This is a genomic window from Vibrio sp. M260121, assembly GCF_036533715.1.
Lineage (GTDB): Bacteria > Pseudomonadota > Gammaproteobacteria > Enterobacterales > Vibrionaceae > Vibrio.
The window spans coordinates 57,672-115,342 of sequence record NZ_JATABF010000006.1; the positions used below are offsets into that span (position 1 = coordinate 57,672).

Consider the following 57,671-nt stretch of genomic DNA (forward strand, 5'->3'; position numbering starts at 1 on the left):
AATAATTACAAAAAGTTACGTCAGATTGGACATGTTTTTTGCCACGTTCTCTGCCCCTCTTTGTATTTCATCAATGACTGAAGAGACAAGTAGTAGCTGCTCATCGGCCTCCATAGAAGATTGACGAATAAAATGCATCGACGCTGATATCTGATTAGTAAGCGCAAGATTGTCTGAAACCACTTTACTTATTTCATTTGTCGATCTCGATGTTTTCGACGCAAGAACACGAACTTCATCTGCAACTACGGCAAACCCGCGCCCATGATCCCCTGCTCTCGCAGCCTCAATTGCTGCATTTAATGCAAGCAAATTGGTTTGATCTGCGATACTGCCGATGACTTGGACTATATTCTCTATACTTGCAGAAAGCTCATTAAGCGTATCAATCAAAGCGACAGAACTTGCCACTTGCTCCACAACCGCAGATGATTGCTTTTGAGCTTGATAGATTGAGTTTTTACCATCCGTTGCAACTTGTTCTGTCTCAACAGATGTACTACAAGCAATCGACAGTGCATCTTTTGATTCAATTTCTCTCATCACTTCTGAGGTGATATTCGTAGCAAACTTAACAACCTTATACATCTCATTTTTCTCATTAAAAATTGGGTTGTAGGATGCTTGAATCCAAACCTTCTCTCCGATAGATGACTTTCTCAAAAACCGGCCGCTAAAGGCTCTTCCATTTTGTAAGTCTTTCCAAAAGTCGGGGTGTTCTTTGTAAAACTCATCAAAGCAAAACATTTGGTGATGTTTCAAAATCACCTGTTCTCTTGAATAGCCCAAAGTATCAAGAAACGCCTTATTGGCATCTAACACGTCCCCGGTCGGACTGAAGGAAATCACCGCAAAGGTCTTATCTAATGCAGTTAAGAGGTCTTGGTTATTCATACTAGTTGCATGCGCTGTTGTGATATCCGAAGCTATTTTGGCAACTCTATCAACCCGACCTTGAGAAAAGATAGGAAAGTAAGTGGCCTCAATAAATACCTCGTTTCCTCTTTTATTTCTTCGAGAGAATACGCCACTTTTTTCTTTTCCTGTCCTTAAATCATCCCAAAAATTTGAGTAAGTTTGGGATGAAACTAACTCTTGAGAACAAAACACTGAGTGATGCTTACCGAGCACCTCTGTTCTTTCATATCCCATACATGATAGGAAAGCGTCACTTACGTCCAAAACATGACCTTGAAGATCAAATTCAATCACAGCAGTCGATGAATACAACGATCTAACAAAGTCCATATTCACATCGACAGTATTTATTTCTTCTTTCTTTTTAAAAAACATAGGAGATAGCTCGCTCAATGTAGTGGCAATTGTGAGTTAAAGAAGCTGTCATCAACACCGAAAGGGATTATTCACCCTATAACGAAATATAATCACATCCCTGCTCGATGACCCTTGCCACTTTATTGAACTTAATCTCTGTGCAGAATCAGACGGGGCGTAGAAAAGCGTCAGTTAATTCTTACCTTGTTGGTTATTTGATTTATTTTCCAAATTTATCACTTAGAGCCACAAATTATTTCCCAACCTAATCGTAAAAGTATGCTTTGGTTCACCCAAGAATTAGACAAACTATTCGATATTTCTAACTCCCCCATAAAAAAAGCATTTGTTATCTCCAAGCTCAAACAGTGCTTAAGATTCTAGCTATAAAACAAAAAGGATGGTCATGAACAACCATCCTTTGTTTCTTTGGCTAAACAGCTATTTAATTCACTATTGAAAACTCGCGTTTATCGACATCGATTGTTCGAATCTCCAACTTTTCTCCAAACACCCCATGTGCCACCAGCACCCGGTTCGTTACCGACTGTCCACCACTGATTTTCCCATTCACTCCCTTTCCAAGAGACACGTTCACAAGGAGAAGCGTAAGTTTTGCTCGACTCCCATTGAACACTGTTGGGAGTGATAGGTGATGCTTTTTGCACCACTCTCACTTCTGCGGAATCAGAAGTCACGCCATCACTTACCGTTAATAAGAAGCGGTAAGTTACATCGGCCCCCTGTTCATCAAAGCCTACGCTCGTTTTCGGGGCGGAAGGGGATATAACTGTGGCAAGAGGGCTTGCAGGGGCGAGTTGCTGCCATTGATACGTCAATCGATCGCCATCCGGATCGTTGGAAGCATCCCCAGTTAAGCTTATCGTCCCTGCCCCTGTCAGTTCGTATTGGTTGCTCGTTGCAACAGCAATTGGAGGTTGGTTTACGTCAGTATTGTCTTCGCTCTTGACGTACAACAAACGATTTGGCGAACCGCTGCCCACGTTGTACAGAGCGTTTACCGTACTATCTTCTATCAGCGATTGTTTTAGCTCACTTGGCGAGGCTTTAGGGTCCTCTTCTAGCAATCGTGCAACTTGCCCTGCTACATGTGGTGTTGCCATTGAGGTACCAGACATTGATTGATAACCACCATGGTTTCGGGCAGAAACAATGTTAGCTCCTGGAGCAAACAGCGTGACACACGCTCCCCAGTTAGAGCTATACCAACGGTAATCATCGTTGGTGGATGCCCCAACCGTTATTGAGTAATCAGAGTGTGGCGTTTTGGTACAGGCATCAGTGTTATTGTTCGCAGCCGCGTGTACAAATGGCAGGTTGTATTGAGTAATGAGCCTATCAACTGCTTGATCGAGTGGAGCCCAACGAGTACTTCGAGAAATACTGTAGTTTATAACCGCTGGTTGACCTTGTTGCTTAGCATGTTCAATGACCCAATCAAAAGACTTAAGGATCTGGCTTCCCCAACCTTTGTTCTCACAATTCAAGACTCTCACCGAATAAATATCCGCCTCCGGTGCGATACCATATTGACGTCCAGCGGCTGTGCCCGCAACGTGAGTACCGTGGCCATGACAATCAGAAGCATCGCTGTCGTTATCAACAAAGTCCCAACCGGATTGAGCACGACCGCCAAAATCCGGATGAGCAAAATCGATACCAGAATCGATAACATAGATTGATACGCCTTTTCCTGTGTATCGCCCTACTTCATATTGCCCATCCAAAGGCAGTTCACGTTGATCAGAACGATCTAATCCCCAAGAAGCGACTCGTTGTGAATTCTCGCTATTTACACCGTCTGCGCTAAAGATAACGTCTGGATAAACACCTTTAACCTCCGCCATCTCTTTTAGCTTCTCAGCTTGACCTGTCGATAGCTCTACAGAGAAGCTATTGAGGTTTTGGTAGATATTGTCAGCCCAAATGGGGTTATGAGTTCGGGACGAACGTGTATGAACTGATTCAGACACATTCACCAAACGCTGCAATACTTGATTTGCTTTTTCTTTGACAGAAATCACCTGTGTACTTCGCGCCATTGTCTTTTGTTGACCCACATCATCGAGAAGGACAATGTAAGTTTCACTTTGAGATGCATTTGCAGGTAAATGCAGCGCAATCGGCAAGGCGCAAAAAAATAACCTCTTGTAATTATTCATGTTTTCACCCTTATGAGATTCCATGAGATACGTAATTTGTGGCTGGTATTTCTAATTAAGGTTTCTTGCAACATGCATTTAAGAACACTGATTGTTCGAGGTATTAACTTTTCGCCAAACGCCCCATGTTCCATCCGAGCCCGGTTCCGTACCTTGAGTCCACCACTGGTTCTCCCATTCATTCTCTTTCCAAGAAACGCGTTCACAAGGCGTTGCGTATGTTTTCCCTGCGTCCCATTTAGGGCTTGATTGCGTCGCTTCCGCTTTTTGCGTAATAACTGCTTCTGCAGAGTCTGAAAGCTCACCATCGCTGACGGTTAAGGTAAACCGATAAGTAACGTCACTCGTACTGCCAGCAAACTGTACTTGGGTATTCGCTTCTTTAGGGGATTCAATAACTGCGAGTGGAGATTTAGGAGAAGTCTGCTGCCATTGATACACTAAACCGTCACCATCCGGATCATTAGACTCTTCACCGATTAACATCACGGTTCCTGTTCCTGTCAATTCACCTTGCGAGCGAGAAACAATAGCGTTCGGTGCTTGGTTGATCTCATCTTTCGACTCGACCAGAATCACTTTTTCTTCCGTATTCGGAGCAAACGTGCCGCTATTTACTGGTGATGCCCACTGTCCAATTGTATTACTCAAGTAAAGTCTGTAATCTTTGGCCGTACCATTTACGTTGCCATCTTGTCGCGGTAAATATTCAACGCGGGATAACGCGACACTTTGACCTAAGTCGATGATGATTTCGTGTGGCGCTTTCCCCACTGGAGACTGGCTCCAACGTGAATGCCAAAACGTGTCTGGGTCACCATCAATAGCATTGCTTGCCGGGCGTGGATATTGAGTTTCTTGGCTAGAAACAGAGACAATTCTCATGTTATCCGGAGACACTGTGTTGCCTGTTTGATCAACAAACGTCAGCTCTGCCGCAGAAGCAAAGTCTTGTCCTTTAATTTCTGAATCAATAACAAAGCGCGCGTAACGATAACGGTTTTGGGGCTCTGGCTGAGGATCCTCAGCGACATTCAGTTGCCATTGACGTTCACTGATAAGACGCTTGCTTGGGTCACGTTTCACTTTTTCAGTCGTGTCTTTCACGACCACTTTTAAAACATGACTTCCAGAGTCGAGAGTTGTCGGGTTTACCGTTATTGCCGCCTGATCACCTTCTAAAAGAACTTTTCCATTTAAGGACCATTGAATAGCCACTCTGTCAGTCGGAATAGGTGTCGATACATGGAAAGTTCGCTCACCTTCCAATGCGATGGAACTGAAAGACGGAGAAACTGAAACAACGGGGTTTATCGTCTCATACATTTTAAGGATCAAGGCTTCGCTATTCACTGAGCCAAATTCAAGGTTCGTTCCTAAAGCCCGCATCAAAGAGTTTTTGGTCGGACGATATTTTCCAGTCGCACAGTACTGCGCGCCTTCGAACACACCAACCTCATGATCGTGTGCCATCCAATGTGACCATTTCACATTACTTGTTTGCATCGTGACGTTTTTTGCAGAGGGTTCACCGTTCAGATTACAGTTACCAACGCTGTATTCGTCCGCAAGCTTGCCGAAGGTATGACCCACTTCATGCAAGGCAAGTCCAACCGCACTGCTGTGTGTCGACATGGTGGCGACATTTCCGTAACCTACTCCACCGTATTTTTCTGTGTTGGAGACAACAAGGAAAATCTCAGTCGCGGATTCCGGTAGGACAGACTTAGCTTCATTCAGAGAAACAAAACGGTCTTTGAGTAGCAACATTCGACTTGAGCTGTCTGGGAAATAGCTTTTAAACGCGCTGCCGTCGAGTGGAGAACCAATACCGATACCTGATTGTTGGCTAGCTTTTTCGATTAACCAAACGTTGAAATAGTCTCGGTAATCGCTATAAGGCGACTTAGCAAAAAAGCCATCGGTAATCAGTTTTGCATCGCTTCGGAATTTTTCTTTCTCCTCAGCGGTATATCCATCTCCCAACAAAACTAAATCGATTTTTTCATTTGGAGACCCATTATCAATAAATTTGTAGGCAGACGTGGAAACACTACGCGTTCGAAGGGAAACCAAAGGCTTTGGCTGCACCATCAGCAGTTCAATAACTTCGCCTGCCTCATTTAAACTGTAGAAACGAACAGAACTTCCTTTCTCTAGCGTCGCTTGCTGAGCATGATCTAAACTCACCATTCCTTGCTCAAACCACTTTTCATGGGCCGCGACAAATTCACCCGTTTGCTCTTCAAATTCTTCAAACTGCAAGTATAAAGGGCTTTCAATATGCAGTAACCCGACACGCTGCTGGTCGTCATTAAGGACTTCAATAGCGATGAGCGCTGGTGTCTCTAACCCCAGCTCTTCTGCGGTATATGCCACCCTAGAGGCATCACTCATCACTTCGATCTGAAACTCTTTTTCGATATGAACATCAGCCAAAGCGGCTTGTGGAACAGCACTGAAACACGATAGTGCCACAGCAAGTAACTTCAATTTTGGTTTAATCATATTTTTCTCCTTGTTTCCTAGCGTTTACCTGACTGACAAGTACAAGGTGCCCTTGCCCAAAAGCATTGGCCTCGGCAATTGGAAAGATCATTTATTGATAATGAAAAAGACAAGTCGGGAGGTAACTCTCCCGACAAATTACTAACTGAAAGGCATCAAGGACACGCTACGCCTGCATTCGTCCATACACTTGATGTATCCGGCTGATCACCACGCGTCCACCACTTTGCCTTATACTTCACGCCGTTGTACGTCACTTCATCACCACCGGAGTAGGATTTTTGAGCCGACCACGGCAGTGCAACATCACTGAAGAGTTCCCAAGCATCACTGTTATCAGGTTGATTATTTTTGCTCCAGTATTTCGCCTTCCAAACGAGTTGCTTGTAGCTGACAAGGTCACCACCCGAGTACGATTTGCTTGCCGACCATGCAGCGTAGTTCGCCGCATTTGGGTCACTGATGTTGCAGGTATTGTTGTTGGCTTTGACTTTCACAATCGTGCTTGAACTGGCACTTTCCCCTGCTGGATCAGAGACGACCACACGGACCGTAAATTGGCTATCGACTGTTACTTCCGGAACCGTCAGACGAATAGTGCCTGCTGATAAAGGCTGATAAGTTAGGCCCGCTGTATTCCATTGATATGAAAGCACATCACCATCTTGGTCCGATGCCGTAGCGGTAATCTCAATCATCTCTCCAGATTTTGCCTCCATGCTTTGCGGGAGAGACACTTGCGGCGCATGATTTTGGTTTGCTTGAGGCTGAGCACTAATAGTCACCGTATCTTCAGAAGTTGCTTTTCCATCGGAGACCATGACGGAAAAAACGTACGACTCCGCTTTACTCGACTCTGGCAAAATGACACTGGCGTTAACTCTGTTGGTAGTTTGAATGGTCGCAGGTAAACCCGAGATTTGCTTCCACACATAGGTTAACTCATCGCCATCAGCATCCGTCGATTGCTCTGCCGATAACGTAATGGTTGCGCCTGACAGCACAGACTGATCTTTACCCGCATGAGCAACAGGTGCGCTATTCTCCGTTGGAGCTGAGTCGGTTAAGGAATCAGACTGAACAATAGAAACTTTGAGGTCTTGCTTTGGTTTCTCAATGTCTAGCGAACTCAACACCGTGTTATCGCAGACAACTTCAGCTCTTGTCGGTGCATCAGCTTGCTTGAGGTTGATGTGGAACTTGTTCATCACGTTATCGTCATAACGGAATCCAACCAATTGGTAGTTGTCCGTTTGGTAGTTTCTACCGTTATACACTCTGACATAACATCCATTTGTGTTTAGGCTTTCTGCCGTAGTCGGCTGATAAACAAAGCCATATGCACCATGTAATGCTGGGAAAATATAGCTGTTAAGTGTCTGCTGAGGGTCGTAGTAACCAACAAGTGTTGTGACAGCGACTCCGCTATCCGTAGGGACACGTGTTGGGTTATTTTCCGCTACCTGCGCTTCACTGGTTTCTTGCCAACCTTTACCATCGCTGATGTAAAACTTGCTGTCACCACGATTCAAGTTCACCGATTGGCCATTAATATGAACTGTCACGCCATACCCAGAGTAACGTGCAACGTTCACCACTTTACCCGCGACAACATTTGTAGCACTCGGCAAGTAAATATCGCGAATCCAGCGACCGTCGCCCGTTTCTACCTTTGTAATATCAAAATCATTGATGTAACCCAACAGCACTGAACCTGCCGTGTCATCTTTGATCGTATTTAGTTGAGATTGCGAGGCGATAGATTTGGCCAACAAGCGCGCTGGTTGTTCAAACTCTTGCATCGTTTTGGTTTCATCATTCCATTTACTAAAGCCAGTCGACGATGCCTCATCAAATGTCGCCTTTTTCTCCATAAAGGTCTGAATCTTCTCTAGTACAAACGGAGTGTGCAGGGTGTACTTGGAAATCGGTGAAGTTGGCTCACCGCCCCCCATTGCATCTCTGTTGAACTTATAGCCTTCGAAAGCTGGGATTCCTATGCCGTCGGTACAACAAACCTGATCCTGACCATTGCGCTTGTTCCACATGAAGTTAGCAATAAAACGCTGCTGGAATTGATCCCAACCCCATGCAGAGTTTATGTCTGTAGATGGCCGGTGCGTTGTGCCATCCGTGCCACCCGGCCAGTGCCCGAGGCCAAAGTTATGCCCGACTTCGTGACTCCATTCATTACCTAACGATGAATCGATAGTCACCATACCGTTGCCACCACTGCCACCGTGGGCAACTACGCCATTTTGATAACGCCCTACTGCGGCAATCGCTGTAATTTGATTCGCCGTGTATGGATGCGCTCTCTCTGAGATCGCCGTTGAAGAGTTGATGCCGTAGTTTGCTAGGTTGATGCCGTGCGACATCAGGATCTTGGTGGTATACGCACGCATATCCCCTTTGTGCCAAGTACCCGTGCTCGGATCTAACTCGGTTAACAAACGGCCATCTGGCAGCATCACTTCATTGAGTTTCACTGTTTCGTACGGGTTAACGATCAACTTGCTTACCGGAATTTTTTGGAAGTAGTCTCTATGTCTTTCAGGATTGTCTGCGAAGTAAAAACGTCCCCTTGGATTGGTTAGCATCCCTAAATCCATCGTGTTTATCAGCAATTCGTTCGGCGCACCAATATCCAAACCGGAGACGACGCCTGATGTGCTTCCATTCAGGAGCTCTAAAGTAAGGCCGGGCTGTATCCAAGTCGCTGGCAGTGTCACCGACCACATATCTTGCGCATACGTAATGTCTAGGTTTGGACCATCGTGACTTGGAAGTTGCTCTGGTGGGTTCAGTGACAGCACACCTAATTGCTCACCTTTAGCATCGCGTCCAATCACTTTCACCTGCGTCGAGTCCAGCACGTGGTCAACAGGTTTAACAAGCAGCAAAGTATCACGCAATGCAGTAAGGTGCGGCCTAGGATCACCTTTATCGTTGTGATGAGGAACCGTGATGTTTTGCGCATAAATGACCATCGCCTCAAAATCACCCTGTAAGTCGTTAATCGGCTGATTATTATTGAATGGAATCACCTGAGCGTAAGTAACGCCCGTGAATAATAATCCGCAAGCGACACTTAAGCCTATACTGACCTTATTTTTTCTCATACCTTTCCCTTATATTTATATTTCAACCACTTTATTTATGACTTTTATTTCCCAGCAATTGTGAAAATCAACTTAATGAAATCAGCCTTTTATTCCCGAAAAATAGCAGGTTCAAACCTTGAAATAGTTTCTTATCGAACACGCACGAGCAATGCGTTTATCTCGAAACTTAAGAAACCACTTAATTAGTTTCGATGAACTAAAGCATCTCATCCGAGAATTAACACCTCTCTTTAGCCCATCAAATCAACAATAAGAGAGCTCAAAAGAAAATCAAACAAAACACCAATTATCAGCAACTTAAATCATAGAAAACTATTAACACCATTAATTATGGTAAATATTCCTCAGCATATCTATGTAAATAAACGTTGAATAAATAAGTTTTAAACCAACCTCTTGTTGTTGAAAAGATCAGATTTTTACTACAGCACTATTATTTTCATCCGACTGATAAATAAGAAGATTAAAAAACATCGCATAAAAGCTGTTTAATATGGAATCAGAGTCATGAAATTTATTAGCCAATAACTAATACTTCATAACTTACTGAATCAATACCTCAGTTTTAAAAACTCCACTTGAAATTCATGATGTTTCGAAAATAAAAAAGCGGAGAAGGAAAACCTTCTCCGCTTTGTGCGTTATTTATACGTTCGAGGGAAAATTAAGGTGTCACGTCTGTAAACGTAAACGTCCCGTTATCCAATTCACGTTTCACTTCTTGCTTTTGGTCAAAGTCAATCTTAGTCAGGTCAACTTTCTTGATTCTGCTGTCGTGCATCGTGGTGTAGTACAGAGCCTTGTTGCCTTGATCGATCACTGAGGTCCATTGCGTCGCACTCGGCAAATCAGGGATATGTTCACGATATTGTGGCCCAAATTCTGTACCAATTGGAATATCGAAGTTATTCAGAATGTGGAACGCTTGCGACACCGCCTCTTCACCCGTTTTTGATTCCGGCGCCGTGTTGACGAAAAACGCCGCACGAACAAATCGCGATGGTGGCGTAATGTCCCCTGGCATACCCAAGAAGCCAGAGCCAATACCGAACGACTTCGCCTCAACACCACCAAACTTGGTTGGCGCACTAGTACCCGGCTGCAAATGAATGTAATTATTTAAATTGGTCACTTGCCATGGGAACGTTGGTGAGTTCGTTAGTACACCAACTTCGTTGTCGTAGATGTGTACTTGGCCATGATCCATGATTTCAATGACGATGTTGTTGCCCACTTTATCGGTAACACGCCAATGCCCAGTTGGTGAAGGTTGTCCTTTCTCATCGATATAAACCGGAACAATATCGATGTTTTTCATCGCTGTTTTAACTTCATCGACGGTTTTGAACTGCGACAGCATCCAACGAACAAAGTCCATATCCGCGATGCTGTTTACACGGTCATTCGCGTCGTACGCTTTTAAAGAGCCGTAACCTTTGAAGTAAAATAAACCAGCAGTCAGTCCTTCTTCATTGATGCCTTCACCAATGAAGCGATCGTCACTAACGGAGATCCCGACAAAGCCGTACTTACTCTTCCAACTCAAACCTTGTTTCTGGTCCGGCATAGTCGAGGTAAACGTGTAATCACGGGGAGCAACAATCAACTTGCTGTTGAGATCGTTTTCGCCCCACTCAATTGTGCGAGCATGAATGTGGTCATTAGCCACAGTAGAAAGAGAGATGCCAGTACAAGCACTCGCGGGAACGATAATGCTCGCAGAAAGAGCCATAGCAAGGAGGGTTTTCTTTATCATTTTTAGATCCACCAAGGAGGGGTAACATTTCGCGATTGTAGTCCTTTCTAGGCAACTTACAATCGAAAAGATATCAAAATGGTGGAATATAAATTTGTATCAATCGCTCAAACGGAAACGCCCAAAGTTAGTAGCTTTGGGCGTTTCTTCTAACAAAACCTTGTTAAGGCGGATGTACGACATATAGAACATTACAATGTCACACAAAAATTAGAAATGGTCTACCCATATCATCGAGTGGCGAGCGAGATTCGATTTTAACGCTCATTCGCTGGTAAAGGCGACGGCTTTGGGGTTGCTCATTGAATCGAAATAACTGAGGGTTTGTCCTAGCGCAATTAACCATAATTTAAATATGGAAACATCACCTTCTTGATACAACACTTAATAAAAAGGAGGTCGATATGAAAAGATTTCAAAACATCTTATTCGTAAGCCAAGGATTAGAAGGTAAAAGTGATTCACTGGAACAAGCGATGAAACTCGCTAAGTTGCATGATGCACGTCTGTCGGGTTTGATAGTTTGCCCTGCGATGCCGACGAACATGAGCGAGTATCAACACACTTATGAAAACTCTCTGGTAGAAAGTTTGTTCTCTGATATCAAAGCAGTACAGGACCTCGATCCCTCTTCCGACATAGTAGAGCCGTTCCCGATTAATGTTGAAAGTGGCGATCAGCCTGGTGTCTGCATTATCCAATCTGTCTCTAAGCAACACTATGATCTCGTGATTAAAGATGCTGAACCGTTGGATGAAGGCAGCAAAGGGTTTAAAGCACTCGACATGAAGCTTCTGAGAAAATGTCCATGCCCAGTTTGGTTAAACAGAAAACCCAAACACTCAATGGTGAAAAAACGCGTTGCCGTTGCTATCGATCCGATTATCTCTAGTAAAGAACAAGAAATCCTTACGGTTGAATTGCTGCAACTTGCGCGTTCAATCGCCGACTCTTTCAATCGACAATTACACATCGCGTCGTGCTGGGAATATCAGATGGAAAGCTATTTGAGGCATCACGTGTGGATTCAAATCGAAGACGATGTGTTAGATCAGCAGATCAACGCGCACCGAACTGCACACCGTGAAGCGCTCGATGCCATTATTGCTACCTCTGGTATCGCTGGCGATTCTGTTGTTCATCACCTTCATGGTTCTGCGGATGAGCAAATCCCTCGCTGGATCACTAAAGAAGAAATCGATGTATTAGTCATGGGGACAATTGCGCGTACCGGAATCCAAGGGGTAATCATTGGTAATACCGCCGAGAATGTCCTGCAGTCAATCGACTGCTCGCTGGTTGCGTTAAAACCTGAAGGCTTTATCTCTCCCTTAGCTTAAAAATGAAAAAAGCCCGCCTCTCATATCAAGAAGCGGGCCTGCATACGAAGCATTGATGCACAAATGTACTATCCACGATATAGAATGGTGAAAGTTAAAAGCGACATGCAGCGCTGTTAACGAAGACGATATTACTGTCTTGTTTGGTCAGAAAAGAGGCAAAATAAAAGTAGGTTTGAAAATGTCTGCCTAGCGAATAGCAAAAAAGAAGCCCACACATCCATGGGGCTTCAAGTACTAGTTTCGAATTATAGTCATTATTAGGTGAGGTCAAACTATAGGAGGTATTGTTAACGCTCGAAAGAGATACTAACGCATGAAATGCTTTAATAATAAGCATGTTAGCACACCACTTTTTTCTACTTGCCAATTGTGCAACATCCACTTATCAAACTAGAACAATCTATAGTTAGTTAATATGAATATTTAGCTAATATGAAAAAGCCACCACTCTATTAACATGAGCGATGGCTTTGATGCTTGCCTTAACCAATTCCTTTTGGCTTTAATGAGTGAGATTAGTTAGCTGGACGCCAAACACCCCACTTGTCTTTTTGGTAAGTCACTTGTGGATTGTCACCACCTTGGGTCCACCACTGAGCTTTCCAGTTTTGGTCAGCGTAAGATACTACTTCGCCGCCTAGGTAGGTTTTCGCAGCATCCCAAGTTCCATTCTCATCTGGATCTGGCTTAGGATCTGGGTCTGGTTCAGGTTTTGGTGGTGTGATTTCATCATCACCCGCAATAACTTCGAAAGTAAACGTCTCTGCCCGTGCGCTGTTTACAGCATTAGCAACAAACGACAGTGTTTCATTTTGTGTGATTGCCGTTGTATCTACAACGATAGAAGCCGTGCCATTGTTCTGAATGCTAACTGCGGAACCTTGAGTTTGCGTTAGGTTCGCGGCTTCGCTAGTTGCAATAACCACTTTGTCGCCAGCATTTACAACCTTGTCACTCTTAACCAGTTCGTAGAGATCACCAGTCAGTGGCTCGACGCCGCCTTCATCACCATCAATAACTGAAATCATGCCAGATGCGCGGCTATCTTTTGAGTTAAAGAAGTTGCGTGAAGGATCGTTCTGGAAGTACATGTAGTGTGACATTTCTTCATGCCAATCACCGATGAAGACTGCACCGTCTTTGAACTCTGCGTGCCAACCGTTGATTTCTGAAGCCAGTAGACGAGCCCAATCATTTACGTTCGAAGCTTCCACCTTAATATCAAAACTACGTGCCACATCGCCGTTCTTGTTGATGATGTCATATTTAACTGTGTCACCGATTTCAGGATTTACAAACCCTTGAGGGATGTACAGGTCACCACGAACAAGATCAGCTTCAGGAGGAAGAGTATCACCACCTACAATAGTGATATCTGAACAGTTGTAGAAGCCTTCACCCGCAGCATCATCACGCTGCCAACGAACAAATAGAATCGCATCACCAGAACGGTCAGACGGGATCGTAACATCCATGCGGTATTTGCCACTATTTACAGGAACATTACCTACGGTTTGGATCAAATCTAAATCGCCCCATGCCAATGCTTTACTGAGATCAGCACCTGGTTTGGTTAGGTAAAACTCCCAAAATGATGGGTTGTGAGGTGCAGTCGCGTTAAACACAAATTCGAATGTTCCGGTGTTTAGTTCCGTACGTGTCCAACCGGTGTGCGGTGCGCCCATGCCCTTTTTCTGAGGGTCATTTGCGTAACACAATGTACCATCTGGAATCGCTGCTTTTACTGCCGCCATATTGTTGAAATCCATAATGTTCTTAGCGTATTCATTACGCTGAACAAAAGGATAAGAACCAGAGATTTCCTTTGCTTGAGCACAAGCTGCATTTGGTGGGTTGCCCGACCAAACTCCGCCTTGTTCATAACATGTATTTTGTCGAGCACTCGGAAACTCTGACCAACCGTGAGCATTTGCCGCTGTTGGTAGGCCAGATAGCATCGCCATACCCACTGCTGCTTTAAGAATGTTTTTATTTGCTTTCACTTTTTCACTCTCTACCGTTTATAGTACAAATAAGATTCAACGGATACTTTATAACCGTTGTTACTTATTTCATGTTTATTGTTTTAATCAGTAAACAGTAAAAGATAATATACGTAAGTTCTATTAATGAAAGTTCTATTATTATCGATATGAACAAACATCACAATTTTAAATAAAACTAAAATTTCAGAATATACTGACAAAAACCAAAAAACAACAATAATTACAATCACTTAAACTATGCTCATAAAAGAAACTTAGCATAAAATTAGAGCAAATAGCTTAATAAAAAACACCATTTATAAATATTAAATATAACTGATTGTTTTGTTACTAGGTTTCCAATAATCATCGAGTTAATAATTAAGATTTTAATTTAAAAAGCAAAGCTAATATATACATAGCAAATAAAACAAACAGAGCCATTCGTTAATGAATATAATATCGATATGTATCAAATGAAAAGAAAAAGGAGCTAACGCTCCTTTACTGTTAGTTGTGGATATGAACATCTCGTTGAGGGAATGGAATCGTGATATCTTCTGAATCAAAGACATCTTTCACTCGTTCATAAAGGCCAAAGTAAGCCGGCCAGTAGTTTTCTGAATCAACCTAAGCCCACACCAACCCACGAACAGAACAATCAAAGCCAAGATAAACTTTGACTCAAACATCAGTAAAAGCCCCGTGCACTTCTTATACAGTGTTTCTAAAGAAATGTTTTCCCACATTCGAATCCCTCTCTAAATATCAAAAAAGAGAGGTACTTTGATTTCGGCGAATCGGCCACTGCAACTGTCTCAAAGCAAGATTAAAAAAGACAATCACACTTTTTATTTGTATTGTCGGGGTGTATCGAACTCTAGAAGGGATTTGAATACAGCGTGGTAGGCTCTAGATACAACAAAGCCCGCTAAAATAGCGGACTTTGCGTTTGTTCACGAAGAACTAAATTTGGTGGGTCCGACCAGATTCGAACTGGTGACCCCTACCATGTCAAGGTAGTACTCTAACCAACTGAGCTACGGACCCAAATTTTATGTTCGGCATACTTTGGTTTTAGTATGGCTTTAAGGAGTGGTGGGTCCGGGCGAACTCGAATCGCCGACCCCTACCATGTCAAGGTAGTACTCTAACCAACTGAGCTACGGACCCATTCCTTAAGAACGAGGAGGATATTAGCTATATCCTATGAGGGGTGCAAGCATAAATTCATTAACTTTGAATCGTTTGGCGAAAATCTAAACTCAACACCCGTTTTCAGACGATTTTATCGTCAAGCCTCAACTTGAGTGAGGTTAAAAGTGTGATCTACTTAACTTTTGTGTTTTGGGTTAATTGTCGTAAGGCACTTCGCTGAGCATCCAAATTTGCAAAACTTGCGATACGTTTGGGCAATCGCCAAACAAAATTTGGTATTTAGGCTCGAACGGTTCACCAATAAACGTTGTACGAATCAGTTTGCCCGTTTTGAGATCCACTTGAGTACTTACTCGCCCTTTAAAGTTCTGGAAAATCGCAAACTGCTCACTGTGGTAAACCATCTGCTCACGATAAAACAAAAAGTGGTCCTGAGGTGTATCTGTTAACTGGCATTCAAGTGGTTTAAGTGACTGCTGTGCATGGCTACTGAACGTGAGTAGTAACGCTGAAAGAATCCATCCATATCGCATAACGCTTCCCTATTCTTCTTTCTTTATCAAAGTATAGGAGCTACTAGGACGGATGCTGATAAGTGCTGTTCTTTGTTCAGCGGAAAACACAAAAAAGGCTTCAACCAATCCAATTGAAGCCTTTCTCTATTTTATTATCTGGGAACGAAATGTTTATTCGTCTTCTGTATCAAACACCACGTTGTAGTTTTCTGTGTAGGTACAGTTTGGCTGGCGGCTACAAGTAAAGAAGCGTCGGCCTTTAAACTCACCTTGACTTGCTGTTCTGATGATCATCGGACTGCCACACTTTTTACAAAAGCGGACTTCTTTATCCGGTTCAATCAGATCAATGTGTGCTGCTAATAAACGACGTAGACGCCCCACTTGGTAGCTGTGTTTTACCGATGCGCCAATCAAAGGAAGGTTCGCCGATTTACACACGTGCATGAGCAGCTTTTGGCGCTCGACTTTGCCTTTATGCAGCTGCTGACCGTTATCAAGCTCAATAATTACACGTGGTTCAAGTGTTCTAGGGTCGCAGATAACGTAATCGAAATAGCTGCGTGAAATCCGGTTACTGGCAATGAAGAACTGCTTTTTGTTCTTAATCTCTTTTGGTGCGATCAGCGTTGCCATGTTTACTTTGGCAAACACCACTGCGTGATCACCAACCGCCGCTCTCAAGGCATTAAAAAACGCCCCTTCTTGCCCTTTTAATAGTGGACCTTTCGAACGATATGGGAAGTCTCGCGTGTCATCGTTTTTGATCACGTACTTTTGAATGATAAAGAAGAAAACAACAAGTAGAACAACAATGATAAAGATGTTGGTCATAGATAAAGTGCGCCCAAAACAACTAGTTGCTCAAAGCCTAAATGGAAATTTTAGCCAGAGCAACAAAACCGATAAATTTTGCGGGGTGATAATAACAGTAGCCAACGTTTTGAACACGATTTTTACGTCAACCTGAGAGAACAAAAACGGACTCCATTAAGAGCCCGTTTATTAATCATTAAGATGTAGTGAGAGTGCTAGCTGTTCGCGTCAGGTTGGTTCTCTGGCATGGCATCAATAAACGCAGGCAGTTGATTACATGCTTCTACAATCGAGCTAATCACTGGATAAGGAGTCATATCCACTCCAAAACGTAACGCGTTGTACACTTGAGGCACTAAACAAATATCAACAACAGAGGGAGAGTCAGTCACACTATAGATACAGTTTCCATGTTGTTGTCGATGCTGGTTTAGCTTCTCTTCTAACGCAGTAAAGCCTTGGTTAACCCAATGATGAATCCACTCGACTTTCGCCTCTTGGTCACACGACAGCTGCCCTTCTAGGTACTGCAACACGCGCAAGTTATTGAGTGGGTGGACCTCCATCGCGATATCCTGAGCCATAGCCAAAGCTTGGTAACGAAGTGGCGATGGTTCTGGAACCACTGGAACTTGCGGATACTGATCATCAAGATACTGAATGATGGCAAGAGATTGGTTGAGTTGAATATCACCATCCACCAGGACTGGCACAAGCTCAGAGGCGTTTAACTCATGGTATTCCGCGCTATGCTGCTCGCCGCCATTACGTACCAAATGAACCGATTTGGACTCATAGTTCAGCTCTTTTAAGTTCAAACAAATGCGCACTCGATAAGCCGCCGAGGAGCGCCAATAACCATAAAGGGTGATGTTATCGCTCATACTTCCCTTGCCCCTCACTCTCAGTGTTTTAGGTATTGGCTGACTTGCTGATCAATCGCGCCAAAGATCGAGTTGCCATCTGCGTCAAACATCTCAAGCTTGATAGAGTCACCAAACGACATAAAACTCGTCGACGGTTTACCATCACGAATGGTTTCAATCATGCGCACTTCTGCAATACACGAATAACCTACGCCACCCTCCTCGATAGAGGTACCGTGCTCAGTGCCCTGTTTGTTCGATACTGTGCCCGAGCCAATGATTGCGCCCGCAGAAAGTGGGCGGGTTTTGCTGGCATGGACAATCAAATCAGCGAAATCAAACGTCATATCTACGCCTGCATTCGGACAACCAAATGGCGCATTGTTGTAGGTTGAAACCAAAGGCAAATGAACTTTGTTTTCATACCATGCTTCACCCAGTTCATCTGGCGTTACTGCAACAGGAGAAAACGCCGACGACGGTTTTGATTGGAAGAAACCAAAGCCTTTCGCCAGCTCCGTCGGAATCAAACCACGCAACGATACATCGTTAACTAGCATGATAAGACGAATTGAATCTTGTGCTTCTGCAATGCTTGCTCCCATCGGCACGTCACCGGTGATCACGGCAACTTCACCTTCGAAGTCAATGCCCCACTCGTCGCTGGCAAATTCGATGTTGTCGCAAGGACCAATAAATGCGTCAGAACCACCTTGATACATCAAAGGATCGGTCCAGAAGCTTTCTGGCATTTCCGCACCACGCGCTTTACGCACTAGTTCGACGTGATTGACGTAAGCACTGCCATCCGCCCATTGATAGGCGCGAGGCAATGGTGATGCTAGATAGTGGGATTCAAACTCTTCACTTCCTGAAACCGAACCATTGTTTAGCGCGTTATAAAGCTCTTCCAGTTGTGGAGCGACTTTGTCCCAGTTATCCAATGCCACTTGCATGGTTGGAGCGAGATGCATCGCGTGGAAAATTTCGGTTGCCGGAACACATTGTGTCAGGTCTTTGCTCACGACCATCAACAGACCATCGCGAGTGCCATTTTTCTTGGTTGCTAATTTCATCCTTGCCCCTTACTTCTCTTGCCAGCTATAGACGTATTCTTTGTTTTCAACCTTATCGAGCTCGTCAGAGAACTCGAGTGCGTGGCGCGTATCAATCATCACTGCCACTTCATCAGTAAACTTCTTCTTATATTCCTGACCCGCTTTGAACGCTTTCGGATGAGGGCCGTGAGTAAAGCCTGCTGGGTGGAAAGTCACCATGCCAGCTTCTATGTTGTCACGGCTGAAGAAATCCCCTGCGTGATAGAACAAGACTTCGTCATAATCGTCATTGTTATGATAGAACGGCACCTTCAGTGCGCCAGGGTCGCTCTCGATTGGACGTGGCACAAACGTACACACCACAAATCCAGCACCAACAAATGTAGTGTGGGCAGAAGGTGGTAAGTGATAGCGATGCGACATCAAAGGTCGAATATCACGCCAGTTCACTTTCACCACTGCCAAGTCACCGTGCCAGCCAATCGCATCAAGCGGGTTGAATGGGTAAGTAATCACGCTGACTTTGTCATGGCGCTTCACATGAACTTGAGTTTGATCTTCTGAGTATTGCGCACGGAACTCATCGTTAATGGAAGGCGTTTCCAGAACGGCTGGGTCGAATACAGCGTGATTGCCCACCATGCCTTTTTCTGGCAAAGAATAAGCAGCATCGGTGTTTTCAATCATCAGAACAAACATTGGCTCGCTTGGTTCTAATCGCCAACTGGTCGAGCGTGGGATCATCACGTAATCACCTTCGCTCACTTTGAGATGACCATAGTCGCAATAAAGGTCTGCTGTACCGTGATGGATGAACAGCAGCTCATCGCCATCGGCGTTACGCACCAAGAAGTCCATCTTCTCGTCCATACGCCATACACGGATCTTACAGTTGACGTTGTGTAGAAGATGCGGCACTGCCCAAGGCGAAATCTGACTCGCCGTTTCGACTAGGTTGAAATCGAACGCGCGCGGGCGTAAATCGCCTTCCCACTCCAACCAACCTGTCGGTGCGTGTTTATGATGAAAGTGTGCCGCAGGACCGAAGAAACCACTTCGACCTGCTTCACGTTCGTAAATTGCCTCTTCCGGGAAATCAGCATGTGCTTGCTTGGAGCACACTCCCTCCCGATGAGGGAATGTGATCCATTTATGCATCGCTTAGTACTCCTCGACGGATTTGGTCTTCTTCAATCGATTCAAACAAAGCTTTGAAGTTACCCTCACCAAAGCCTTCGTTGCCTTTACGTTGAATGATTTCAAAGAACACAGGACCAATTACGGTCTGGGTGAAGATTTGCAATAAGATGCCGTCTTTGGTTGGCGCGCCATCAATGAGGACTTGCAGATCACGCAGTTTGCTGACGTCTTCCCCGTGTCCTTTTACGCGCTCGTCGACTTTCTCGTAGTACGTATCCGGTGTTGGCATAAAGTCCATACCACGATCACGCAGTGTTTGAACGGTTTGGTAGATATCATCGGTTGTCATCGCGATGTGCTGAATACCTTCTCCGTTGTATTCACGGATGAACTCTTCAATCTGCGATTTGTCATCAGAGGACTCATTGATTGGAATGCGGATCTTGCCACAAGGGGCGGTCATTGCACGGCTAACAAGCCCTGTCAACTTACCTTCAATGTCAAAGTAACGAATCTCGCGGAAGTTACCAATGCGCTCGTAGAATCCAGACCACACATCCATGTTGCCTTGCTTCACGTTGTGGGTCAGATGGTCGATTTCGTACATACCAACGTCTGCTTTCGCTAAGCGCTCTTCTGCATCATCGTAGAAACGGAAGTCGACATCATAAATGCTTTGTTTGCCATAACGGTCAACGAAGTAAAGAAGACTCTCACCGATACCGTAAATTGCCGGAATGCTCAGCTCCATCGGACCGATTTCTGTTTTGTACTCTTCACCGCCGTTATCCAGCGCCTGCTTGAGTGCTACGTTCGCGTCTTTCACACGAAAAGCCATGCCACAAACTGAAGGGCCATGAACTTTAGCGAAGCCTTCTGCCTGGCTGTGCGGCTGAGCATTAACGATAAAGCTGATGTCACCTTGTCGGTACAGCCAAGCCTCTTTAGAACGGTGTTTTGCGATCTCTGCAAAACCCAACGAAACAAACAGCGCTTTCAGTTGTTCAATACCTTCGCTATCCGCCGCTGTGTATTCCACAAATTCGAATCCATCCGTGCCTAATGGGTTGTAGGTGTCCACCATGACTTTCTCCTTATGTCATTGTTGTGTTTGAACATGCGTTCTCGTTCGATATTTCTAACTTGGCGCAGGAGGAGAAAAATTGGAATACATGAGTGGAAATCTGGCTTTACGCAGTTTTAAACGGCAATTGTAAAATTTATGTTACACAAACTTTTATTATAGCAAACGTTTACGACAATCATACGGAAAGCGAGCTATATCAATGCATTATTATATTCCACATCAATTTACACACCACAGCAAGATGTAAACAACTTGTTACCATGGCGATTGTTTTGGGCAGTAACGCGCATTTATCATTCAAACAAGGTCCCGTTAAGGATATTTATATGGAATGCAAGACGATAAGTGTTAGTATCGTTTTTTTAACCACAACATTGGCAAATAGTTATGGCACGCCGAACTCACGCAGATACCCAAATTACGATCAACACCATTCTCGATGTCGCGACAGAGCAACTGATCACGCTTGGCTACGAGAAAATGTCTTACACAACGTTGAGCGAGCAATCGGGAATATCGAGGACGGGAATAAGCCACCACTTTGCAAAGAAAGCCGATATCCCTCGCGCTCTGCAAGGCAGACTGCTGAAAATGTTGGTGGATAAGCTCGACCTGTCTGGTAGCGAAGAGGCATTTGTCAGTAGCTGGAAGCAACATTTCGAAGATCCTGAATTCATGGCGATCTGGCGCTTGGCATTCTTGATGACCGTTTGCGAGCACCACACTCCTTACCTCAAAGACTTTCAAAACCAGGTAGAGGCAGTGGCTTCTTACAAGTTGCACAAAGATAGTCAACGCACGGTTGAGTGGTTGATTGGATTAACCGTGCTCAGCATTCATCGATACGAATAAAGTCAAATCAATAGTGAAGCCGAGTACCCTACTCGGCTTTTTCCTTTTTTGGGGTTTTGAATACATAAAAACAAAAGGTTATCGGTATTGAAATTAAAGCGACCGAACCCTTTGCAGAGTTCGGTCTATCCAGAAAGGCAGTGCGAAAGGACATGAATAAACAGAGATTGTATTAATCCACATTCGTGATATTGCTTCAATAAATAGAGGGTAAATTACAATCAGCTCTACACATATGCTGCTAACTTTTCATCAATTTCATAAATGGTACGATTAACATCTTATTCTGTTTGAAACATACCCAACTAAGTGATTAACACATTATCCAGCTGAAAATTCATTCATCTGAGCACGTTAAGTTATCGATTTAGAACAAAAACCCTAATTGATACTACTCATAGTTCTATGATTTTGATGGGCAAATATAAAATAATCGTCCCCCTTCTTGCCCATTTTCTAATTAACAGATCGCTTAGTATTTACTTTCACAGAGAAAATTAGTCTCCTCAGTCGATACTATTTATTAACAACTTCAACTTCACAATAATAAGTTCGCGATTTAGGGCACTAACCATAATTTCACCAAATAAAGCAATAAAATCTCCGGAATAATTTATGTTTAGCGATTTTCTAAAACAACTTAGAATCGACATGAAGCTATCTCAAAGAGAGCTCACAGAAAAACTAAACCTAGCAGACGAAGCTCTAGCTAATCTCGACAATGTGACACTTAGTCGATGGGAAACTGGGAAAACAACACCAAGCCTAGTTAAGCAAATTAAAATCTTAAGAACACTCACAAACGATCTGCGTGAGTACCTTTTATCGGCCGAGAATCAAATTGAAGCACGAATATTATCTGGTGTTGCATATTATCGCTACCAAAAACCTTCTTCGATATTAAGTTCATCATCTTATAATCCTTACCCAAATATAGAGAAAGAACACGTTACGCTTGAGCCCTTAATGACACATCCACAGGATGAAACATTAATTAAGCTAAACAACTTCTTTCATAGTCTCGATATTGACAATTTTCCAATGTTTGATGTAGATCTTTATCAATATCAACAAGAAAACAAAGTTCGTAGCATCAGATTAATCGACAATCGCAATGGTGAACTATTAGGCCATTCAGTATCAATGTTGTGCGATATTGATCAAATCCGCGACTATTACAACTCCCCAGCATTGCCAATACCCATGGAGCTTGCAACTCCATATTCTGAGACTTCAGAGATGGCTATTTTTAACCTCACAAAACATTCTTGTTATGAAGCTGTTTTCTGGCTGAACATCGCTGCACTTGCAGCTTACCTCGTCTCCCGACTAAACATTAAAGATATGTATGTGTATGCAATAGATAAAGGCACCGCTGACTACTTCGAAAAACTGGGAGCAGAGCGGGTATCTTATGACACACCAACGGAGGTGGGCATTGTAAAAATTGGGGAGCTTACATTTAAGCATTGCTTATATCGTATAGACACCGCTGTATGGCTATCTAGGCCAGATACCATTGAGCTTATTGAGCAGTATCCAGATCTTCCTCTATTGTAGCCTCAGCATCTAAGCTGTGAGGTAGGCTACAAATGCCATCAATTAAAGGTCAGAATAATGTCAGGCAGAGGTGTTTTTTGATTCAAGACAGTTTTCACATGGATTAGCTGTGTAATAAGAGGTGTTCTGTTCCCTTTCGGGCTCGCACTCTATACCACTGCGGTCTCGACCAAGAAAGAAAGAGACATCCAAATGACACAAATTAATCAAGAACGTCTAGTTGAACATTTCTGCCAACTGGTTCGCATCGACAGCGAATCTATGAATGAAAAACAAATTGCAGAAACTCTGGCTGAGCAACTGGGCGAACTAGGCTTTACGGTTCACAAGCTTCCTGTACCAGAACACATTTCTAACGGCTTTAACGTGTACGCACGTCTAGAAGGTAAGAAAGAAGGCTCTATCCTAATGAGCTGCCACATGGATACAGTAACGCCTGGCATCGGCATTGAGCCGATCATCGAAGATGGCATTATTCGCTCTAAAGGCAATACGATCCTTGGTGGTGATGACAAATCAGGCATCGCAGCGATCATGGAAGCGGTTCGCTGCATCCAAGCTGAAAACCTAGAGCACAAAACGCTAGAGCTTGCTTTCACTGTGCATGAAGAAGGCGGTTTGTTCGGCTCTGAGTACTTCGACATGACGCACGTAACGTCTAACGAAGCGATCGTACTGGACACAGGCGGTCCTATCGGCACCATCGTGACTGCGGCACCTGGTCAGCAAAAAATCGTTGCGACAATCAAAGGCCGCCCTGCACACGCGGGTTTAGCACCTGAAGAAGGCATCAGCGCAATCATGGTAGCGGCAGATGCAATCAACCAGATGAAACTGCTTCGTATCGACGAAGAAACCACAGCAAACATCGGTATGGTAAACGGCGGTCAAGCGACAAACATCGTGATGCCAGAACTGAAGATCGTTGCTGAAGCACGCTCTCTAAACGGTGAGAAGCTAGAAGCGCAAGTGAACCACATGATCTCTACCTTTGAGTCAGTATGTGAAAAACACGGCGCAGAAGTTGAAATCGAATCAAGCCGCGCGTACGACGCTTTTGTTATCGAAGAAGACAATGCTCACGTATCAGCAATCAAAGCGGCATTCGCTGACATGGGCATCGATGCATTCACAAAAGGCACTGGTGGCGGTAGCGACGCAAACAACTTCAACAAGAAAGGTCTAACAACAGTAAACCTTTCTACTGGTATGGCGAAAGTACACACCACTGAAGAATTCATTGCCGTTGACGACATGGTGAAAATCACTGAGTTCGTTAAGCACTTCCTAGTGAAATAATCTAGAGAATAGAGCGCAACTTACGCTGAATGTGAAACGCTAATGCAGATCCCCTTCTTGCTTCGTGCATGAAGGGGATTTTTCGTTTCTATCCGCTTTATTCTCCTCACTCTCTTCATTCTCTTTGACCTGCCTTCTTGGCTGATAACCTGACTGTGCCAAATCGGTATAAATTCATGGATTGAAATTCTATTGGCTCACTTTTTGAGACCAAAAAGCTCAGCTTTCAACACCCTGTTACAGGTATGTTAAAACTCGATTGTCTGAACAATTTATACAATATACATTCAACTCACCTTCAAGGATGAATCGAGTGAGGAAAGGATGAAACTACCCAAGCTACTTTTGTTGGCATCTATGATGAGCCCAATGTTTGCCGCTCCGACTTACGCCGTGCCGTACCCATCGGGCGTGACACTCGCCGAAGCACAAGAGATCACGCTTAATAACGGTGCAGAAGTGACGTCTATCGATCCAGCGAAGCAAGCAGCTGAGCCCGCATTTAACCTTGGTCGAGACTTGTTCGAAGGGTTAACCATTCAAGACAAACAAGGAAAAACCATTCCCGGCGTTGCGAAATCTTGGTCGGTGAACGACAACAATACGGTCTACACCTTTCAGCTTCGTGATGCAAAATGGTCGAATGGTGACAATGTCACTGCACAAGACTTTGTCTACAGTTGGCAGCGCCTACTCGACCCCAATACGGCTTCCCCTTACGCTTGGTTTGCCGCGATTCCAAACATCCAAAACTCACAAGCGATTATGAAAGGCGAAGCAACACCGCAAACACTTGGCGTAAAAGCACTGGACGAAAAAACCTTCCAAGTGACGCTTGAAAAGCCAATTCCATTTTTTATCAAGCTGCTTAGTCATCCGGTTCTTGCTCCGGTGCATCAAGCCACAGTTGAAAAATACGGCAGCAACTGGACGCAACCAAAACACATTGTTACTAATGGCGCGTTTACCGTTTCTGAGTGGAAGGTAAACGAAAAAATGGTGATGGTGAAAAATCCATATTATTGGGACGCAAGCAACGTCGTGTTGGATAAAATCACGTGGCTGCCGATTGGTGATGCCAATGTTGTGCTCAATCGCTATTTAGCGGGGGAAATAGACCAAGTGATGTCGATTCCTTCTGCGCAAAAGAAAAAGCTGATCACCAAGCTGCCACAAGAAGTCGCAGACACCAGTGCGTCACTTGGCTCGACGTTTTATTACCTCAACACCCAGCAGGGGCCAACCAAAGACCTGCGTGTTCGACAAGCCCTATCCTATGCCATTGATCGCAAGATCTTAACCGACGCAATTTTAAGAAACGGAGGTATCCCAATGTTTACCTTGGTGCCGCCACAAACCGATGGCTTTCAATCACACACCCCAGAATACGCGACATGGACAACAAATCAGCGTATCGACAAAGCCAAACGCTTATTGGCACAAGCTGGTTATAACAAAGCGAATCCACTCAAACTCACTTTCACTGTTCCTACCTTCTCTAAAGACGTGAAAATGGCAACAGCAATGGCAGGCATGTGGAAAAGCCGCTTAGGCGCGCAAATCACCATTAAACAACTCGAGCCTAAAGTGTTCTACGCATTAAAAGAGCCAACTGAAATCACTCGTGGCGGCTGGACCGCAGACTACAACGAAGCTTCAACATGGCTCGATATCTTCGTCTCCAATGGCGAGTACAACGATTCACGCTACAACAACCCCAAATATGATGAGTTGATGTCGCGTTCTAAAACCATGAATGATCCCTCAAAGCTGTATCTACAAGCAGAAAGCATGCTGATTGAAGATATGGCGATTATCCCGGTTTACCGTCCAGGCAACGATCAATATTTGATCAAGCCTTATGTTGGTGGCTACGAGCGTACTAACCCCGAGTCCTCGTACTACCGCAAGAATGTCTATGTGAAAGTCCACTAATGGCATGCTTTCGGCCTGAGTCGGCTCGGTAACACGCACTGACATTGCGAGTACATGGCATATCGTGTCGAACTTCTCTTCTCTCGGTGATGAGCTCAGGCCAATTTTTTCTCTTTCTCGACGTGACGACATGTGACGTCGAATGACCAAAGGATGATGGATCATGATTTGGTACATTCTCAGACGATTAACCATCGCGATTCCGACGTTGTTGTTTATCGCTTTGGTCTCTTTTTGGTTGATGCATATCGCACCCGGCGGACCGTTTGACATGGAGCGTCCTATGCCGGAAGTTGTTCGCGCTAACATCGAAGCCAAATTTCACCTCGACGAACCATTTTTGGTTCAGTTCTGGATTTATATTACCAACTTCGCTCAAGGCGATTTAGGACCAAGCTTTGTCTATCAAGACTTTACGGTGACTCAGTTGGTCGCTCAATCTTGGCCTGTCTCTGCCCTACTTGGCGTTCTGTCTTTTTGTATCTCAGTGCCACTTGGCATGCTGCTCGGCACCATTGCTGCGTTAAAGCGCAATAGCCGCTTAGATTACGGGTTGATGACCCTTTCCATGACGGGTGTTGTTGTGCCTGCTTTTGTCCTCGCGCCAGTATTGGTGACGATATTTGCGATTCATTTAGGTTGGCTACCTGCCGGTGGTTGGGAAGGAGGACAGCTCGCTTTTCTCGTTCTACCAGTGCTAAGCCTTGCGATTGGCTCTATCGCCAGTATTGCTCGTGTTATGCGCGGTGCCATGATTGAAACACTGAATCAACCTTATATTCGTACTGCAAAAGCTAAAGGGTTATCAACCGCATACATCTTGTTCCACCATGCACTGCGACCGTCATTGATCCCCGTCGTCGCCATGCTGGGTCCAGCTTTTGTCTCGGTTGTCACAGGCTCGGTCATCATCGATATCTTTTTTGGTACTGGCGGTATGGGTCAACACTTTGTCTCCGGCGCACTGAATCGCGATTACGGCTTAGTCATGGGTATTACTCTCATCGTTGCTTCACTGACGATCTTTTTCAACCTTGTGGTCGACTTACTCTACACCGTTATCGACCCGCGTATCCGAGTTTAGGAGCCGAGCATGTTATCGATTAAAAAGCTGGATACTCAATCCTTACAAGACCGAGTTGTTGATAATATCGAAGCTGTAGAAGGCCGAAGTCTATGGCAAGACGCGTGGACTCGCTTTCGCAGAAATCGCGCGGCAATGACCTCCGTTTACGTGCTGGCGTTCATCATCTTGTGTATCACCTTTGGTCCTTCACTTGCTGCCTTTGGACATGATGAGATTGATTGGAACATCCTTGCTGACCCTTACGAGTTAGGGAAACCCTCTTTGAGCAGCGGGCACTATTTTGGTACCGACGACCTAGGACAAGACCTATTTGCCCGCACGATGCAAGGTGGTCGCCTGTCGATTTTGGTTGGCTTTGTTGGTGCCTTGGTTGCCGTTGTGATTGGCACCATTTGGGGCAGTATTTCCGGCTATCTAGGTGGCGTGGTAGACAGCGTAATGATGCGTATCATCGAAGTGCTCGACTCAGTGCCATTTATGTTCATGGTCATCCTGTTCGTAACCTTATTTGGCAACAACATCTATCTGATCTTTATCGTGATTGGCATGGTCTCATGGCTGGGTATTGCCCGAGTGGTAAGGGGCGTTACCTTCGGTATCAAAAAGCGCGAATTTATTGAAGCAGCACATTCCATTGGCGTATCTAAATTCACCATTGTGCGTCGTCATGTGCTGCCAAACGTGCTTGGGATCGTGATGGTCTATTCGTCCTTAATGGTGCCCGGCTTCATCATGTTTGAATCCTTCTTGAGCTTCTTAGGCTTAGGTGTTCAACCGCCAGACACCAGTTGGGGAATCTTGATTTCAGAAGGCGCAAAAACCATCGACGTGGCATTGTGGATGCTACTTTTCCCATCGCTATTTTTGGTCGCTACCCTGTTTTGTTTTAACTTCATCGGCGATGGCTTACGCGACGCCCTTGACCCGAAAGATCGATAAGGACTTCCCATGCTATCCATTGAAAACATGAACGTGCGCTTCGATACACCAGACGGACAAGTGCAAGCGGTCAGCAACCTCTCCTACGCGATTCAAGCGGGAGAAACGCTGGGTATCGTTGGCGAGTCCGGCTCAGGCAAAAGCCAATCGGTGTTTGCGCTAATGGGGCTAACAGCTGATAACGGGAACGTCTCGGGCGAAGCGCGTTTTCATGGCGAGAACTTACTCGCGATGTCGAAGAAACAACTAAACCGCATTCGCGCAGAGAAAATCGGCATGATCTTTCAAGATCCGATGACGTCTCTTAACCCGTTTATGAAGATTGGCAAACAACTCAGTGAAGTGCTGATGGTGCACAAAGGAATGAGCCGAAAACAAGCCATTGCAGAATCCATTCAGATGCTAGATGCAGTGCGGATTCCTTCTCCGGAAACGCGCATGAACCAATATCCACACGAGCTTTCTGGCGGCATGCGCCAACGTGTGATGATTGCCATGGCATTACTGTGTAAACCGGAACTACTTATTGCCGATGAGCCCACAACAGCACTCGACGTGACAGTACAAGCTCAAATCCTGACACTATTGCGTGAGTTACAACAAGAGTTCAACACCGCCATCTTGCTCATCACTCACGATATGGGCGTAGTCGCTGAAATGTGCGACCGAGTTTTAGTCATGTACGGCGGACAGAAAATGGAACAAGCCGATACGGACACCTTGTTCGCCCAACCCGCTCACCCGTATACCCAAGGGCTTCTAAAGGCGATCCCATCGATTACAGAAGATATGCCTCGCTTGCCAACCATTGCAGGTAACCCACCGAGCGCTCTGATCAATCACAAAGGCTGCCCGTTTAGAGATCGCTGTGACTATCGTGAGCCACGCTGCCAAACACAGACGCCTCGGTTTGCGCCCCTTAACGGACGCCAATCCATCGCCTGTCATGTCAAAGCGCAAGGCAGTATTTCTCTTATTCATCAATCGGCTTAAGGAAACGTTATGACCCAGCAAGAAGTGTTATTGTCTGCCCGCGACCTGAAAGTCCACTTTCCTGTGTCGCGCCATATCATTGCTAGTCGAAGAAAGATCGTCAAAGCGGTGAATGGCATTGACTTAGATGTGTACCGAGGTGAAACCCTTGGCATTGTCGGCGAATCCGGCTGCGGAAAGTCTACATTGGCGCGCGCCCTACTTCGTTTGGTTGAACCGACACACGGCGCCCTGACGTGGAAAGGTGAAGATATGCGTGGCTTTGGCAAAAACGCACTCGCCCTTCGTCGTCGCGAATTCCAGATGATATTTCAAGACCCATCAGCCAGCTTAAACCCGCGCTTAACCATTTCAGAATGCATTGCCGAACCACTACTAACGCACGAACCAAGGTTGAAACGCGCCGAAGCCGAAAAACGAGTCATCGCCATGATGGACAAAGTAGGACTGCTCGCAAGCCAGCGTAACCGCTATCCGCATGAGTTTTCTGGTGGTCAGTGTCAACGTGTCGGCATCGCACGTGCGTTGATTCTTAATCCCGACTTGGTGGTGTGTGATGAACCCGTGAGCGCACTTGATGTGTCCATTCAGGCGCAAGTGATCAATCTACTCGATGACCTCAAACAAGAGATGGGACTGACACTGGTAATGATTGCTCACGACCTCAGCGTGGTACGTCATATTAGTGATCGTGTAATGGTGATGTATCTGGGTAAGCCGATGGAAGTCGGACGTTACGACCAAGTATTTGATGATGCGCAGCACCCTTATACCAAAGCGCTGCTTTCTGCTGTGCCAATCGCCAATCCTCAATTAGCACGCAACCGCGAGATCCAATTGCTGCCCGGCGATCTCCCTTCCCCGCTCAGCCCTCCGAGCGGTTGCGTCTTTCGAACCCGATGTCCAGAAGCAACCCAACTCTGCGGGCAACAAAGCCCTGCAAAAATCGGCTCTGAGCAACATCATATCTATTGTTCAAACATGATTTCAGGAAGTCTTTCATGAATACAACAAACTCGGTAAATCAACGCCTTTCATCGCTGCGAGATGCGATGGCAACTTATAACGTTGCAGCTTATATCGTAACGAATAACGATCCTCACAATAGTGAATACTCTGCGGATCATTGGGCTGGTCGAACATGGATTTCTGGTTTTACCGGCTCGGCAGGTAACGTTGTTATCACTGCTCAAGGTGGTGGATTATGGACCGATGGTCGTTACTACATTCAAGCTGAAGAACAGCTTCATGGTACTGGACTCAACCTATTTAAAGCGCGTCAGCCAGAGACGCCAAGCATTCCAAAATGGTTAGCCAGCACGTTAGAAGCCAACAGTACCATCGCGGTAGATGGACGCTCTATCAGCTATGCATTTTACCAAGAACTCAAACAAGCGCTTGAGCCTAAAAACATTCAGATTATTCTCAATCTCGACTTACTGACACCAATCTGGCATGACCGCCCTAGCAGACCAACTCAGAAGATCTTTGAGCACCCTGTCGCCTTTGCCGGCATAGAGACCAGGCAAAAGCTGGCAGATATTCGCGCTTGGCTTGGCGACAACCGCGTTGACGGTTTGTTGATGTCAACGTTAGACGATGTAATGTGGACGCTAAATATTCGCGGTGCAGATACACCTTACTGCCCGGTATCTGAAGCGTATCTTGTGGTGGAACAAACGCGCGCGACCGCATTTATCGACAAAGCGAAGTTGCCCGTTGAGATAGAAAAGCAACTCAACGAACAAGGTGTCAGCGTTCGTCATTACGACTACGTGAGCCAATATTTGAATCAGCAATGTGAAGAGCTGTCTCTCGCGTTTAACCCAAGCTACACCGACAGTTTATTGGTCAGTGCAATTGAGCAAAACGTTTCACTAAAGCCAATGGCTTGCCCGGTCACCGACATGAAAGCCAGCAAAAACCCGACCGAGCTAGCCAATCTCGAACAATCATTGAAGGACGATGGTGTGGCAGTGGTCAGGTTCATGAGTTGGCTAGAAGACCAAGTCCCAAGTGGGCTTGTTACTGAATTGTCTGCTGAGGCACAGCTAAAAAGTTATCGCCGTCAAACTCGCCATTATGTGAGCGACAGTTTTCGCACCATCGCAGGCTTTGCTGCCCATGGTGCCAAAATGCACTACGCCGCCGATGAAGAAAGCAATGCCGTCGTCAACGAGACCAACTTCTTTCTTGTCGACTCTGGCGGTCAATACCTTGGCGGCACTACGGATATCACCCGTACTTTCCATTTCGGGTCACCGACCATTAAACAGCGCAAAGACTACACCTTAGTGCTCAAAGCGGTCATCCGACTGACTCAGACTCGATTTATGAAAGGCTCTACGGGTGCCAATCTCGATATCATGGCTCGCGGTGTGTTGTGGCAGCATGGTATCGATTATAAATGCGGCACGGGACATGGCGTTGGTATTTGCTTAAATGTTCATGAGGGTCCACAAAACTTTTCGCAAAGCCATCGCGAAGTGGAACTGAAACCAGGCATGGTGATCACCAACGAACCGGGCGTGTATCGCGAAGGGGAATACGGCGTTCGTATCGAGAACATCATGAAAGTCGTGGAAGTCGATCAGAATGAATTTGGCACGTTTTACGGTTTTGAGACCATTACCCTCGCCCCAATTGCCACCAGCATGCTCGATGTCACCTTACTTAGCCAAGACGAGGTGGATTGGTTAAATCACTATCACACCCAGGTTTACAAAGCGCTCAGCCCATCATTAGATGCGCATGACAAAACTTGGCTACAAGGTGCAACCCAGATGGTTGAAAAATAGCGTTTTCTTCATCTCCAATTTCATTTTCATTTCAAACTCTTGTTAATTTCAAATAACTTAGTTTGATTGCCAGTCCTCGGGCTGGCTTTTTTCATTTAAAGTCTAACTTATTATAAAATAAAGGCATTTTATTAATTTACTATATAAAGAACCCTATTTTGTATAGATAGATAAATACGAATTTGGACATAAGATATCAATTCGATTTCGTGATCAAATCAGAGATGGAAGCAGAGTCACAAGTCCGATTTATCCCACCTATTTAAAACTCAAATCCCATCAGATAATCAAATTTATCATCCGTACATATTGAAATGGATGATGCAACTCCCCTAAGTGCCGAGCTTCTGGCGGCATGTTTAATGTCTATTCCATTGGCAAAAGTAGAGTCTCATATGAAGAAAAATACGCTCGCTTGGCTGATCTCTTCACTCCTAGGAAGTACAGCCGCTTTCGCAAACGCGAACCACGACCTAACCTTGGTCGAAATCGGAAATCAAACCTTTGAACGCATTGAAATGCTCAAGCAGTTAGCAGACAAAGGTCAAGACACCTATCAACGTGATGGCAAAACCTATCTAAATTTCCAAGGACATGAATACTGGGTTAACTTCGATAACTACCCTAAGTTTCCTTTTATGTTTGGAGAGCAAGACCAAGCTTATCGCAACGTAGTGGACTTCGTCGGTCCGGAATGGGAATTTATTTGGTATAACGGTGGTTTCTACCTGATCCACAAAGAGTTTGGTGTGATGAACCCAGACGACACAGGTTGCTACGTAGAATATATCCCTGCTGCCCGAGGCTCTAAGGGTCCAAATGGCGAATACATTTGGCAGTCAGATATGATTCAAAACATAGAGACTTCTGACTGTGGTGACCTATCTGCGCCAAGCATCAATGCATTGAACGTAGCCAGCGTTTCAGATCAAGGTGTTCAGCTAAAATGGGCTACGCAAAACACGAATGACAACGTGGTTTTGACGTTGACCGAATCAGGTTCAGAGCCCGTTCGTTATGACAACGTTCAATCTGGCTTGTTCATTGGCAGCCTGAAACCAGACACTCGGTACTCGGCGGAGCTTTCTTCGTGCAATGCGATTGATTGTATCGAGCCACAAAAGATTGAGTTCACGACAAGTGCCGCACGCCTCGGTTACGCAGACGAATTGCCGCTAGTAAATCACTTGAATGGCGATTTGACTGGTTCTATCCATTTTGCTCAAACCCATACGACCACCGCCCCGAATCAAAACGATGTGAACCTGTTCCCTGACTTGGTGATCGACCGTGAAGCTTTGCTTCTATTCACACCAGAAGACAAAACCGTTCAACAAGTTTGGGTAGAAGTGAGCTTTGAAGGCACTGTAATCACTCGCCTCCCAATGTTGCCACCAAGCGCGCTTGCGGCTTCTGATCAACCAGAGAATGGACGTTCTAAAGTGGTATTCTCCCATCACGCGTGGTCACTGCCGCTGCAATGGGATTGGATGAAGCCAGGCTTGTCGCTGCGCTTAACCGATAACACTGATCGCCAAGGCGATTTAGCTGCTAATGAACTTGTCTTTGGCGGCGCGCCGGAGCTTATCATTCAAAACATCGACATGGGTATGCTCACGGCACCACGTGATGGCAACACCATGATCAAAAACATGGCAAAACTCAGCGCCGATTACTTCCAGAAAATCCCAGCATCTAAACTGGTGATGGCGGATTACACTGCCGCTTATTTCCCGAAAGTGACGCTGCCAAATGGTAAGGTTTACACCACAAGCTCAGACGGTGAAGGTGGTTGGCACGGCGGTGATATGCGTGAAGCCATTGGTAAAGCACTGGTATCTACAGGTGTGAATAATGCGAACGTTGGCATTACCGATAGTGCTGGCTATTCGCAAGCTTACAATAAACGCTTCAACCACATTACTGCGCACACCAACCGCGGCGTGTACACCAACGGTATTATTGACCATGGCGGCAGTGGCGGCGGTGGCATCGTGACGTTAACGGCAACAACAGGTAACGAATGGTCGCACGAGCTGGGTCATAACTATGGTCTGGGTCACTACCCTTGGTATGCTTCTACGCACGACTTGGAATCTGGATGGGGTTGGGATGCTCTGCATCGCCGCTTTATCGGTAACTTACACTGGACAGGTGAAGCCACAACTAACGATGTGGGTGGTGAAGTGGTACCACCATTTGCGGGTGAATTCCGCTTTATGCGTGATGCGCAAGCCGGTGGCGAAGCCGCACTATTAGGCACCATTAGTCATTACACGTTAGAGCACCCTTCTCAGTCTCGCCGTGTACAAACGTGGCTCAATAACGGCTTTAACGTCGATTTAAACAGCTCAACTGGTTATGTTCGTTGGAATCAAGAAAGCCAAAGTTACGAAGAAGCACAAACCGACACGCCAGTACCTACTGCAGCAGGCGTGCCTGTTGTCACCATGTTAGGCATTTACGATCCGCGTAACGAACTTGCAAGCCAAGTTTACCCGCTGATTTACTCCAACTACGGCAACGTGTTTGAGCTGCCTTCTTCACCAGACGTAACTTATCATCCGGAAGGCTGGCAAGCGGTGTCTTCTTTGTCTGACGAGCAAATTCAACAAGATTTGTGGCAGACGATGAAGGTCAACAACCAGCAGGCTCGTATTTGTCAGTTCAGCTACACAGCAAGCAACGGCGAAAGCGCAAACTTCGTTGGTACAGTCAGTGCGGATATGGCTCGTTGTGAAAGCAGCGAAGACATGTACTGGAACATCAATGGTCAGCGTGAGCGCATGATATCTCAAGATCATGACTACTCATTGCTGTCTAAATACGGTGAAGGTGCTGTGACTTACACGCCGAACACCGAAATTGGCGAAGTGCCACTTTGCGTGCTTGATAAATCTGGCACGAGCCATGATGGTGCGGGCTACTTTACCTCTTCCCATTGCCAACAGTTTAGCGGCGTGAAACACAACAACGGAGCAGATTGGCGTTACGCACGACATCAAGGTGGAATGCATCAACCGAGTATGATCTCTCAACGTAGCTGTGCAGTTACGGTGGAGCGCCAAGATGGCTCAGTACAGAACATTGCGGTTGCAAGTAGCCGATTAAACGACTCACAAAGCAATAAGTTCCACTTTAACCTAGAGCAACTGCCACTACCGACTCGTGTCACCTTAAGTTGTACTGACGTGAATGGTGAACAAGTGCTAGATAGCTTGATCCCTGCTCAAAACCCAGCGATCGATAAACTTGTTGGTCCTATCTTTGTTGGTCAAGAGCACGGTTACAAACAATACATTGATGAACAAATCATGTTTGCCGACAACGCAGCGTTAAACCGCATCGACTTTGGCTTTGTGGCTGACTTCGACAAGTTTGTAGCAGACAACTACGGAGCGGGGGTGCTGAACAACGGAGAGACAAGCGCAGAACGCCGCGCTGGTGCACTTTACGTGTACCCTAACCCAGTCACCGGCACTCGCGATTACTTCCTAATGCGTGACATCTCTGCGGCTGATTTCCCAACCAATCAAGCAGACAATGAAGGCTGGAAGTACCTAGGCTCAGCGGAAAACCATGTCCAGTTTGGTTTTAACCCACTGAAAATCGATCGTAGTAACATCGACAATGCACAGCGTGTTGCCAGCTACTTCAATCAACCTCAGTTGCTAACTTGGGAACAAGCGAGTTCAACAACATGGGGTCAATCTGAGAACGCTATTTTCATTGATACCGATGAAAGCGGTGAGCGCCGTTACTTTATGCAAAAACGTCCGGGAGTGAACAGCGCGTTGCCAGTTCAAAACACCTCTGACGCTGATTGGCGCTTTATTGGTAGTGATACGGATATTGAACAGTACATTGCTGAGCTCAACAGTGACCTAGCTAAGTTTGAAGCCGAAATCTTAACGTGGCACAAACAAGATCGCATGGGAATTTGGGGTGAGAACAACAACACGGGAACGATAAACGATATTTACGTGTACCACTTCCGTGGTGGTTACCATTACTACCGCCTCATTGACGGCAAGTACTGGTACTTCCCTTGGCCAACAGAGGCGAACCCAAACAACGCTGATTGGCAGTACTTGGGGCACTTCTAAGCCTTAACCGATATTCAATATGAATAAAAACGCCCAGCACAATGTAGACTCGTGCTGGGCGTTTCATTTTCTGTTGTTACTAGGACCAGTTGATCTTAATTAACAGAAACAATGTTTACTGACGACAACCTGAGGTATCAAAGTCCACTACAATCGCGGCATTTTCAAACTCACCAGAGACTTTAACGTACCCCCAGTAATTGCGCTGATTGGACAAGGTAATACACTCAGCATTACCCGCATTGTCTGACCACGCATTGTGATTTGAACCGTTTGGCCAACCATCATTGCTGTACTCAATTTTCAGGTCGCCTACCCCATTTGCCGTGGTGATTGCCATGCTGGTGTGCTCATTGACCGCTGGGATACTCAACCAAATGGTTTGTTGCGTCGCCAAACACGCCGCTTGTCCCACAGTTAAGCGTCCACCACTGATTTTACTCTGCACTGCACAATCTTGTGGTAGCGCATCAGAACCACCCTGCGCCGTAATAGTAAGACTGTGAGTTGTACTTGCGGTTAGCCCATCATTATCAGTCACGGTTAAGCTGATCGTGTACTGCCCTTCACTGCCATATTGGTGCGACGGCTGGGTTTGTGTGCTGGTCGTGCCATCACCGAAATCCCACAAGACGCTGACGATCTTCCCGTTTGCATCCGTGCTGTTTTCACTGCTAAATGTAATGCTTTCACCGACTTTACCCTCACTGTTTGCGGTTATGACTGCATTAGGAGCATCACCAGAAACAAGAGCTTGTTGCCACTGTTCAAACTCGCTCTGGTATAAGATTGCCCACTGATTGATGGTTGCTTTGTAATTTGCCCAATTACCCTGACGAGTTTCTATCAGCATTTGATTTACGTCGTCTTTATGTCGCTCAAACATGAATCGAACCGCCAAGTAACCCCAGCGATAAATTCTATCGACATCAAAGCCATCATAACTGGTCTCAAAGATCTCACTGAGCGTAAACGTTGACCCATCTTTGATGGTGTCTATCGCAGCTTGGTTATCGTTCTCCTTCGACACATATTCGGCAATGCCCTCACTCCACCACACGATTCTTTCAGTTGGATGACCGAAGCCACCATAAAGGTCAAATCGTCCATCAAGGTAATGAACATACTCGTGCTCTAGGTTCCACACAAAGTGATCCGGATTGGCGTAAGGCGCTTCATAAGCAACAAAATTAGGGATGTTCCCCGGCGTTGCTGGATCGCCCTCAAGGTACATTCCTCCATTGTTGGTACTGATGTTAAAAATCGGTCCAGCGTATTTGCCGTAATCATCGCTTGAATCAAAGATGTTGACCTGCAATTGCGTGTTGTAGTCATCCGCAACAGGTTGTCTTCCGGTCTCAAGTGAAGTGTGGAAATACCCTTCTTCGTACCCCATCTTCGAACAAGCCGCGACGTGCTGATCTTGCGTCATGTTCTGCGACAAAATACGAATGGTAGGACTACATGTGTACGATTGAGAAAGCACCAAACCTTTCAACTGGGACTCAAAGTTACAAATTCCATAGTCACTACAATCCGCGTAATAAGAGACCGTATCGGCAGCGCCAAGCCAAATGGCATCGCCTCTACCGTACATCTCGTATTGAGCAAAGATCTCGGTCAGTTTGCTTTTCACTGTACTGGAAGCACTACCGGAATATTTGGTTAATCGTCCTAACTCACGACCAGCATTCGCTGCCATAAACTCATCACTAGCACCGATAGCTGACGAGCGCAGTGCAAAATCCCCTAGTGCTTTAACAAGCTCAGTCTGATTACCGATGGTTTGCACAAATTGCTCATTCCACTGACCACCAAACAAAATGGTAAATACGCCATTCACTGCATTACGCATGTACCAGTTCTGAGCGTATTGACTGTCCCAGCGAGTGAGCCACTGCGTAACCTGTGGTAGATAGGCATGCTGGAGCCCTGCACTGTCCATAGTGATAATGACTTCGCTGAGCACCTTGCCATGGGGGTCACTGTTCTCATAGAAGTTCGCATTGTTAACGAAGGCATCGACGGCTTCTTTTACTGCAGGGGTCACCCAAGAAAGAAACGAGACCTTGCTGTTGTAAAACTCAGCGTAATAACCCGCTCGTAAATACAGGAACAAAGCTTCAAGCTCATCACTGCCGCCCCCAGCGTAGGCTTTCGCTAAATTGGTCGTGTGCTTTGCAATGTTGTACATGTGCCCAGATTCGAACGCCGCTTCTTGTATTCGACTCTCGGCTGAGAAAAGCGCATTAACACAACTTGCTCCTTGGGTTTTGATTGCGTTGAGCACATCATTGCTACTGTTCGAAGTGAAAGCTTCTACATCACACACGTTTGCTGCCTGATCCGCAGACCGAGTAGAAAGGGTACGAAGGGTCGGTTTCGGTTGTTGGGGAAGCAGCTTAGTTGGTGAATAATCGGGCAACGCTCTATCATTACCGCTTTGATGAGCGTGATGTTGATATATTTCTGTGACTTGCTGCGATGGCTCACTTAAAGCAAGCGCATTCGTACTAGCAAAGAAGGTCGCTATTGCGACGGTGAGATTTTTTAGTTCCATCTTTATTCTTCTATATGATGAGTTCCTTAAATGCCGTTACCACTTAGGCATCACCATTTACTCTTCTCACGACAAAGAGCACTCTCATATAAAGCGCCCTGAGCTTTAAAAGAAACAATTCATTAACAATCAAACGCTTTGGTCTCAGTTTCTAGTACTCAATCTGCCAGAAGACGAACTTTATAAAATCTATTTGCTTGATTGAGGTTTGTCGGCTAGCTATTGGTAATGCATGTAAGCGAGCATTGGTGTTCATTTAAAAGCAAGTTACACTACGCCCTCTTTTCCTTTTCTGACGCATTCCCATGACTGACGCTGATATCGAGCTGCAACACCTTTGGTTAGAAGTCCAAGCTGAGCGCTGGCAGAACCTGTCACGCTTTTTGTTTAGCTATTACTGCTACAAACACAACCTCGTGAGTAAAACCAATAAAGTGTGCTGGGAAACTGCCCGTGCTTCGCTACCTTGTTCTAAGACGATTACCGAGCGCAAACATGCAGTTATCGAACCATTGATACCGGAAGATACGGTCGTTGGACTATTAAAAACCATCCTTAAAGATGGCGATATGAGCTTTGAAATAATGACGAGCACACTCGACACATTTTTGCGCTATGTTGTGATCAGCAAACAAGAAAAATCCCAGCTAAAACCCAACATGCCGGCAAGTTGGTATCAGCAAGAAAGCAAGCCATTAATGGCACGTTTTGAGCTTGCGGGTATTGTCATTTAAGGTACGTCGATGCAATTACAAACCCTAGGTAAAGGACGCTTTGAGACGCAATGGAGTGAAGATAAACATCTCATCGAAAAAACGATCCGAGATTGCATCTGTACGCGCCGAATTTTTGATGAAAACGAAAAGCTCCTTACCCAAGGTGAGCATGTCGAAAACTTATATCTGGTCGATTCTGGTCGTATCTCCATGGGTGTCACGGCAAGAAACGGCAAAACCTTTCTGCTTGGTACGCTTGAGTGTGAACAACAAGTCTTTGGTGAGATGGAGTTCTTTACTGGCTATCGCTGCCAAATGGACATCGTTCCGGTAGAACCGGTTGAAGTTGCGATTATTGACGCGCAAAAGCTACAAAAATGCTTGTTAGAACAGCCTCGACTGTCGCTTTACTTTGCCAGCGCCATCGCGATTGATTACCAAGATACGGTGGAGATTCTTTCTCGCCGATTACTCTACCCAATCACCTATAACGTGGCATACGACATTTATCATCAGTATTTAAATGATCTGCCAGTGGATGGGTTCCAAAAGAACTATCTGGAAGCGGAACGATTTGCCACCTCAGACCGCGTTTACCGTCGCGCAGTGAAAGAGCTTGAAAACAGGGGCTTTATCGCTAAAGAAAAGAAAGGATTACGTATTCTCGACTTGAACGGATTGCGTAATTTTGTCGAAGAATAGCTGAGTTCTTCAATCGTAAATGAGAAAAGGTCTGCACAGTGCAGACCTTTTTGTTCTCTTACTTAATTTCATTTAAGCAGTTTGCGTTTGCTCTACTGTCTTAAACTTCATTGAAACCAGCAGCATTGCGACGACTACCGCGTAGATAACTGGGATGGCGTACATCACGGTTTGCAGACCAACCACGCTTTCCATTACCGAACTGATAGCTGGGCTGAACATCGCGCCCGCACTGCCACTGATTAAGATGTAAGACACGTTCTTACTGGTTGCATTGCGCACAAAGGATACACCATAAGCGATGAAAGCATTGTAAAGCGCTGCACAAGCAAAGCCGTAACCATAAGTCAGGTATGACAACCATTCTAGTTTATCCGTGGTGACGATAATGCTGGTGATCACCATAGCAACGGAGATAATCGTCAGTAGAAAAGTTTGAATCTTCATGCGCGAAACAATCACGGTAGAAACCAGCGCACCAACCAAAGCTGCAGACCAGTATTGAGTGATGATGTTGCCCGCTTGCTCAAATGGGATATCAAACTTCTCTTTTACGAACATTGGCGCCCAAGTTAAGAAGGTGTACAGCGCTAGCATACCTAGGAACAAACCTACGCCACCGCTGATGATGCCGAAGTTCCATTCAGATTTTGCTTCTTGTTCAGAGCCGCTTTCGCCACCACATTGGTTAAAGTTAGTCAGCAAAGCAACAAACATGGTTGCCAACGCCACAACGCCCACGCTTAAGTAACTGATGCTCCAGTTCATTGCGTTCGTCAGCGCGTAAGTGGTGATCAATGGGAAGACGACGCCTGCAATGTTAAAGGTCGCGTCTTGTACCACCAGCATGGTGCTTTGAATTTTGTCTTTCCATACCGATACAACGATAGTACCCGCGATACAAAGACCGACACCGCCGCAGAAACCAATTACGGTCATGCTGAGCATCACGATAAACAGAGAAGGCGCAACGTATAGGCTCAGTGCCGCAGCGGCAATCGCACCGTAACACAGCACGGTCATGCGTTTGATGCCAACTTTTTCAATCAAAAAGAAAGCCGCGATAGTACCGGCAAGTGCTCCGCCGTTTAACAGCGAGAAAATCGATGCGACTTCGTTAACGTTCGCATCAAAGGTGTTGGCAAGCGGTTCAACCAACATACCGAATTGGGTCGCAAAACCCGCCATAATGAAGTTAGCGAGAAAGCTAATTGCGGTGAGTGTTATTTTATTTTTCATAATTCACTCCAAGGGCTCATGAGATAGATGTTCTTAGTATTAGAGAGAGCCGATTAACCAGCTCTCAAAGCAAACTTAATTGTAGGGTTAAGCTTTAATCGCAGTTTCTAGCGCAATTTCAATCATGTTGTTGAAAGAAAGCTGACGCTCTTCTGCTGTGGTTTCTTCGCCAGTAATGCAGTGATCAGACACGGTCAAAATCGCCAGCGATTCAATGCCGAATTGGTGTGCCAAGCCGTACAAGCCCGCCACTTCCATATCCACACCAAGCACGCCAAAGCGCTCTAGGGCTGGGATCATATCTTCATCCGGATCGTAGTAAAGATCGCCTGTGAAGATGTTACCTACTTTGACATCAATGCCCTTCTCTTTCGCAGACATGTAAGCGTTGTGCAGCAGTTCAAACGTTGCAGACGTTGCCATATGGTAGCCACTGCTGCGCTTAGCATTCGTCGGTGAATCTGTGCCTGCCGCTTGGGCTAGGATAACATCACGCATATGAACATCTTTTTGCGTCGCGCCAATGCTGCCGATTCGGATGATGCGTTTCACACCAAAGTCATTAATCAGCTCGTGACCATAAAGCACCATTGATGGAATGCCCATGCCGTGCCCCATCACTGAAATGCGCTGACCTTTGTAATAACCGGTGTAGCCCAGCATATTACGGATGTCCGTAACCAGTTTGGCGTCATCTAGGTAGGTTTCCGCGATGTATTTCGCGCGTAGCGGATCACCCGGCATGATAACAGTTGAAGCAAAGTCTTCTGCAGAACCTGCGATATGAGCAGTCATAATGTTTTCCTCGTTCGTTCTGATGGCGCAATCATAATGAGGAAGCAGGACAAAGTTTCAGGACAAAAGTCCGGTTTGAAAGTACGAGCTCTCATAACTGAGCAAAGCGTCAGTATTCAACGGAAAAAGCGCCCACAAGGAGGCGCATTCGGTCAAAAAAGTGAGTAATTCTTTGCAGAGAAAGCTCAGGGTAACCGCAATATGGCTTGTTGCTTTAACCAGATTTATTCTTGAATGCCACGGATGCGCACGTTTCGTCTGCGCAGTATTTCTAGCGTGACGAGCAGGCACACCGACATAAAAATCAACAGTGTCGCGACGGCAAGTATCGTCGGACTGATTTGCTCGCGAATGCCAGACCACATTTGTCTTGGTACGGTTTTTTGCTCCGCTCCCGTTAAGAACAGCGCGACCACCACTTCATCAAACGAAGTGCCAAAAGCAAACAAGCCACCGGAGATCATACCCGGACGTATTAAAGGAAACGTCACATGTCTGAAGGTATATACCGGATTAGCTCCAAGGCTAGCAGCGGCTTTAACTAAGCTGTGGTCAAAACCACTCAGTGTTGCCGTTACCGTGATCACCACAAACGGTGTACCAAGTGCAGCGTGAGCCAAAATGATGCCGATGTAAGTCTGGGACAGTCCTAAGCGTGTATAGAAGAAATACATAGCTGCCGCCGAGATGATCACCGGAACAATCATTGGCGAGATCAGTAGCGCCATAATGGCATTGCGAAACGGCAAATTACTGCTGGCTAATCCTAGTGCCGCTAATGTGCCAAGCGCTGTAGCAATCAAAGTCGCCATCAAAGCGATGAAGGTACTGTTTTTGAGTGCTAACAACCACTGCTCGTTGGTGAACATCTCTTGATACCATCGCACTGAATACGCCTCAGGATCAAGATTCAGCATGCCCTCAGTAAAGGTAAAATAAGGTGTGGCATTAAACGACAGAGGAATGATGGTTAAAATCGGTGCGATAAGGAAAAACAGCACCAAACCACAAAAAACCAAATACCCAGCGTAGGCAACTTTCTCACCTTTGGATGCATAATTCGGCAAACCCATGATTACCCTCCTACCTTGATATTATTAATGCCCACGACGCGGTTGAACACATAAAACAGCGCTAACACCACAAACAGTAATAGACCGCCTAAAGCCCCTGCCATGCCCCAGTTCAACGAGGTTTGCATGTGATAAGCAATCATGTTGGAAATCATCTGTCCGCTTCGCCCACCTACCAATGCTGGCGTGATGTAAAAGCCGATGGAAAGGATGAAGGTCAACAGCGCGCCTGCGCCAATACCGGGTAGCGTCAGCGGCATATAAACTTTGGTAAACGCGACTAAAGGCGTGGCACCGAGTGAACGAGCTGCACGGAAGTAAGTCGGACTAATGCCCTTCATCACGCTATAAAGCGGTAAAATCATGAACGGCAAAAGGATGTGAACCATCGATACCACGGTGCCAAACGTATTGTGGATCATTTGAATCCGTTCCGACGTCAAGCCAGACCAAATCAGTAAGTCGTTAATCACACCTTGGTTTTGCAACAACACAATCCAAGACGTAGTCCGAACAAGTAGCGAAGTCCAAAATGGCAAAAGAACAACGATCAACAATAGGTTTGCGCGCTTGTCTGGTAAGTTTGCTAACAAGTACGCTACGGGGTATGCCATTACCAAGCAAATGAGCGTGATTAAGACCGACATCCAAAAGGTTTTAAAGAAAAGGTCGACGTAGATCTGGCGTTTTTCTGGTTGCGCTTCAATTTCACCAAACTCATTCACTTGCATGTCTAATGCCGCTAAATAGTGGCTCAATGTAATGGCACCACTGAGGTTCTTAAACGCCGCCCAATACTTAGTTTCTGCCCAGCGCTGATCAAGCTTGGATAACTCTGTCATCGATGTTGGTAATGACTCAAGGCGAGATAGCTTTCTTCCGGTTTTCATCATTAAGCTGCGCATTCCGGAAACTTCAATATTCATGCGATTGGCGATTTTTGGCAGCGTTTTGCTTTGATACAAACCCAATAGCTCATGAGAAAACGCAGTGATCACTTCTGGGTGCGGCTGACCTCGATAGTCCCAACTTTCTAGCGCTTGAATAGTGTCTGGTAATGCTTGTGGTATGGCTCGATTGTCGACACTGCGATACAGCATTTCTAAGATGGGAAACGCAAAGGTGAGCAAAATGAAACACACCAAGGGCACAGTAAGCATGATCGAGCGAGTGGTTTTTCTCCGTTCTGCTTTTTGCAGCTGAGCTTTGAGATCGTGTTCTTGCTCATGAACTTGGCGCTCGATTTCCAATACCGAGTCCAACGAGGTTAGCTCTCGACTCATGCTGCCTCCTCATTACATTCCGTTTGCAGTTGAGATTGAGGCTGTGAGCAATCAAGGGCGTGACAATCTTCACTTTGCCAGCCGATACGGCATTGTGCGCCGGGAGTAAGTGAGAGATGGGTGCGATTGTCATTTGGTACTTTGACGACGAGTTTACCCACCGTCTCAACGTCAACCACTAAGCGATAATGGTCACCATGGTAAATCAGCTCACGTAAAATACCGGAAACTTGGTTATCACACTGCTCGCCATCAGACTGAAGGATGATTTTTTCCGGTCGAATCGAAAGCGTGGTGCGCTGCCCTCGCTCTGTGACTCTTACCGGTTTCGCATTGAATGCCGCTTTCCCTACCTGCACTTGGCAGCGAGCATCATCTAACGTGTTTACAATACCGGTAAGTTGGTTGTTCTCACCAATAAACTGCGCCACAAACGCATTGCTTGGCGATTCGTACAACTCAGTTGGCGGCGCTAATTGCTGCACTTCACCATGATTAAAGACCGCAATGCGATCAGACATCGTGAGCGCTTCATCTTGATCGTGCGTCACGTACAAAATGGTGATGCCAAGCTTTTCGTGAAGATGCTTTATTTCCATCTGCATTTGCTCACGAAGCTGCTTATCCAACGCACCCAACGGCTCATCCATCAACACAAGTTTTGGCTCGAACACTAAGGCTCTGGCGAGTGCAACGCGCTGTTGCTGACCGCCAGATAACTGTTTAGGGTAACGACTGGCAACGTGCCCTAGTTCCACCATGTCTAATGCGCTTTGCACTTTACTCTCGATGGTTCCACTGTCGAGCTTGCGTACCTTTAACGGAAAGGCAAGGTTTTCAGCAATGGTCATATGGGGAAAGAGCGCGTAGTTTTGAAATACCATGCCGATGTCTCGCTTATGGGGAGCAAGGTTATTCACTGGCACGCCATCAATGTAAATTTCGCCGCCAGTGGCAGTTTCAAACCCTGCCAGCATCATTAAACACGTGGTTTTCCCCGACCCGGAAGGTCCAAGCATGGTGACAAACTCACCGGGGGCAATATCTAAGTTAAAATCTTTTACAACCAAGTTGGTGCCATCGTAGGTTTTCTTAACGTGTTGAAAGCTGACATAGTCCTTGTTCGCCGAATTCATGGCTTCCCTCCTCTCACTTTTTTGAACATCAAGAATAAGCAGAGCGTCAGTTAACGCCCTGCTAAGCAGCTTGGTTATAGATTGTATTTGCTCAGGTCTAGACGAGTAGCAAGCGCATGCTCGACCAATTGAATCACCTGCTCACGCTCTGCGCCTTGCAAGATTTGACGAGGAGCACGAACTTGCTCAGAGCCGCGTCCACACACTTGCTCTGCTAGCTTGATGCACTGAACCAAAGTCGGGATGGTGTCTAAACGCAGCAATGGTAGGAACCAGCGGTAAATCTCTAACGCTTCTGAGTAACGACCTTGACTTGCCAACTTGTAAATCGCTACTGACTCTTCAGGGAATGCGTTGGTTAAGCCAGAGATCCAGCCTGTAGCACCTAGCATTAGTGATTCAAGCGCGATGTCATCGACGCCGCTGAACACGGTAAAGCGATCGTCAAATTGGTTGTAGAGTTCTGTAATGCGGCGCGTATCCGTGGTGGACTCTTTCACCGCCACAATGCTTTCAAATTCAGCCAGTTTCGCCATGATGTCGAGATTGACATCCACACCGTAAGAAACTGGGTTGTTGTAAATCATGATTGGCATTTCTGGCGTTGCTTGCGCCAAGGTACGGTAGTAATCAAAGGTCTCGCTTTCTGACGTGCGGTACACCATTGCAGGCATCACCATACAGCCATCAATACCGATTTTTTGTGCGTCTTGCATATAGTCAATCGCTGCAGTGGTGATGGACTCTGCCGTACCTGCAATCAAAGGTACACGACCATTGACCACTTCTTGCGCTGCCTGCAATACCTGACGTTTTTCTTCTGGATACAAGGCGCAGTTTTCTCCTACCGTACCCAAACAGATAATGCCGTTGACGCCATCTTTAATTTGGTTATCGATAACGGTTTGTGTTGCATCTAAATCAATTGACTGATCGTGACGAAACTGAGTACTGACCGCTGGATAGACACCTTTCCATTCTACTTTCATGAACTTTCTTCCCTATATGTATATTGTATGCAATTTTAAAAGGCGAGCGAAAATGCTCAAACTAGGCTGATGCCACTTTCTTTCAATACCGCTTGTACGGCGGCTAAATCGGCTAAGGCACTGCCCACCGATTTGTATAAGGTGATCGCCTCATCACTCTGACGCCCTCTTACTTCTTTGGCGCAAAGCTGTGGCAACTCTCCTTTAATCTGCTCGGCGTTAAACACGCCCTCTTGGAGTGGGATCAGTAAATCCCCTGCTTCCGCTAACACATTAATGCGGCTATCGACATACACCTGTGCGCGTTGCACAACTGTCGAGTCACACTCTCGTTTATCCGAATCATGATTGCCCACTAAGTCGATATGCGTGCCGGGTAGAACCTTTGCACCATCAAACAATGGTGTAGCGGAAGCGGTTACACAACTAATGATATCAACGTGTTCAAGAATCTCATCGACGCTCTCAACCACCGACACCGCAAACTGACGTTCGATTGGCAAGGATTGATACTCTGGCGAAGATACAATGCGATCGACGGTCGCCATCGCTTTGTCCAAGCTTCGTCCCCAAACGTAAACCTGTTTAAGCGGTCGAACTGCGGCATACGCCCACGCGAAATATGGTGCCAAATTACCAGTTCCGCATATCAGCAACCGAGAGGCGTTTTCACGCGCTAGGTAATCCGCAGCTAATGCAGACGCCGCCGCTGTACGCCAAAAAGTCAGCACTTTTCCATCGACCAATGCGACGGGTTGACCGTCTTCTCTTTTAAACACCAAGATTTTGGAAGCCAGCGTATCTTTGCCATGTGCTGGGTTTTGCGGAAAATAGGTAAAAGCTTTGACCGCGATTAAGTCTTGGTTCCATGCAGGCAGCAAAGCAAATGCTTCATACTTGCCTTCTTCCAAAGGCATCACTCTTCGTTGGGGAATAGCAGCTGGCTGGGCATAAGTTTCTCGCATGGTTTCAATCAATGACTTCATGCTCAAACACTTGGCAACTTGCTGCGCATCGATAACGTTCATGGTTTCTCCAAAGCAAATAAGGGGGAACGTCAGAGGCGGAACTTTTGGTTATCAAGCCCGCCCCTTCAGAGGTAACTCTCAACTGAGTTGACGCTTGATTAACGCCTAATTAAGCAGCCAAGTATTAAACTCTTCGTTGAGCTCATCGGCATAATCCGACCACCACTCGTCATTAATCAAAAAGGCTGTTTTAAAGTTCTGCGGTGCGGTAGGCAGGTTTGCCAAAATCTCAGGACTTACTTGCGCCGAAGACGACTTGCGGGTTGGACCATAGGCAACGTATTTTGCTTGGTCAGCTAAAGGCTTGGTACCCGACGAAAAGGCGATGAAATCGAGCGCTAACTTGGTGTGCGCACTGCCTTTTGGAATCGCCCAGCCGTTCATGTATCCCATTTGGTGATCCCAAATAATGCGAAATGGCTGACCTTCATCTTGTCTGGCATTATGGATACGACCGTTAAATGCCGAGGCTATCACCACTTCTTTGTCTGCGAGCATTTGTGGTGGCTGAGCGCCTGTGGTCCACCACAACACTTGTGATTTGATGGTATCAAGCTTGGCAAATGCTCGCTCGCGCCCTTGTTCGGTCTCTAGCAAGGCATAAACCTCTTCAGGCTTCACGCCATCCGCCAACAGCGCCCACTCTAAGTTACCTTGAGGCTGCTTTTGTAGCGCACGTCGACCAGGAAAGGTGTTCAAATCAAAAAGGTCGGTCAACTTGCTTGGTGCGGCTTTACCTTTGAATGCCTCTTCATTGACGGCAAGTACGGTCGAAACCACAATCGAGTTGATAGCGCATTCATGAATCGCTCCTTCAATGAAGTCTTGTTCTGCTGGCGTGCCATCCGCACCCGGCGGCAAAATACTTGGATTAACAGGCTCCAACAGCCCTTCTGCACAGCCGCGTACAATGTCTGGCTTGTCTAGTGATACCAGATCCCAGCGCACATTATTGGCTTCTACTTGCGCTTTGATTTCGGCTAAACCACCACTGAAGTCTTCTGAGACAATCTCAACGCCCGTCTTTTTGATAAAAGGTTTGTGGTACGCCTCAACTTGGCTCTTGGTAAACGCACCGCCCCAAGACACAATCGTTAATTTCTCTTCTGCGTATGCAGAGGTCCCCAACAGCATTCCTGAAATCAACATCGCCAGTGGTGCTTTCGTCATTCGTGACATGTTTTACTCCTTTGGTCGTTTTCTGGAGGTATCCGGATACGGCTGCTGGACACCTTGTTGTTAAATTTTCGTTAACATTAGCATTAAATATATTTTATACAATATTTAATCTTAAAATTTTTTAAGCGAATCGCTTTAGCGTAAATGGTGAAAGATCAACCGATGTTTTTTTGCCTTCAACAAGCTCCAAAATCAGATCGGCGGTGATTGCAGCTTGGGTTAATCCAAGATGCTGATGCCCAAATGCTAGCAGCACTTTTCCTTCACAAATTTGGTCAATCACAGGTAACGAATCCACTGTTGAAGGTCGATTTCCCATCCACTTTTCTTGTTGCTTGAGCGGGTTTAGTCCACCTTCGAACATCGCATCACCTTGCTGATATAACATCTCGGCACGCTTCATATTCGGGGGAGATTCTATGCGTGCATACTCCACGGTTCCCGCTAAACGCAGCCCATTCGCCATCGGCGTCATGATGAATTTTCGGTCGGCAGAGCTGATCGGAAACGGTAACGCTTGCCGTTTATCATCCATCATCAAGTGATACCCTCGCTCGGCTTGAATAGGCACAGAAATACCAGTTAATTGCTTTACTAATGGCTTGGAATGAACCCCGGCAGCAACAATAATACGGTCGAATGAATATTGACTTGATTCCACCGACACTTGTCCAGACTGACTTAGAGCATCAATCGTTTTATTAACAATGCTTCCACCCTGCCTCTCAAAGGCATCATAGAGCTCAACGCAGGTGGAATAAGGGTCTATCGTATGTCCCGTCTCAGGAAAAAATACACCATGGCGAACCTGGCGACTGATCTCAGGGATCTGTTCACGGATGGTTTTCTGCGTCCAAATTTGATACTTCACGCCGTGTTTTTCTAACTCTTTCAACGTACTTTGATAACGTTCGAACAGCCGCTCACTTTCAAAGGTCAATAACGAGCCATCCATTTTGATCAGGTCTTTTTTCTCGATGGAATCGAGCAGCTGTTGCCAGCTTTTCACTGCTCTTGAATTGAGACTTTTGATGGCGTTGGTCGAAGGTTCTGTCGACGATGGTTTGGCTTTTGATAAGAACCGAAGCATCCAACCCATGGTGGAAGGGAGATCTTGCCATCGGATAGAGACTGGACTTTTGGGGTTCAATAACATCTTAGGTAACTGAGGAATAACACCCGGTGTTGCGAGTGGAAAAACTTGCTCAGTTGCGATGTGTCCTGCGTTCCCTTTCGAGCAACCATTTCCCACGCCATTTGGGTCGAATAGCGTCACCTGATGCCCTTGTTGTTGCAATTTTAAGCCAATTGCCAAGCCGATGATCCCCGCGCCTACTATCGCTATATTTTGATTTCCAGTTTCTTCCTTGACCAACATGAATATGCTCCAAGTCACATTTGAAAAAGCAGATTGTATACAATATATTTTACATCACGATAACATTAAGCCCGTTCGATTCAACCCATTTTTTCAGCAAGGAGCGAAAAATGAGACAAGGAACCTTTTTCTGTATCGATGCCCACACCTGTGGCAACCCTGTCCGATTAGTGGCAGGCGGTGTTCCTCCGCTTAAGGGCAATACCATGAGTGAGAAGCGCCAATATTTCTTGGAACACTATGATTGGATTCGTCAGGCATTGATGTTTGAACCTCGTGGTCACTCCATGATGTCAGGTTCTGTTGTTTTACCGCCTTGTAGTGACAATGCTGATGCCTCGATTTTGTTTATCGAAACCAGCGGCTGTTTACCTATGTGTGGGCACGGCACGATAGGTACCGTCACCACAGCAATTGAGAATCGGCTGATCACACCAAAGGAAGAAGGTCGTTTGATCCTTGACGTCCCTGCTGGACAAATCGAAGTGCACTACCAAACAAAAGGTGACAAGGTCACGTCAGTTAAGATCTTTAACGTTCCTGCTTATCTTGCCCACCAAGATGTCACTGTTGAAGTAGAAGGACTGGGAGAAATCACTGTCGATGTTTCCTATGGAGGCAACTACTACGTGATTGTCGACCCACAAACCAACTATGCCGGTCTTGAGCACTACTCGCCTGATGAGATTTTGATGCTCTCTCCCCGAGTTCGTGAAGCGGTTTCAAAAGCGGTGGAATGTGTGCATCCAGACGATCCAACCGTGTGTGGTGCCTCTCACGTGCTTTGGACGGGTAGCCCTACTCATGAAAACGCAACCGCTCGCAACGCGGTGTTTTACGGCGACAAAGCCCTCGACCGCTCCCCTTGCGGCACAGGCACCAGTGCCCGTATGGCGCAGTGGCATGCCAAAGGCAAACTTCAACAAGGCGAGGACTTTGTCCACGAAAGTATTATCGGCAGCCTGTTTAACGGACGTATTGAAGGCGTCACTGAAGTGAACGGGCGAGCAGCTATTTTGCCTAGCATCGAAGGTTGGGCGCAAGTGTATGGACACAACACCATTTGGGTGGATGACGAAGACCCATACGCGTATGGATTTGAAGTGAAATAAGGACAGTAAGGAATCACAATGAACCCACAAACCGACAACGTTTTTTACGCTACCAACGCCTTTACCGGTGAAACGTTTCCCCCTGCATTTCCTGTTCACACGGAAGTTGAGGTCAATCAAGCCGCTACTGCAGCGGCAAAAGTCGCGCGCGATTTTCGCCGCTTAAGTAACAGCAAGCGCGCTAGCCTGCTTCGCACGATTGCTAGTGAATTAGAGGCAAGAAGTGATGACATTATCGCCCGTGCCCATTTAGAAACAGCGCTTCCCGAAGCACGTCTGACAGGAGAAATCGCTCGTACAGCTAATCAACTTCGCTTATTCGCTGACGTAGTCGATTCCGGCAGTTACCACCAAGTCATTCTTGATACGCCGGAACCCGCTCGTACCCCACTACCTAAGCCTGATATTCGTCGCCAACAAATTGCACTTGGTCCTGTCGCGGTATTTGGTGCATCCAACTTTCCGTTGGCTTTCTCTGCTGCTGGTGGAGATACTGCTTCTGCCCTCGCAGCAGGTTGCCCGGTGATTGTAAAAGGTCATACTGCGCACCCAGGTACAAGCCAAATCGTTGCAGAGTGTATAGAGCAAGCGCTGAAACAAGAGCAGCTACCACAAGCGATTTTCACCTTGCTGCAAGGAAATCAGCGTGCTTTAGGACAAGCTCTGGTCAGCCATCCTGAAATAAAAGCGGTGGGCTTTACTGGATCGGTTGGTGGTGGACGCGCCCTGTTCAACCTAGCGCAGCAGCGACCTGAGCCAATCCCGTTCTATGGCGAGCTTGGGGCCATTAACCCGACATTTATTTTCCCTTCTGCAATGAGAGCCAAAGCCGACTTAGCGGAGCAATTTGTTGCTTCAATGACCATGGGATGTGGACAATTTTGTACGAAACCTGGCGTAGTGTTTGCGCTGAACACACCGGAAACACAAGCGTTTATCGAAACCGCGCAAGCCCTTATTCGACAACAGTCTCCTTCTACTCTACTTACTCCCGGAATCCGTGATAGTTACCAATCACAGGTCGTCAGCCGAGGTTCTGACGACGGAATTAACGTCACTTTTTCTCAAGCGGAGTCCCCTTGTGTTGCATCGGCTCTCTTTGTTACGAGCAGTGAAAACTGGCGTAAGCATCCTGCGTGGGAAGAAGAGATTTTTGGTCCACAATCGTTGATCGTCGTTTGTGAAGATGTGGCTGATATGCTTTCGCTCAGTGAAACGCTGGCAGGATCGCTAACCGCGACAATTCATGCAACGAAAGAAGATTACCCACAAGTATCGCAGCTCATCCCTCGTTTGGAAGAGATTGCCGGACGATTGGTATTTAATGGCTGGCCGACAGGCGTAGAAGTCGGTTATGCCATGGTGCATGGCGGCCCTTATCCCGCATCGACCCATTCGGCTTCGACTTCTGTTGGTGCAGAAGCCATTCACCGCTGGCTACGTCCGGTGGCTTATCAAGCGTTACCAGAAAGCTTACTGCCCGATTCGTTAAAAGCAGAAAATCCATTGGAGATCGCGCGCTCAATAGATGGCAAAGCAGCTCACAGTTAAGTCATTGGCTCAAAAAGGCACCAGTTGGTGCCTTTTATTTCACGCCACATCTCAAAACCTTCGCTTGCAGTTGGCTTAACCCAGAAAAACAATAAACTAAAGAAATTGGATACAATATTTATTTTTGACGGGAGACTTCAATGTCACAAAAACCTGTTTTTAAGACCCGCACTCAACTGGTTGAGGAAGCGATTCGAACTCAGATCCTTAAGGGCGAGTTAAAAACTGGTCAACCTTTACGTCAGGACGCGTTGGCAAAAGAGTTTAATGTTAGCCGTATTCCCGTTCGTGAAGCGTTAGTGCAATTGGAAGCACAAGGATTAGTGAGCTTTGAGCCTCATAAAGGGGCAACAGTAACCGAGCTCTCTCCAGATAAAATCGACGAGTTGTTCGAACTGCGCGCCGTAGTGGAATGCCACATTTTAGAGCGTGCGATTCAGAACATGACTGACGAGGATCTCGAACGCGCACATGAAGTCCGTGAACGTTTTGAAGCGGTAGTCAACAGCGGCGATGAAGTAGAAGAATGGAGCAACTACAACTACGAATTCCATAAAGCGCTGTATGCCCCAGCAAACATGCCAGAAACCATGGATGTGATTTACAGCCTCAACACTAAGTGCGACCGCTACATTCGCATGCAACTGCTGTTCACTACGGGCATTCAAAAGGCAGAGCAAGAGCATTTGACCTTGTTCGAAATGTGTCAAAACCGCGATATGGACGGCGCTAAGTATCTGCTGAAAAAACACATTTTGGAAGCTGGCACCGCTATTCGTAACTTGTTGTTGGAACAACAGAACACATCAAAATAAGCTCAGCAGTTAAGGTGGTGTTAAGAAATGAATGTCGGACCTAAATTTCTATTAGCGGCGCTGCGACAAAAGATCAAAGATGAGGGGCTGTGCTACAGCTCTTTGTCGGAGAAAAGCGGTATTCCCTTGTCGAGCATCAAACGCCACCTTCATAATCCTTCTTTGGGCTTGGATAAAATCCTTGTCTATCTCAACTATTTAAACACCGATCTTATTGAACTAGCCAACCTCGCCAATCAGCTTCAGCATGAGAACGAACAAATGCTGACTGAAGAGCAAAGCGCGTTATTTCTTGAACACCCCTACCTTCTCGACTTTATCTATATGGTGACGTCTCGTAACCTTGCTCCGAAGGATATTGCAAAAACCTATCAGCTATCAGAAACTAGTCTGCGTTTTTATCTGCGCATCGCGGAAATGCTAGGTTATGTTGAAGATTTTGGTGATGGGTTGTTCTACCGTTCTGGGCGACGCTTTTTGATGGAAGAAGGCTCTGAACTCGACTCATTATTTCGTGAACGCTTCCAAAAAGAATCCTTATCTCACGAGGTAAATCCGGGGATTTGTGTCGGTCGTATTCGCTTGACCAACGCACAGCGCCAACAACTAGAAGAAGAAGTTTACAACAAGCTAGTCAAGCTCAATGCAATCAATACTTCTAATGATGACGGTGAACTCACCAACGTATTAATGCGTTGCACGCCAGGAACACAGATTTTCTTCTCTGATGGACTGCCTGACATTGACGGCGACTTATTAAAACAGGTTGCTCAATTCACTAACAAAACGATGAGTTAGCAAAACAACCTGATCTAAGTTATTCCCTTAGCCGCAGTTTAAATTAAATCGTTAATATAGACTCTGCGATTACGGTATTTCTGCCGCTCAATTTAGCTTTATATAAGCATTGGTCGACTTTATCCAAGAAATATCGAATATCTGAGCATGATTCTGCTCGCTGGCTAAATACGCCAATAGAACTGGTTAATAAATGGGTGTGAGCATTATTTTCGCATAGGATTGAAAGTTTAGAGATCGATTCTCTCAGTGACTCTGCGCGCTCAACGCAATGTTTATGCTCTGAGTCAACCAGCACAATCAAAAACTCTTCCCCACCCATTCGAAAAGCGATTTCATCAACACCATTGAATTGCGAAGATAATAACGCCCCAACCTTGGTGATGGCCTCATCGCCCTTTAGGTGACCAAGCTCATCATTAAGTTGTTTGAAATAATCTAAGTCAATGGAAATAAAGCTGACGGTTTGCTTTCCTGCTTGCGCTTTGGAAAGAATATCTGGCGTCATGATGTTGAAGTATCGACGGTTGTATAAACCCGATAGTTCATCAGTTATCGCAAGTTCTTGCAGTTTTTTGTTGAGACATCTTAACTCTTTCTCTGCCACAAAACGCCGATGTTTTTCTCTAACAAGCTCAATGGATTGAGTAGACACTTCAAAATACATTTTGAGAACAGTATCTGCGACTAAGCCATTGATCCCCTGCAGTGTATCTACCGCGTTCACTTTTGCCGTCTCTAAAGAATCGGTAGATTCCAACTCTTTCAGCGCGACACTCATTTTCTTGTCGTCGCCGATGATATGGAATACGAGCCAACGAATTAAGAACTGCAGAATATGTTCGATAGATTCTTGCCAATTAAGGGTTTTAGATTCGGATTGAATCTTGATGACTTCGTTGACGAACGATGCATGACTTTTCTTGTGATCGTCATTCCAAACATCATCGAGAAAGTGTTCGTTCCAGATGCTTTCTTCAAAAGAGAAATGATATTGAGCGTAGTCCTTTAATTCACTAAACACACCGTCAACTTCTATTTGGTCATCATAAATCAACGTATTGGCTAATTTATTTACCAATAAAAAGAGATGGTAATGTTGTTCATCGACCTTTTTAATCCCTGTCTCAAAATTGTGATTCCAAGGAAAAATGATCAGTTCATTATCAGACATAACTATTCATGTATTAACACTATTTCTTGTGGGGGATAGTACCCCATGTTATTTAAAGTTGATAGCCCTTATAAACAAATCTATTAAGCAGAATAATAACCAAATTTGTTATAAATATTAAATTAATAAATTTATTGTTAAAAAATAGCACCAACAGAGTGGTGCTATTTTTATTGGTTGGGAAAGTATGCGGTGAATAATTACTTTAATTCAATCCACGCTTTACGCTGCGATTTATCCATGTAGGACCAAGCGATAAAGCGGCTGACTTTCTGTCCTTGGCTCATTTCCACGATTCGGATAGCTTTTACACCCAACTTCTCAAGTTGTTTACGCATCGGACGAACATTGTCTTTCTTTGAGATTAACGTGGTAAACCAAAGTACTTGCGCGCTGAATGCTTGGCTTTCGTTCGCCATCTTACGGATAAACGCTGCTTCACCACCTTCACACCATAGCTCAGCATTTTGTCCACCAAAGTTAAGCGCGGGTTTATTGGCTTTTACTTGCGGCGTTTTCGCTTGATGAGCTTGAACCTTCACGCCCTTTTTACGCTGATTCGCTTTTAAATTATCCAGCTTACGCTGACTGCCCATCGCGGCTTCTTCAGCAGAGCGATGGAAAGGCGGGTTACAAGTCGTAATATCGTAGCGATCGTTTGGCTGGATAATACCGCGGTAAATATTGGACTCACTGGTTTGTTGTACGAGTTCGATCTTACCGTTTAACGAGGCATTACGCTCTGTGATTGCTCGAGCTGATTCAATCGATTTTGGGTCAACATCGCTACCGGTGTAATGCCACCCGTATTGAGTCACACCTACGATTGGGTAAACACAGTTAGCTCCAACACCGACATCAAGCGCTCGCACTTTATGGTGCGCATACTTGCCTTTTACTTCACCATCAAGCAACTCGGCTGCACGATGAACGTAATCCGCGCGCCCAGGAATTGGCGGGCACAAGTAAGTATCAGGGATATCCCAATATTCAATATCATAGTGCGCCGCCAGCAATGCTTTATTGAGCATCTTGACGGCCTTTGGATCGGAGAAGTTGATTGAGTCTTCCCCTTTCGGATTCTTTATTACAAATGATTTGAGCTGAGGCTCTGCTGTGATTAGCTTTTTGAAATCGTAGCGACCTCGATGTGCATTACGTTCATGCAATCCACTTTTAGTAATTTTGATCACTTCCACATCGCTGCTTTTGTTCGCGGCGTTAGCTTTCTGACCAGTGCTTTTTGCAGCTTTTGCTGTCGGTTTATTTTTCACACGCTTTGGTTTGATCTTGGTGGCTTCTTTGCTCGGCTTAGACTTCACCGATTTTGGCTGAGCTTGTTTCGCGTTGTGATTATTGGTCTTCATTCGAATTCGCTTTTAAATCGAGGTAAATCATAAACAGACGAGCATCAAATTCGAGTTGGTGATACTCAGGTTCCATATAACAGCACAGTTGGTAAAAGGCTTTGTCGTGGTTTTTCTCACGAGTATGTGCCAACTCATGCACCACCAGCATACGTAATAACGCTTCAGGCGCATCTTTAAAGACGTTCGCGATGCGAATCTCATTTTTCGATTTGAGCTTGCCACCATGGTTACGGCTTATCACGCTATGCAAACCAAGTGCATTGTTGACCGCGTGAATTTTCTTATCGTAGACCACTTTGCTAATTGGCGCGGCTTTTTTCATGTAGCGGTTTTTGATCGCTATTGCGTACTCGTAGAGTGCCTTTTCGCTTTTGATTTGGTGTCTATCT

The 57,671-nt window shown here is 45.7% G+C and carries 42 protein-coding genes, 2 tRNA genes and 1 pseudogene (1 of these 45 only partly in view); 17 read left to right on the forward strand and 28 right to left on the reverse strand.

From position 1 onward, the window contains the following. Window positions 1–15 precede the first annotated feature (15 nt). The 6 genes and pseudogenes from QTO06_RS05625 to QTO06_RS05650 all read right to left on the reverse strand — a co-directional run. Window positions 16–1,293, reverse strand: a complete 1,278-nt coding sequence (locus QTO06_RS05625) for a methyl-accepting chemotaxis protein (RefSeq protein WP_331407115.1) — start codon at window positions 1,291–1,293, stop codon at window positions 16–18. 452 nt (window positions 1,294–1,745) lie between these two features. Next, entirely contained in the window at window positions 1,746–3,458 is a 1,713-nt protein-coding gene (locus QTO06_RS05630; RefSeq protein WP_331407116.1) for a S8 family serine peptidase, read from the reverse strand. A gap of 78 nt (window positions 3,459–3,536) precedes the next feature. Then, window positions 3,537–5,966 carry a M64 family metallopeptidase gene (locus tag QTO06_RS05635; RefSeq protein WP_331407117.1) on the reverse strand — a complete coding sequence of 810 codons (2,430 nt, stop codon included), beginning with the start codon at window positions 5,964–5,966 and terminating at the stop codon, window positions 3,537–3,539. A 155-nt stretch (window positions 5,967–6,121) separates the two neighbouring features. Next, the gene (locus QTO06_RS05640) at window positions 6,122–9,088 is read right to left on the reverse strand and encodes a M66 family metalloprotease (protein ID WP_331407118.1); all 2,967 of its coding nucleotides are present in this window, start codon (window positions 9,086–9,088) and stop codon (window positions 6,122–6,124) included. A gap of 667 nt (window positions 9,089–9,755) precedes the next feature. After that, window positions 9,756–10,847 (reverse strand): choloylglycine hydrolase family protein, encoded by a 1,092-nt coding sequence (locus QTO06_RS05645; RefSeq protein ID WP_331407119.1) that lies wholly within the window; start codon window positions 10,845–10,847, stop codon window positions 9,756–9,758. Between the two features lie 199 nt (window positions 10,848–11,046). Next, window positions 11,047–11,151 (reverse strand): annotated as a pseudogene (locus tag QTO06_RS05650) (GNAT family N-acetyltransferase); the annotation flags it as partial. A 100-nt stretch (window positions 11,152–11,251) separates the two neighbouring features. Between QTO06_RS05650 and QTO06_RS05655 the strand changes: the two are divergent. Then, window positions 11,252–12,187, forward strand: coding sequence for a universal stress protein (locus QTO06_RS05655; protein WP_331407120.1), 936 nt, complete (start codon window positions 11,252–11,254; stop codon window positions 12,185–12,187). Between the two features lie 518 nt (window positions 12,188–12,705). Here the strand turns inward: QTO06_RS05655 and QTO06_RS05660 are convergent. The 9 genes from QTO06_RS05660 to hppD all read right to left on the reverse strand — a co-directional run bounded on the left by QTO06_RS05660 (window position 12,706) and on the right by hppD (window position 20,812). Then, the gene (locus QTO06_RS05660; protein ID WP_331407176.1) at window positions 12,706–14,154 is read right to left on the reverse strand and encodes a lytic polysaccharide monooxygenase; all 1,449 of its coding nucleotides are present in this window, start codon (window positions 14,152–14,154) and stop codon (window positions 12,706–12,708) included. Window positions 14,155–15,148: 994 nt separating this feature from the next. Then, window positions 15,149–15,225, reverse strand: a tRNA-Val gene (locus tag QTO06_RS05665). A 46-nt stretch (window positions 15,226–15,271) separates the two neighbouring features. Continuing rightward, a tRNA-Val gene (locus QTO06_RS05670) sits at window positions 15,272–15,348 on the reverse strand. 179 nt (window positions 15,349–15,527) lie between these two features. Then, window positions 15,528–15,866 (reverse strand): hypothetical protein, encoded by a 339-nt coding sequence (locus tag QTO06_RS05675; protein ID WP_009697431.1) that lies wholly within the window; start codon window positions 15,864–15,866, stop codon window positions 15,528–15,530. A 153-nt stretch (window positions 15,867–16,019) separates the two neighbouring features. Then, window positions 16,020–16,682: a DUF2726 domain-containing protein gene (locus QTO06_RS05680; protein WP_005439975.1), complete on the reverse strand. Its 663-nt coding sequence runs from the start codon at window positions 16,680–16,682 to the stop codon at window positions 16,020–16,022. 197 nt (window positions 16,683–16,879) lie between these two features. After that, window positions 16,880–17,548: a maleylacetoacetate isomerase gene (gene maiA / locus QTO06_RS05685; protein ID WP_331407121.1), complete on the reverse strand. Its 669-nt coding sequence runs from the start codon at window positions 17,546–17,548 to the stop codon at window positions 16,880–16,882. A 20-nt stretch (window positions 17,549–17,568) separates the two neighbouring features. Further along, window positions 17,569–18,606 (reverse strand): fumarylacetoacetate hydrolase family protein, encoded by a 1,038-nt coding sequence (locus tag QTO06_RS05690; RefSeq protein ID WP_331407122.1) that lies wholly within the window; start codon window positions 18,604–18,606, stop codon window positions 17,569–17,571. A 9-nt stretch (window positions 18,607–18,615) separates the two neighbouring features. Next, the gene (locus QTO06_RS05695) at window positions 18,616–19,746 is read right to left on the reverse strand and encodes a homogentisate 1,2-dioxygenase (protein ID WP_331407123.1); all 1,131 of its coding nucleotides are present in this window, start codon (window positions 19,744–19,746) and stop codon (window positions 18,616–18,618) included. Then, a complete protein-coding gene (gene hppD / locus QTO06_RS05700) occupies window positions 19,739–20,812 on the reverse strand; it encodes a 4-hydroxyphenylpyruvate dioxygenase (RefSeq protein ID WP_005427851.1) in 1,074 nt (357 codons plus the stop codon). The genes QTO06_RS05695 and hppD overlap by 8 nt, the downstream gene beginning before the upstream one ends. Window positions 20,813–21,202: 390 nt before the next feature. On the opposite strand from hppD, the gene QTO06_RS05705 reads away from it, so the two are divergent. The 10 genes from QTO06_RS05705 to QTO06_RS05750 all read left to right on the forward strand — a co-directional run bounded on the left by QTO06_RS05705 (window position 21,203) and on the right by QTO06_RS05750 (window position 36,384). Continuing rightward, window positions 21,203–21,667 (forward strand): TetR family transcriptional regulator, encoded by a 465-nt coding sequence (locus QTO06_RS05705; RefSeq protein ID WP_122067675.1) that lies wholly within the window; start codon window positions 21,203–21,205, stop codon window positions 21,665–21,667. A 615-nt stretch (window positions 21,668–22,282) separates the two neighbouring features. After that, complete coding sequence (locus QTO06_RS05710; protein ID WP_331407124.1) at window positions 22,283–23,227, forward strand: helix-turn-helix domain-containing protein; 945 nt, start codon at window positions 22,283–22,285, stop codon at window positions 23,225–23,227. Between the two features lie 192 nt (window positions 23,228–23,419). Further along, the gene (locus QTO06_RS05715) at window positions 23,420–24,526 is read left to right on the forward strand and encodes a M20/M25/M40 family metallo-hydrolase (RefSeq protein WP_005445476.1); all 1,107 of its coding nucleotides are present in this window, start codon (window positions 23,420–23,422) and stop codon (window positions 24,524–24,526) included. A 324-nt stretch (window positions 24,527–24,850) separates the two neighbouring features. Continuing rightward, window positions 24,851–26,461 (forward strand): peptide ABC transporter substrate-binding protein, encoded by a 1,611-nt coding sequence (locus QTO06_RS05720; protein WP_331407125.1) that lies wholly within the window; start codon window positions 24,851–24,853, stop codon window positions 26,459–26,461. 163 nt (window positions 26,462–26,624) lie between these two features. Beyond that, a complete protein-coding gene (gene oppB, locus QTO06_RS05725; RefSeq protein WP_208445526.1) occupies window positions 26,625–27,545 on the forward strand; it encodes an oligopeptide ABC transporter permease OppB in 921 nt (306 codons plus the stop codon). Between the two features lie 9 nt (window positions 27,546–27,554). Beyond that, the gene (locus QTO06_RS05730) at window positions 27,555–28,487 is read left to right on the forward strand and encodes an ABC transporter permease subunit (RefSeq protein WP_005439955.1); all 933 of its coding nucleotides are present in this window, start codon (window positions 27,555–27,557) and stop codon (window positions 28,485–28,487) included. A 9-nt stretch (window positions 28,488–28,496) separates the two neighbouring features. After that, window positions 28,497–29,480 carry an ABC transporter ATP-binding protein gene (locus tag QTO06_RS05735; protein WP_005445480.1) on the forward strand — a complete coding sequence of 328 codons (984 nt, stop codon included), beginning with the start codon at window positions 28,497–28,499 and terminating at the stop codon, window positions 29,478–29,480. A 9-nt stretch (window positions 29,481–29,489) separates the two neighbouring features. Continuing rightward, window positions 29,490–30,485: an ABC transporter ATP-binding protein gene (locus tag QTO06_RS05740; RefSeq protein WP_331407126.1), complete on the forward strand. Its 996-nt coding sequence runs from the start codon at window positions 29,490–29,492 to the stop codon at window positions 30,483–30,485. Next, complete coding sequence (locus tag QTO06_RS05745) at window positions 30,482–32,278, forward strand: aminopeptidase P family protein (RefSeq protein WP_331407127.1); 1,797 nt, start codon at window positions 30,482–30,484, stop codon at window positions 32,276–32,278. The genes QTO06_RS05740 and QTO06_RS05745 overlap by 4 nt, the downstream gene beginning before the upstream one ends. A gap of 395 nt (window positions 32,279–32,673) precedes the next feature. Then, on the forward strand, window positions 32,674–36,384 hold the full coding sequence (locus QTO06_RS05750) for a M66 family metalloprotease (RefSeq protein ID WP_331407177.1): 3,711 nt from the start codon (window positions 32,674–32,676) through the stop codon (window positions 36,382–36,384). A 115-nt stretch (window positions 36,385–36,499) separates the two neighbouring features. Here QTO06_RS05750 and QTO06_RS05755 read toward each other — a convergent pair whose 3' ends face one another. Next, window positions 36,500–38,944 (reverse strand): collagenase, encoded by a 2,445-nt coding sequence (locus QTO06_RS05755; RefSeq protein ID WP_331407128.1) that lies wholly within the window; start codon window positions 38,942–38,944, stop codon window positions 36,500–36,502. A 305-nt stretch (window positions 38,945–39,249) separates the two neighbouring features. On the opposite strand from QTO06_RS05755, the gene QTO06_RS05760 reads away from it, so the two are divergent. After that, complete coding sequence (locus tag QTO06_RS05760; protein ID WP_331407129.1) at window positions 39,250–39,678, forward strand: hypothetical protein; 429 nt, start codon at window positions 39,250–39,252, stop codon at window positions 39,676–39,678. A 9-nt stretch (window positions 39,679–39,687) separates the two neighbouring features. Further along, window positions 39,688–40,362 carry a Crp/Fnr family transcriptional regulator gene (locus QTO06_RS05765; protein WP_331407130.1) on the forward strand — a complete coding sequence of 225 codons (675 nt, stop codon included), beginning with the start codon at window positions 39,688–39,690 and terminating at the stop codon, window positions 40,360–40,362. 72 nt (window positions 40,363–40,434) lie between these two features. On the opposite strand, the gene tsgA is transcribed toward QTO06_RS05765, so the two are convergent. The 9 genes from tsgA to QTO06_RS05810 form a co-directional block, all read right to left on the reverse strand. Next, window positions 40,435–41,601, reverse strand: coding sequence for an MFS transporter TsgA (tsgA, locus tag QTO06_RS05770; protein WP_331407131.1), 1,167 nt, complete (start codon window positions 41,599–41,601; stop codon window positions 40,435–40,437). Window positions 41,602–41,688: 87 nt separating this feature from the next. Beyond that, window positions 41,689–42,399 carry a purine-nucleoside phosphorylase gene (gene deoD, locus QTO06_RS05775; RefSeq protein ID WP_370445480.1) on the reverse strand — a complete coding sequence of 237 codons (711 nt, stop codon included), beginning with the start codon at window positions 42,397–42,399 and terminating at the stop codon, window positions 41,689–41,691. A gap of 221 nt (window positions 42,400–42,620) precedes the next feature. Beyond that, complete coding sequence (locus QTO06_RS05780) at window positions 42,621–43,469, reverse strand: ABC transporter permease (protein WP_274882911.1); 849 nt, start codon at window positions 43,467–43,469, stop codon at window positions 42,621–42,623. Window positions 43,470–43,471: 2 nt separating this feature from the next. Next, window positions 43,472–44,752 (reverse strand): ABC transporter permease, encoded by a 1,281-nt coding sequence (locus QTO06_RS05785; protein WP_331407132.1) that lies wholly within the window; start codon window positions 44,750–44,752, stop codon window positions 43,472–43,474. Next, window positions 44,749–45,888, reverse strand: coding sequence for an ABC transporter ATP-binding protein (locus QTO06_RS05790; RefSeq protein ID WP_331407133.1), 1,140 nt, complete (start codon window positions 45,886–45,888; stop codon window positions 44,749–44,751). Before QTO06_RS05790 ends, QTO06_RS05785 begins: the two co-directional genes overlap by 4 nt. A 74-nt stretch (window positions 45,889–45,962) precedes the next feature. Then, window positions 45,963–46,877 (reverse strand): dihydrodipicolinate synthase family protein, encoded by a 915-nt coding sequence (locus QTO06_RS05795; RefSeq protein ID WP_331407134.1) that lies wholly within the window; start codon window positions 46,875–46,877, stop codon window positions 45,963–45,965. Window positions 46,878–46,933: 56 nt separating this feature from the next. Beyond that, window positions 46,934–47,905: an ornithine cyclodeaminase family protein gene (locus QTO06_RS05800; RefSeq protein ID WP_331407135.1), complete on the reverse strand. Its 972-nt coding sequence runs from the start codon at window positions 47,903–47,905 to the stop codon at window positions 46,934–46,936. Between the two features lie 105 nt (window positions 47,906–48,010). Then, window positions 48,011–49,084, reverse strand: a complete 1,074-nt coding sequence (locus QTO06_RS05805) for a polyamine ABC transporter substrate-binding protein (protein WP_069218065.1) — start codon at window positions 49,082–49,084, stop codon at window positions 48,011–48,013. 121 nt (window positions 49,085–49,205) lie between these two features. Beyond that, window positions 49,206–50,462 (reverse strand): NAD(P)/FAD-dependent oxidoreductase, encoded by a 1,257-nt coding sequence (locus QTO06_RS05810; protein ID WP_331407136.1) that lies wholly within the window; start codon window positions 50,460–50,462, stop codon window positions 49,206–49,208. Between the two features lie 110 nt (window positions 50,463–50,572). Here QTO06_RS05810 and QTO06_RS05815 point away from each other — a divergent pair, with 110 nt between their 5' ends. From QTO06_RS05815 to QTO06_RS05830, 4 genes are all read left to right on the forward strand, one after another. Next, the gene (locus QTO06_RS05815; protein ID WP_331407137.1) at window positions 50,573–51,574 is read left to right on the forward strand and encodes a 4-hydroxyproline epimerase; all 1,002 of its coding nucleotides are present in this window, start codon (window positions 50,573–50,575) and stop codon (window positions 51,572–51,574) included. Between the two features lie 18 nt (window positions 51,575–51,592). Then, window positions 51,593–53,125 (forward strand): aldehyde dehydrogenase (NADP(+)), encoded by a 1,533-nt coding sequence (locus QTO06_RS05820; protein ID WP_331407138.1) that lies wholly within the window; start codon window positions 51,593–51,595, stop codon window positions 53,123–53,125. A 140-nt stretch (window positions 53,126–53,265) separates the two neighbouring features. Then, window positions 53,266–53,940: a GntR family transcriptional regulator gene (locus QTO06_RS05825; RefSeq protein WP_331407139.1), complete on the forward strand. Its 675-nt coding sequence runs from the start codon at window positions 53,266–53,268 to the stop codon at window positions 53,938–53,940. Between the two features lie 27 nt (window positions 53,941–53,967). Continuing rightward, the gene (locus tag QTO06_RS05830; RefSeq protein WP_331407140.1) at window positions 53,968–54,738 is read left to right on the forward strand and encodes a transcriptional regulator; all 771 of its coding nucleotides are present in this window, start codon (window positions 53,968–53,970) and stop codon (window positions 54,736–54,738) included. A 43-nt stretch (window positions 54,739–54,781) separates the two neighbouring features. Here QTO06_RS05830 and QTO06_RS05835 read toward each other — a convergent pair whose 3' ends face one another. From QTO06_RS05835 to QTO06_RS05845, 3 genes are all read right to left on the reverse strand, one after another. Beyond that, complete coding sequence (locus QTO06_RS05835) at window positions 54,782–55,912, reverse strand: GGDEF domain-containing protein (RefSeq protein WP_331407141.1); 1,131 nt, start codon at window positions 55,910–55,912, stop codon at window positions 54,782–54,784. 200 nt (window positions 55,913–56,112) lie between these two features. Next, window positions 56,113–57,279, reverse strand: a complete 1,167-nt coding sequence (gene rlmF, locus QTO06_RS05840; protein WP_331407142.1) for a 23S rRNA (adenine(1618)-N(6))-methyltransferase RlmF — start codon at window positions 57,277–57,279, stop codon at window positions 56,113–56,115. Then, window positions 57,266–57,671: the 3' portion of a M48 metallopeptidase family protein gene (locus QTO06_RS05845; protein WP_005427832.1), read on the reverse strand. Its footprint extends 110 nt past the window's final position; the window shows 406 of its 516 coding nt (coding positions 111–516); its start codon lies beyond the right edge, outside the window — the gene reads right to left on this strand; its stop codon occupies window positions 57,266–57,268. The genes rlmF and QTO06_RS05845 overlap by 14 nt, the downstream gene beginning before the upstream one ends.

Excerpts from the sequence above, each read along its gene's own strand:
- QTO06_RS05785 (WP_331407132.1), bottom strand. The coding sequence starts at position 44,752 with ATGAGTCGAGAGCTAACCTCGTTGGACTCGGTATTGGAAATCGAGCGC.
- QTO06_RS05745 (WP_331407127.1), top strand. The coding sequence starts at position 30,482 with ATGAATACAACAAACTCGGTAAATCAACGCCTTTCATCGCTGCGAGAT.
- QTO06_RS05680 (WP_005439975.1), bottom strand. The coding sequence starts at position 16,682 with ATGACCAACATCTTTATCATTGTTGTTCTACTTGTTGTTTTCTTCTTT.
- QTO06_RS05710 (WP_331407124.1), top strand. The coding sequence starts at position 22,283 with ATGTTTAGCGATTTTCTAAAACAACTTAGAATCGACATGAAGCTATCT.
- oppB (WP_208445526.1), top strand. The coding sequence starts at position 26,625 with ATGATTTGGTACATTCTCAGACGATTAACCATCGCGATTCCGACGTTG.
- QTO06_RS05690 (WP_331407122.1), bottom strand. The coding sequence starts at position 18,606 with ATGAAATTAGCAACCAAGAAAAATGGCACTCGCGATGGTCTGTTGATG.
- QTO06_RS05815 (WP_331407137.1), top strand. The coding sequence starts at position 50,573 with ATGAGACAAGGAACCTTTTTCTGTATCGATGCCCACACCTGTGGCAAC.
- QTO06_RS05635 (WP_331407117.1), bottom strand. The coding sequence starts at position 5,966 with ATGATTAAACCAAAATTGAAGTTACTTGCTGTGGCACTATCGTGTTTC.
- tsgA (WP_331407131.1), bottom strand. The coding sequence starts at position 41,601 with ATGAAAAATAAAATAACACTCACCGCAATTAGCTTTCTCGCTAACTTC.
- hppD (WP_005427851.1), bottom strand. The coding sequence starts at position 20,812 with ATGGTGGACACCTACAACCCATTAGGCACGGATGGATTCGAATTTGTG.
- QTO06_RS05695 (WP_331407123.1), bottom strand. The coding sequence starts at position 19,746 with ATGCATAAATGGATCACATTCCCTCATCGGGAGGGAGTGTGCTCCAAG.
- QTO06_RS05625 (WP_331407115.1), bottom strand. The coding sequence starts at position 1,293 with ATGTTTTTTAAAAAGAAAGAAGAAATAAATACTGTCGATGTGAATATG.
- QTO06_RS05790 (WP_331407133.1), bottom strand. The coding sequence starts at position 45,888 with ATGAATTCGGCGAACAAGGACTATGTCAGCTTTCAACACGTTAAGAAA.
- QTO06_RS05765 (WP_331407130.1), top strand. The coding sequence starts at position 39,688 with ATGCAATTACAAACCCTAGGTAAAGGACGCTTTGAGACGCAATGGAGT.
- QTO06_RS05835 (WP_331407141.1), bottom strand. The coding sequence starts at position 55,912 with ATGTCTGATAATGAACTGATCATTTTTCCTTGGAATCACAATTTTGAG.
- QTO06_RS05645 (WP_331407119.1), bottom strand. The coding sequence starts at position 10,847 with ATGATAAAGAAAACCCTCCTTGCTATGGCTCTTTCTGCGAGCATTATC.
- QTO06_RS05720 (WP_331407125.1), top strand. The coding sequence starts at position 24,851 with ATGAAACTACCCAAGCTACTTTTGTTGGCATCTATGATGAGCCCAATG.
- QTO06_RS05675 (WP_009697431.1), bottom strand. The coding sequence starts at position 15,866 with ATGCGATATGGATGGATTCTTTCAGCGTTACTACTCACGTTCAGTAGC.
- QTO06_RS05735 (WP_005445480.1), top strand. The coding sequence starts at position 28,497 with ATGCTATCCATTGAAAACATGAACGTGCGCTTCGATACACCAGACGGA.
- QTO06_RS05820 (WP_331407138.1), top strand. The coding sequence starts at position 51,593 with ATGAACCCACAAACCGACAACGTTTTTTACGCTACCAACGCCTTTACC.
- QTO06_RS05730 (WP_005439955.1), top strand. The coding sequence starts at position 27,555 with ATGTTATCGATTAAAAAGCTGGATACTCAATCCTTACAAGACCGAGTT.
- QTO06_RS05630 (WP_331407116.1), bottom strand. The coding sequence starts at position 3,458 with ATGAATAATTACAAGAGGTTATTTTTTTGCGCCTTGCCGATTGCGCTG.
- QTO06_RS05795 (WP_331407134.1), bottom strand. The coding sequence starts at position 46,877 with ATGAAAGTAGAATGGAAAGGTGTCTATCCAGCGGTCAGTACTCAGTTT.
- QTO06_RS05760 (WP_331407129.1), top strand. The coding sequence starts at position 39,250 with ATGACTGACGCTGATATCGAGCTGCAACACCTTTGGTTAGAAGTCCAA.
- QTO06_RS05740 (WP_331407126.1), top strand. The coding sequence starts at position 29,490 with ATGACCCAGCAAGAAGTGTTATTGTCTGCCCGCGACCTGAAAGTCCAC.
- QTO06_RS05660 (WP_331407176.1), bottom strand. The coding sequence starts at position 14,154 with ATGGCGATGCTATCTGGCCTACCAACAGCGGCAAATGCTCACGGTTGG.
- QTO06_RS05800 (WP_331407135.1), bottom strand. The coding sequence starts at position 47,905 with ATGAACGTTATCGATGCGCAGCAAGTTGCCAAGTGTTTGAGCATGAAG.
- QTO06_RS05750 (WP_331407177.1), top strand. The coding sequence starts at position 32,674 with ATGAAGAAAAATACGCTCGCTTGGCTGATCTCTTCACTCCTAGGAAGT.
- QTO06_RS05810 (WP_331407136.1), bottom strand. The coding sequence starts at position 50,462 with ATGTTGGTCAAGGAAGAAACTGGAAATCAAAATATAGCGATAGTAGGC.
- QTO06_RS05755 (WP_331407128.1), bottom strand. The coding sequence starts at position 38,944 with ATGGAACTAAAAAATCTCACCGTCGCAATAGCGACCTTCTTTGCTAGT.
- QTO06_RS05805 (WP_069218065.1), bottom strand. The coding sequence starts at position 49,084 with ATGTCACGAATGACGAAAGCACCACTGGCGATGTTGATTTCAGGAATG.
- QTO06_RS05780 (WP_274882911.1), bottom strand. The coding sequence starts at position 43,469 with ATGGGTTTGCCGAATTATGCATCCAAAGGTGAGAAAGTTGCCTACGCT.
- rlmF (WP_331407142.1), bottom strand. The coding sequence starts at position 57,279 with ATGAAGACCAATAATCACAACGCGAAACAAGCTCAGCCAAAATCGGTG.
- maiA (WP_331407121.1), bottom strand. The coding sequence starts at position 17,548 with ATGAGCGATAACATCACCCTTTATGGTTATTGGCGCTCCTCGGCGGCT.
- QTO06_RS05705 (WP_122067675.1), top strand. The coding sequence starts at position 21,203 with ATGGCACGCCGAACTCACGCAGATACCCAAATTACGATCAACACCATT.
- QTO06_RS05830 (WP_331407140.1), top strand. The coding sequence starts at position 53,968 with ATGAATGTCGGACCTAAATTTCTATTAGCGGCGCTGCGACAAAAGATC.
- QTO06_RS05655 (WP_331407120.1), top strand. The coding sequence starts at position 11,252 with ATGAAAAGATTTCAAAACATCTTATTCGTAAGCCAAGGATTAGAAGGT.
- QTO06_RS05640 (WP_331407118.1), bottom strand. The coding sequence starts at position 9,088 with ATGAGAAAAAATAAGGTCAGTATAGGCTTAAGTGTCGCTTGCGGATTA.
- QTO06_RS05715 (WP_005445476.1), top strand. The coding sequence starts at position 23,420 with ATGACACAAATTAATCAAGAACGTCTAGTTGAACATTTCTGCCAACTG.
- QTO06_RS05825 (WP_331407139.1), top strand. The coding sequence starts at position 53,266 with ATGTCACAAAAACCTGTTTTTAAGACCCGCACTCAACTGGTTGAGGAA.